45 protein-coding genes, 3 tRNA genes, 3 rRNA genes and 2 pseudogenes (1 of these 53 only partly in view) are annotated in these 57,671 nt (G+C 58.5%); 23 read left to right on the forward strand and 30 right to left on the reverse strand.

The window, feature by feature from the left end; genetic code table 11:
• The 5 genes and pseudogenes from J3D54_RS04540 to J3D54_RS04560 form a co-directional block, all read left to right on the forward strand.
• A pseudogene (locus J3D54_RS04540) lies at positions 1 to 91 on the forward strand (DUF6124 family protein) (it extends 279 nt beyond the left edge of the window).
• A gap of 35 nt (positions 92 to 126) precedes the next feature.
• On the forward strand, positions 127 to 384 hold the full coding sequence (locus tag J3D54_RS04545; RefSeq protein WP_253416863.1) for a hypothetical protein: 258 nt from the start codon (positions 127 to 129) through the stop codon (positions 382 to 384).
• 320 nt (positions 385 to 704) lie between these two features.
• On the forward strand, positions 705 to 1,859 hold the full coding sequence (locus tag J3D54_RS04550) for a Fic family protein (RefSeq protein ID WP_253416864.1): 1,155 nt from the start codon (positions 705 to 707) through the stop codon (positions 1,857 to 1,859).
• 268 nt (positions 1,860 to 2,127) lie between these two features.
• Positions 2,128 to 3,168, forward strand: coding sequence for a DMT family transporter (locus J3D54_RS04555; RefSeq protein ID WP_253426496.1), 1,041 nt, complete (start codon positions 2,128 to 2,130; stop codon positions 3,166 to 3,168).
• Between the two features lie 239 nt (positions 3,169 to 3,407).
• A complete protein-coding gene (locus tag J3D54_RS04560; RefSeq protein WP_253416865.1) occupies positions 3,408 to 3,776 on the forward strand; it encodes a DUF6124 family protein in 369 nt (122 codons plus the stop codon).
• 356 nt (positions 3,777 to 4,132) lie between these two features.
• On the opposite strand, the gene J3D54_RS04565 is transcribed toward J3D54_RS04560, so the two are convergent.
• On the reverse strand, positions 4,133 to 4,696 hold the full coding sequence (locus tag J3D54_RS04565; RefSeq protein ID WP_253416866.1) for a GNAT family N-acetyltransferase: 564 nt from the start codon (positions 4,694 to 4,696) through the stop codon (positions 4,133 to 4,135).
• Between the two features lie 167 nt (positions 4,697 to 4,863).
• Here J3D54_RS04565 and J3D54_RS04570 point away from each other — a divergent pair, with 167 nt between their 5' ends.
• On the forward strand, positions 4,864 to 6,303 hold the full coding sequence (locus J3D54_RS04570) for a glycosyltransferase family 39 protein (protein WP_253416867.1): 1,440 nt from the start codon (positions 4,864 to 4,866) through the stop codon (positions 6,301 to 6,303).
• Here J3D54_RS04570 and J3D54_RS04575 read toward each other — a convergent pair.
• On the reverse strand, positions 6,254 to 7,117 hold the full coding sequence (locus tag J3D54_RS04575; protein ID WP_253416868.1) for a phosphatase PAP2 family protein: 864 nt from the start codon (positions 7,115 to 7,117) through the stop codon (positions 6,254 to 6,256). The genes J3D54_RS04570 and J3D54_RS04575 overlap by 50 nt on opposite strands.
• Before the next feature lie 34 nt (positions 7,118 to 7,151).
• Positions 7,152 to 7,823: a histidine phosphatase family protein gene (locus J3D54_RS04580; protein ID WP_253416869.1), complete on the reverse strand. Its 672-nt coding sequence runs from the start codon at positions 7,821 to 7,823 to the stop codon at positions 7,152 to 7,154.
• Between the two features lie 260 nt (positions 7,824 to 8,083).
• Between J3D54_RS04580 and J3D54_RS04585 the strand changes: the two genes are divergently transcribed.
• Entirely contained in the window at positions 8,084 to 10,003 is a 1,920-nt protein-coding gene (locus tag J3D54_RS04585) for a methyl-accepting chemotaxis protein (protein ID WP_253416870.1), read from the forward strand.
• A 152-nt stretch (positions 10,004 to 10,155) separates the two neighbouring features.
• On the opposite strand, the gene J3D54_RS04590 is transcribed toward J3D54_RS04585, so the two are convergent.
• The 8 genes from J3D54_RS04590 to J3D54_RS04625 all read right to left on the reverse strand — a co-directional run bounded on the left by J3D54_RS04590 (position 10,156) and on the right by J3D54_RS04625 (position 18,299).
• Positions 10,156 to 10,368, reverse strand: a complete 213-nt coding sequence (locus J3D54_RS04590; RefSeq protein WP_253416871.1) for a plasmid stabilization protein — start codon at positions 10,366 to 10,368, stop codon at positions 10,156 to 10,158.
• 67 nt (positions 10,369 to 10,435) lie between these two features.
• A complete protein-coding gene (locus J3D54_RS04595; protein ID WP_253416872.1) occupies positions 10,436 to 10,804 on the reverse strand; it encodes a glyoxalase superfamily protein in 369 nt (122 codons plus the stop codon).
• A 162-nt stretch (positions 10,805 to 10,966) separates the two neighbouring features.
• The gene (locus J3D54_RS04600; protein ID WP_253416873.1) at positions 10,967 to 12,424 is read right to left on the reverse strand and encodes a D-aminoacylase; all 1,458 of its coding nucleotides are present in this window, start codon (positions 12,422 to 12,424) and stop codon (positions 10,967 to 10,969) included.
• 1 nt (position 12,425) lies between these two features.
• Positions 12,426 to 13,286 (reverse strand): MurR/RpiR family transcriptional regulator, encoded by an 861-nt coding sequence (locus tag J3D54_RS04605; protein WP_253416874.1) that lies wholly within the window; start codon positions 13,284 to 13,286, stop codon positions 12,426 to 12,428.
• Between the two features lie 15 nt (positions 13,287 to 13,301).
• A complete protein-coding gene (locus tag J3D54_RS04610) occupies positions 13,302 to 14,651 on the reverse strand; it encodes a gluconate:H+ symporter (protein ID WP_253416875.1) in 1,350 nt (449 codons plus the stop codon).
• 217 nt (positions 14,652 to 14,868) lie between these two features.
• Positions 14,869 to 16,314 carry a SulP family inorganic anion transporter gene (locus tag J3D54_RS04615; RefSeq protein ID WP_253416876.1) on the reverse strand — a complete coding sequence of 482 codons (1,446 nt, stop codon included), beginning with the start codon at positions 16,312 to 16,314 and terminating at the stop codon, positions 14,869 to 14,871.
• 206 nt (positions 16,315 to 16,520) lie between these two features.
• Entirely contained in the window at positions 16,521 to 17,432 is a 912-nt protein-coding gene (locus J3D54_RS04620) for a LysR family transcriptional regulator (RefSeq protein ID WP_253416877.1), read from the reverse strand.
• Positions 17,433 to 17,708: 276 nt separating this feature from the next.
• Positions 17,709 to 18,299, reverse strand: coding sequence for an NAD(P)H-dependent oxidoreductase (locus tag J3D54_RS04625; protein WP_253416878.1), 591 nt, complete (start codon positions 18,297 to 18,299; stop codon positions 17,709 to 17,711).
• Between the two features lie 160 nt (positions 18,300 to 18,459).
• Between J3D54_RS04625 and J3D54_RS04630 the strand changes: the two genes are divergently transcribed.
• Positions 18,460 to 18,774, forward strand: coding sequence for a putative quinol monooxygenase (locus J3D54_RS04630; protein ID WP_028939933.1), 315 nt, complete (start codon positions 18,460 to 18,462; stop codon positions 18,772 to 18,774).
• Here J3D54_RS04630 and J3D54_RS04635 read toward each other — a convergent pair.
• Positions 18,764 to 19,528 carry a sulfite exporter TauE/SafE family protein gene (locus J3D54_RS04635; RefSeq protein WP_253416879.1) on the reverse strand — a complete coding sequence of 255 codons (765 nt, stop codon included), beginning with the start codon at positions 19,526 to 19,528 and terminating at the stop codon, positions 18,764 to 18,766. The two genes, J3D54_RS04630 and J3D54_RS04635, sit on opposite strands and share 11 nt — an antisense overlap.
• A gap of 224 nt (positions 19,529 to 19,752) precedes the next feature.
• Here J3D54_RS04635 and J3D54_RS04640 point away from each other — a divergent pair, with 224 nt between their 5' ends.
• The 4 genes from J3D54_RS04640 to J3D54_RS04655 all read left to right on the forward strand — a co-directional run bounded on the left by J3D54_RS04640 (position 19,753) and on the right by J3D54_RS04655 (position 22,146).
• Positions 19,753 to 20,637: a LysR substrate-binding domain-containing protein gene (locus J3D54_RS04640; protein ID WP_253416880.1), complete on the forward strand. Its 885-nt coding sequence runs from the start codon at positions 19,753 to 19,755 to the stop codon at positions 20,635 to 20,637.
• 45 nt (positions 20,638 to 20,682) lie between these two features.
• Positions 20,683 to 21,258 carry an NAD(P)H-dependent oxidoreductase gene (locus J3D54_RS04645; protein ID WP_253416881.1) on the forward strand — a complete coding sequence of 192 codons (576 nt, stop codon included), beginning with the start codon at positions 20,683 to 20,685 and terminating at the stop codon, positions 21,256 to 21,258.
• Positions 21,259 to 21,306: 48 nt separating this feature from the next.
• On the forward strand, positions 21,307 to 21,678 hold the full coding sequence (locus J3D54_RS04650; protein WP_253416882.1) for a MerR family transcriptional regulator: 372 nt from the start codon (positions 21,307 to 21,309) through the stop codon (positions 21,676 to 21,678).
• Positions 21,679 to 21,801: 123 nt separating this feature from the next.
• A complete protein-coding gene (locus J3D54_RS04655; RefSeq protein ID WP_007900627.1) occupies positions 21,802 to 22,146 on the forward strand; it encodes a cupin domain-containing protein in 345 nt (114 codons plus the stop codon).
• 269 nt (positions 22,147 to 22,415) lie between these two features.
• Here the strand turns inward: J3D54_RS04655 and mmsB are convergent, their stop codons facing one another.
• Both mmsB and J3D54_RS04665 read right to left on the reverse strand, forming a co-directional pair.
• The gene (gene mmsB, locus J3D54_RS04660; protein ID WP_253416883.1) at positions 22,416 to 23,303 is read right to left on the reverse strand and encodes a 3-hydroxyisobutyrate dehydrogenase; all 888 of its coding nucleotides are present in this window, start codon (positions 23,301 to 23,303) and stop codon (positions 22,416 to 22,418) included.
• A gap of 10 nt (positions 23,304 to 23,313) precedes the next feature.
• The gene (locus J3D54_RS04665) at positions 23,314 to 24,831 is read right to left on the reverse strand and encodes a CoA-acylating methylmalonate-semialdehyde dehydrogenase (RefSeq protein WP_253416884.1); all 1,518 of its coding nucleotides are present in this window, start codon (positions 24,829 to 24,831) and stop codon (positions 23,314 to 23,316) included.
• Between the two features lie 162 nt (positions 24,832 to 24,993).
• Between J3D54_RS04665 and J3D54_RS04670 the strand changes: the two genes are divergently transcribed.
• Positions 24,994 to 25,941 (forward strand): LysR family transcriptional regulator, encoded by a 948-nt coding sequence (locus J3D54_RS04670; protein ID WP_253416885.1) that lies wholly within the window; start codon positions 24,994 to 24,996, stop codon positions 25,939 to 25,941.
• Here J3D54_RS04670 and J3D54_RS04675 read toward each other — a convergent pair.
• From J3D54_RS04675 to J3D54_RS04735, 13 genes are all read right to left on the reverse strand, one after another.
• Positions 25,938 to 26,441, reverse strand: a complete 504-nt coding sequence (locus tag J3D54_RS04675; protein ID WP_253416886.1) for an OmpA family protein — start codon at positions 26,439 to 26,441, stop codon at positions 25,938 to 25,940. The genes J3D54_RS04670 and J3D54_RS04675 overlap by 4 nt on opposite strands.
• Before the next feature lie 5 nt (positions 26,442 to 26,446).
• The gene (locus J3D54_RS04680) at positions 26,447 to 27,715 is read right to left on the reverse strand and encodes a diguanylate cyclase (RefSeq protein ID WP_253416887.1); all 1,269 of its coding nucleotides are present in this window, start codon (positions 27,713 to 27,715) and stop codon (positions 26,447 to 26,449) included.
• Positions 27,712 to 28,287 carry a YfiR family protein gene (locus tag J3D54_RS04685; protein WP_253416888.1) on the reverse strand — a complete coding sequence of 192 codons (576 nt, stop codon included), beginning with the start codon at positions 28,285 to 28,287 and terminating at the stop codon, positions 27,712 to 27,714. The genes J3D54_RS04680 and J3D54_RS04685 overlap by 4 nt, the downstream gene beginning before the upstream one ends.
• A gap of 112 nt (positions 28,288 to 28,399) precedes the next feature.
• Positions 28,400 to 30,508 (reverse strand): exodeoxyribonuclease V subunit alpha, encoded by a 2,109-nt coding sequence (gene recD, locus J3D54_RS04690; RefSeq protein WP_253416889.1) that lies wholly within the window; start codon positions 30,506 to 30,508, stop codon positions 28,400 to 28,402.
• Positions 30,505 to 34,194 (reverse strand): exodeoxyribonuclease V subunit beta, encoded by a 3,690-nt coding sequence (gene recB / locus J3D54_RS04695; protein ID WP_253416890.1) that lies wholly within the window; start codon positions 34,192 to 34,194, stop codon positions 30,505 to 30,507. Before recB ends, recD begins: the two co-directional genes overlap by 4 nt.
• Positions 34,191 to 37,643, reverse strand: coding sequence for an exodeoxyribonuclease V subunit gamma (gene recC / locus J3D54_RS04700; protein ID WP_253416891.1), 3,453 nt, complete (start codon positions 37,641 to 37,643; stop codon positions 34,191 to 34,193). The genes recB and recC overlap by 4 nt, the downstream gene beginning before the upstream one ends.
• Positions 37,644 to 37,799: 156 nt before the next feature.
• A 5S ribosomal RNA gene (gene rrf / locus J3D54_RS04705) occupies positions 37,800 to 37,915 on the reverse strand.
• Positions 37,916 to 38,052: 137 nt separating this feature from the next.
• Positions 38,053 to 40,944: ribosomal RNA gene (locus tag J3D54_RS04710) — 23S ribosomal RNA — on the reverse strand.
• A gap of 235 nt (positions 40,945 to 41,179) precedes the next feature.
• A tRNA-Ala gene (locus tag J3D54_RS04715) sits at positions 41,180 to 41,255 on the reverse strand.
• A gap of 29 nt (positions 41,256 to 41,284) precedes the next feature.
• Positions 41,285 to 41,361: transfer RNA gene (locus J3D54_RS04720), tRNA-Ile, on the reverse strand.
• Positions 41,362 to 41,443: 82 nt separating this feature from the next.
• Positions 41,444 to 42,982 (reverse strand): 16S ribosomal RNA (locus J3D54_RS04725).
• Together the 16S, 23S and 5S rRNA genes with 2 tRNA genes alongside form the textbook arrangement of a ribosomal RNA operon.
• Positions 42,983 to 43,618: 636 nt before the next feature.
• On the reverse strand, positions 43,619 to 45,112 hold the full coding sequence (locus J3D54_RS04730) for a CoA-acylating methylmalonate-semialdehyde dehydrogenase (RefSeq protein WP_253416892.1): 1,494 nt from the start codon (positions 45,110 to 45,112) through the stop codon (positions 43,619 to 43,621).
• A gap of 64 nt (positions 45,113 to 45,176) precedes the next feature.
• Positions 45,177 to 46,526, reverse strand: coding sequence for an aspartate aminotransferase family protein (locus J3D54_RS04735; protein ID WP_253416893.1), 1,350 nt, complete (start codon positions 46,524 to 46,526; stop codon positions 45,177 to 45,179).
• Between the two features lie 125 nt (positions 46,527 to 46,651).
• Here J3D54_RS04735 and J3D54_RS04740 point away from each other — a divergent pair, with 125 nt between their 5' ends.
• The 3 genes from J3D54_RS04740 to J3D54_RS04750 all read left to right on the forward strand — a co-directional run bounded on the left by J3D54_RS04740 (position 46,652) and on the right by J3D54_RS04750 (position 48,924).
• A complete protein-coding gene (locus J3D54_RS04740) occupies positions 46,652 to 47,572 on the forward strand; it encodes a LysR family transcriptional regulator (RefSeq protein ID WP_007940170.1) in 921 nt (306 codons plus the stop codon).
• Between the two features lie 112 nt (positions 47,573 to 47,684).
• Positions 47,685 to 48,335, forward strand: coding sequence for a TetR/AcrR family transcriptional regulator (locus J3D54_RS04745; protein WP_253416894.1), 651 nt, complete (start codon positions 47,685 to 47,687; stop codon positions 48,333 to 48,335).
• Positions 48,336 to 48,342: 7 nt separating this feature from the next.
• Positions 48,343 to 48,924: a YigZ family protein gene (locus J3D54_RS04750; RefSeq protein ID WP_253416895.1), complete on the forward strand. Its 582-nt coding sequence runs from the start codon at positions 48,343 to 48,345 to the stop codon at positions 48,922 to 48,924.
• 371 nt (positions 48,925 to 49,295) lie between these two features.
• Here J3D54_RS04750 and J3D54_RS04755 read toward each other — a convergent pair whose 3' ends face one another.
• Positions 49,296 to 49,472 carry a hypothetical protein gene (locus J3D54_RS04755; RefSeq protein WP_253416896.1) on the reverse strand — a complete coding sequence of 59 codons (177 nt, stop codon included), beginning with the start codon at positions 49,470 to 49,472 and terminating at the stop codon, positions 49,296 to 49,298.
• A gap of 30 nt (positions 49,473 to 49,502) precedes the next feature.
• On the opposite strand from J3D54_RS04755, the gene J3D54_RS04760 reads away from it, so the two are divergent.
• The 4 genes from J3D54_RS04760 to J3D54_RS04775 all read left to right on the forward strand — a co-directional run bounded on the left by J3D54_RS04760 (position 49,503) and on the right by J3D54_RS04775 (position 53,112).
• A complete protein-coding gene (locus J3D54_RS04760; RefSeq protein ID WP_253416897.1) occupies positions 49,503 to 51,068 on the forward strand; it encodes an ABC transporter ATP-binding protein in 1,566 nt (521 codons plus the stop codon).
• 308 nt (positions 51,069 to 51,376) lie between these two features.
• Positions 51,377 to 51,452: transfer RNA gene (locus J3D54_RS04765), tRNA-OTHER, on the forward strand.
• Positions 51,431 to 52,186 carry an ABC transporter permease gene (locus J3D54_RS04770; protein ID WP_253416898.1) on the forward strand — a complete coding sequence of 252 codons (756 nt, stop codon included), beginning with the start codon at positions 51,431 to 51,433 and terminating at the stop codon, positions 52,184 to 52,186. Before J3D54_RS04765 ends, J3D54_RS04770 begins: the two co-directional genes overlap by 22 nt.
• Positions 52,186 to 53,112, forward strand: a complete 927-nt coding sequence (locus tag J3D54_RS04775) for an ABC transporter permease (RefSeq protein ID WP_253416899.1) — start codon at positions 52,186 to 52,188, stop codon at positions 53,110 to 53,112. Before J3D54_RS04770 ends, J3D54_RS04775 begins: the two co-directional genes overlap by 1 nt.
• 82 nt (positions 53,113 to 53,194) lie before the next feature.
• Here J3D54_RS04775 and J3D54_RS04780 read toward each other — a convergent pair whose 3' ends face one another.
• A complete protein-coding gene (locus J3D54_RS04780; protein WP_253416900.1) occupies positions 53,195 to 53,617 on the reverse strand; it encodes a hypothetical protein in 423 nt (140 codons plus the stop codon).
• Between the two features lie 82 nt (positions 53,618 to 53,699).
• On the opposite strand from J3D54_RS04780, the pseudogene J3D54_RS04785 reads away from it, so the two are divergent.
• From J3D54_RS04785 to J3D54_RS04795, 3 genes and pseudogenes are all read left to right on the forward strand, one after another.
• Positions 53,700 to 53,920, forward strand: a pseudogene (locus tag J3D54_RS04785) (MerR family transcriptional regulator); the annotation flags it as partial.
• A 47-nt stretch (positions 53,921 to 53,967) separates the two neighbouring features.
• Positions 53,968 to 54,651 (forward strand): SDR family oxidoreductase, encoded by a 684-nt coding sequence (locus J3D54_RS04790; protein WP_253416901.1) that lies wholly within the window; start codon positions 53,968 to 53,970, stop codon positions 54,649 to 54,651.
• 267 nt (positions 54,652 to 54,918) lie between these two features.
• Positions 54,919 to 56,277: an 8-oxoguanine deaminase gene (locus J3D54_RS04795; protein ID WP_253416902.1), complete on the forward strand. Its 1,359-nt coding sequence runs from the start codon at positions 54,919 to 54,921 to the stop codon at positions 56,275 to 56,277.
• Between the two features lie 59 nt (positions 56,278 to 56,336).
• On the opposite strand, the gene J3D54_RS04800 is transcribed toward J3D54_RS04795, so the two are convergent.
• Positions 56,337 to 57,425 (reverse strand): calcium:proton antiporter, encoded by a 1,089-nt coding sequence (locus J3D54_RS04800; protein WP_253416903.1) that lies wholly within the window; start codon positions 57,423 to 57,425, stop codon positions 56,337 to 56,339.
• Between the last annotated feature and the right edge of the window lie 246 nt (positions 57,426 to 57,671).

Consider the following 57,671-nt stretch of genomic DNA (forward strand, 5'->3'; position numbering starts at 1 on the left):
GCAATTGGCGGTGCTGGCCGAGATGTTGATCAATCGAGCGCTGGATAATCTCGACTCGCCCGTGTCGGCCGTCACGCCCGCCCGCCACTGAGTGATCGCGTTCGTTGATTGAATGGAGGTTTTGTCATGGATCGATACATGCCGATCACCGGCATCGACTGCACCATCGCGTCGCTGCTGATCGACACCGAAGCGCCGCTGGATGTGCTGCATGAAACGGCGGCTTACCGCATCCGCACGGCGACTCAATTGCTGGAGAGCTTCGCTGTAAGTGAAGGCGTGCACAGTGAGCTGGCGCGGGTGTTGGTGACTTCGTTGCGCGATGGTTGCGATTTGCTGGATGTGATTGGGCGAAGGTTACAGATGCAGGCTTCGGCGTTATAACGAACCCTGCATAGGAAATCGTTGCAGCTCAACACAAAAAGGCACCTGACGAAAATATCGCAGGTGCTTTTTTGGATTTGAGCGGGTAGAGATGTTCTGAACGCTTGAGCGTCGGAGGTCAGGGAAGTGAAACCGCTCAAGAATCGCTGAAACCCCGCCAACCAGCGAGATATCTCACTTAATTTTTCGCCCGTTTTCACTTAGCGCACAGCCGAATTTAAGATAATGTTTAGCGCATGCTAAGCGCAGACCTTTAATTACGGGCGTTTCCATGGATTCCTTCAAGATAATTTTTCGGCCGCTTTGAGATATTTTTCCATATGCCTACGTTTATCCATCACGACCTTGAGCTTCTCAATCCATCCTTCGACTCTGATCTAGTTGATGTCCTGAGCGAGCTAGAACACCTAAGGCGTCTGAGGCTTGAGGGCGACACACCTCCGCAGGTGTTCTATCAGCTCAAATCGCTTTTTCACACTCTTGAAAGCCTTGGCTCTGCTCGTATCGAGGGCAATCATACGACCCTGGCTGATTACATAGAGAGCAAGGTGGAAGGCACGGCGCAAGATACAGATCAATTGCGCGAAGTGGCCAACATTGAAAAAGCAATGGATTACATCGAGCAGGTCATGGTGCTCGGCGTCCCTCTGACAGAGCAGACGATCAGAGAGTTGCACGCAATGACCGTAAATGATCTGCAGAGAGAGGGTGACAAAACGCCCGGAGCTTACCGCGGTGGAGCCGTTCGCATATCCCAATCTGAGCACCTGCCTCCCGATTTCATCCAGGTCCAAGCTTATATGCAGGAACTGGTAGAGTTCGTGAATCGCGAAGACTCTCCAAAATATGACCTCATGAAGGTTGCACTGGCACATCACAGATTTGGATGGATACACCCCTTTGGTAATGGCAACGGTCGGGTGGTAAGGCTGCTCACCTATGCTCTCCTAATGAAATACGGTTTCAACGTGAGCACAGGAGGAAGGGTATTGAATCCTACAGCCGTGTTTTGCAACGACCGTGAACGATATTACTCAATGCTTGCTACCGCCGACAAAGGTACAAAGGAAGGCTTGGAGGAGTGGTGTACATATGTGCTTGAAGGCATTCGCGACGAGCTAGAAAAGGTAGATCGCCTTACTAAATACTCCTATCTCACCAAGTACATTCTCGTTCCTGCCGTCACCTTCGCAAGAGAGAGAGAGTGGATCACCGAGACAGAAGAGTCGGTGTTGTCGATTGCAATAAAATCGAAAGTCGTGAAGTCGGCCGATGTGGCAGCCGTACTTCCCAATCAGTCGAGCAATCAAAGAACGTATCTGATCAAAAAGCTTGTCGATCAAGGAATGCTCCTTCCACTTAATCCTGGAGCCAGACAGTACACAATTGGGTTTTCAAACAATTACCTGATCCGAGGCGTAATCAAATCTCTGAGAGAACAGGGTTTCATACCCGAACCTCTGGAGAATCCTTAGTTTTTCGCATCTCTTGCCCGTGAGATGAGCGTAAAAGCAAGAAAGGCTAGTGCTTATCAGGGGTAAAATTCGAGCCTTCAAAGGAACAAAGCAAGAGGCCATAAGCTGTGGAAACTGCCGCTGCCAAGATCTCGCGGATTTGCGCCCCCGTGTGCTTAGTATTACTCACAGCCCCCGCCAGTTTTTCAGCGCATCTGCAGCGATTCAATGCGCTATCCACGCGTGACGGGTATCGTGTTTCTCAACCATGCCTTTTGCTACGGAACAGATGATGAAAAGCGTTTTATACGCCTTGGGCGCTGCAGCCCTCTTTGGTGCCAGCACACCGCTTGCCAAGGTCCTGGGGCTGAACGTTTCACCCGTCTTGCTCGCCGGTTTGCTTTACCTGGGAAGTGGCTTGGGTCTCACGGTCACCCGGCTGATCCGTGATCGCGGTTGGCAGCCTGTCGGTTTAACACTATCCGAATGGCCATGGCTCATTGGCGCTATCGCGTTCGGAGGCGTTCTGGGGCCGGTGTCTCTAATGTTCGGCCTTACTCTCACGTCAGCTACCACTGCTTCGCTGTTGCTGAACCTTGAGGCGGTGTTAACCGCCCTGCTTGCCTGGATGGTGTTCAAGGAGAACGCCGACCGGCGGATCGTCGCTGGAATGATCGCAATCGTTGCCGGTGGCGTGCTCTTGGGTTGGCCTCAAACTTCCGCACAGATCCATGGTTGGATTGGCCCGGTCGCGGTGGCGATTGCCTGTTTTTGTTGGGCCATCGATAACAACCTTACCCAGAAGGTTTCCGCATCGGATGCATTGTTCATCGCAGGCATCAAAGGATTGGTCGCCGGGGTCGTCAACTGCGGGTTAGGGATTGCTCTTGGCATGCATCTCCCTGAATGGTCTCTACTGGGGCCAACGCTACTCGTCGGCTTTTTAGGCTACGGCGTTAGCCTGGTGTTATTCGTTTTGGCTTTGCGGGGGCTTGGAACAGCCCGCACAGGTGCGTACTTCTCGACTGCACCATTCTTGGGGGCCGCTATTTCCATCCTGTTGTTAGGCGAAGCCGTGACGTGGGTGTTCTGGGTGGCTGCTGGCCTGATGGGGCTTGGCGTCTGGATACACCTGACCGAGAGCCACTCTCACGAACACCAACACGATCCGCAAACACATGACCATCCGCATATTCACGATGAACACCATCAACATGAACATGCCTTTGAGTGGGACGGCACTGAACCTCATAGCCATTTACACGACCACGCGCCCATCCAACACAGTCATCCGCACTTTCCCGATATCCATCACAGGCACAAACACTGAGCGAGACTGCGACGGAGGAGTATTCGGCCCGGCGGTTGCTCAGGACCAAACGCAGTGAACAAGGTTTTCTGACAGATTAGGACCACGTCATCCCGGGAATTTTCCTGCAATCCGTAGCGACTTCCATGAACTGGCGAACAACATTTCTGGAAGATAGTCTTCCTCCTTCGCTGCGACCCTGCGGATGGTTTTAATAAGCCGAAATTACGTAAGGATCCCTAAACCAATGGAACGCCCTTATGAAAAAGATCACCCGAATCCCATTGAAAAATCCGGCCACTTCACAGCCTGAAACCCTCGACCCAACCCAACGTCCCAAAACCACTGAACACGCCGTCAGCGCCCGCCGGCGCAACCTGAACAGGAACATCTTCAACGTCCGCCCCGACGTCGACATGCCCACCCTGCTCGCTCATGCCAGCGAAACCCTGGCGTCCCTCAACGTCATGACCCTGGACTTTGCCAACCGACTCGAAGGCCCGCAGCGCAATGTGGCACTGGCGCTTCAGCAGTTGACGATGCTGACCGAGCTTTTGGTCAACCGAGCGAAGGATAACCTTGATCCGAACGCGTCGGTGGCCGTGGGCGAGCCTCCCGTTCTTCACTGAGTGATCCCGCTCGTTGATCGAATGGAGCCTTTACCGCCCCCCCAACACAAAAAGGCACCTGACGAGAATATCGCAGGTGCCTTTTTGGGCTTTGAATGGGTAGAGATGTTCTGTATGCGTGACAATTGAAGCTGCATGTTACTTATACGAGACAACGCAGTTTCATTTCATACCTTTGGTGAAGCTACGAGCGACTGAAGCCATCCATCCACATAAATTTTTCTTCACCCCACCGCCTCTCTCCAACCTGTACATTCCCCTCGCTCATTCAAGAAACTACGGTTTGCCCGCCCTCCCGCGGGCTTTTTTTTGTCTGCGATTTGGTTAGCGGTCAGTTCAAGTGACCGCTCCCACCATCATTTCAACCGATACAAATACGTATCCTGCGCCTCATGCGGTTGCAAACAAGGCCTCTGATAGCACCGTCTGATCAAGCCAAACCCGGCCGCTTCGGCCAGCCGCTGGCTCGCCACATTGGCCGAGGCGATGGTCAGGTAAAACGTGAAACCGGGCATGTTTTTGATCAACGCTTCAAGTGCCGTGCGCATATAACCTTTGCCCGAATACTCGGTATTGACCCAATAGCCAACGACATACCGGTTGCGACGGTGGGGCTTCAAGCCAATGCAGCCGATGATCGCGTGCGCGGCATCGTCGACGATAAACAACCGCCGCTCACCGGTTTCGCTTTTGAATTCCTCGACCGCCCGTGCGAGGAACGATCGGGCCTCGTCCTCGGTGGTATAGGGTTTGGCCCAAGGCAGAAATTCGCAATGGGCGGTAAAACTGTCGTTCAGCGCATGTTGCAACGCTTTACACCATTCGGGGTCGGCGGGGCTCAATCTCAATGTGTGAGTGCCGACCGTCAGCGCAAGCTCCATTGCATCACACTTAAATTCAAACTCCATGACGCCAGACAATATCAGCGCCGGGAAGGACGCTGCTACTGTAGTGTGAATTTACGCAATGGCCCCCGTTCGTGCTGCCCCGACGTCGTCCGTGACCTCTCAATGGCCGTTCATGTTTCGTTAAGCATTCAACTCGTATTCTGGGGGTTCCCGGTCCTCTGCTTGGTAGCCAGAAACTCATGTCACGTTCCGCTTCTTCACTGTTTCTGCTCGCCGCTCTGCTGTTTTTCTTCGCGCTAAGCAATCACCAATTACAAGGTTCCACGGAGGCCCGGGTCGCCGGAATTGCCATGGAGATGCACCTGGATAACGACTGGGTGACCCCGCATTTGTTCGGCGAGCCATTTCTTGAGAAACCGCCCTTGAGCTTGTGGCTCGACGCCGGGGCGATTCGCGCATTCGGCGGTACGCCGTGGGCGGTGCGGCTGGCGTCGGCGTTTGCCGGGCTGTTCAGCGTGATGCTGCTGTACGCGATGCTGCGGCGATTCGACCGGCCCAAGGTTATTGCCTGGACGGCGGGGATTTTGCTGGCGACCATGGCCAGTTACTGGAGTAACACGCGCAGCGTCGGCGAAGACGCGTTGCTGGCCTTCGGCGTGAGCATGGCGCTGCTGGCGTTTTTTCAGGGGACACGGCTCTCGACTGTCGGCAATGCCCTGCTGTTTGCGTCAGGGATCGCCATCGCGACCTTGAGCAAAGGCGTGCTGGGGCTGGCGATGCCGGGGGTGGTGATCTTCACGTATCTGCTGGTCGAAACCTTGATGGAGAAACGCCTGAAGCCCTCGGACTGGCTGCGCCCCGGCCTGTTGACGCTGCTGGGGTTGGTGCCGCTGATGGTCTGGCTCGCAGTGCTGTATCAGCGCGGTGGCGCGCATGCCGTGGGGGAAGTGTTGCTGACCAATAGCGTCGGGCGCTTCAGTGGCTCCTTCGTCGAAGCCGGGCATTACGAACCGTTCTACTACTACCTGGCCAAGCTGCCGGAGGCCTTCGCGCCCTGGAACATTCTGGTGTACCTGGGGCTGTGGCACTTTCGCAAAAGCCTGATGGCCAATCGTTACCTGTTGTTCTTCACGGTGTGGCTGCTGGCGCAGTTTGTCATGCTGACCCTGGCGTCGAGCAAACGCACGGTGTACCTGATGTCCATGACGCCGGCGGCGGCGGTGATTGCCGCGGAATATGCGCGCGTACTGTTTGAACGACTTCAAGCCTACTCCGGTGCGTCGACCTTGCCGGGGTTGATTGTCCGGCATCGTCGCGGTTTAGGCATTGGCGTACTGGCGGTGGTGATCGGCAGCTACCTCGCTGCCGCACAATGGCTACTGCCTCACGCTGATCGCACACTATCCTTCCTGCCGCTGACCGAGCAAATTCAGGCATTCCAGGCCAGCGGACAGCAGGTTGCGTTGTTTCAGGCCAACGAGCGGGTGGGCGGCGCCAGCGTGTTCTACACCCGGCGCGTACTCAAAGGCCTGGATACCGAGGCGCAACTGCATGAGTTTCTGAGCGCCTCACCGGCCAACGTGGCGCTCATGTCCGGCTCAAATGTACCCGCTGCCCCCTTGAAGGTGATCAAGACAATGAAGGTGGGGCGTCAGGCGTACTACTTTGTAACCCTTTAGACGGCTCAGCGACGGGTAGCGCAGCCTTTTGCAGCAACGGCAGCTCCAGCCGCGCCCGTCCATAGAACGCCAATGCCGTCAGCAAACACGTCAGCCACACGAAGATCCCGGCCCAAAAGGTGTGGGACATGTAGTGCCAGCCTTGCAAAACCCGTGTCGTGCCATAGACGAAACCGAGCAGCAGCGAGCCGTACATCACCGCTTTAGCGTACCGCCAGCGGTAGCGGCGAGCCACGAAGTACAGCGCGAGCATGGTGAAGCCGCCCGACGCATGGCCACCCGGCCAGCAGCGACCGTCACCGGCTTCTTTCAGCAGGTCAAAATTCTGGTACCACTCCTTATGCTCGATTTTCCCGGCGTACTGAGTGGTTTCAACCGGGCAATACACACTGGTGTGGCTTTTGAGGTAGTGGATAACGCCGGTGCTGATGGAAAACGCGAACACCACGTAGAGGAAATCCCGACGGTGTTTACTGGCGAACCGAAGCACGGGCGCGACTTTGATTTTTTCCAGGAAGGCGATGATCTTCGAATGTTTTTCAGCCTTCAGTCGCGGCCAGAGAAATGACAGCAAGGCACCGATGATCGCGACCTCACCGGTCCAGTTCGGGATGATTCGCGCCCATTTATGGGTGATCTGCTCGAACAGACGGACATGGTCCAACGGAAACAGCCGGGTAGCCGGGTCATAAAAAAGATCGCTGAAAGCGATGTCGATTTTGGTCATGTCAAACATCAGGAACACCGCGACCGCGCAGGCCAGCGGAATACCAAAGTTCACCCAGTAAAAGCGGTAACGGGAAGAAGTCAGCATCGTACGTCCAGATCCAGAGGGATGATGAAGAAGCTCATTCAGTGGTCACCGAATGCCAGTCAGAGGCTTCGATGGAACCGAGCATGCGGGGCGCCAGAGGTTTTTCAGCGGAGATAAACAGAGAGGCGCCGTAGCCTAGAGTAACAGTTGGCAGCTTGAGGTCTTTTTCAAGTTGCGCCATGCACTCGCTGTGGGTCACCAGAATCAGGTTACGCCCGGCCACCTTGTGCGCCAGGGCATCGCGCAACATGCTGCCTCTGCAGTTGATCAACCAGTCTTCACCGACGCCGACCTTGTTGAACATATAACTGGCGGTCTGTGCCGCACGGATGATCGGACTGTTGTAGATATCGGTCTTGTTCAGGCCCAGATGTTCAAACTGTGCCCCGACACTCGCCGCCACGCTGCGCGAGCGGTCAGTAATGCCATCGTTGCCGATCAGACAGGCGGCGGTGGAGTGATCGCAACGCTCGACATGGCGTACCAACACGATCATGTCGCCCTTGGCCCAGCCGGAAAGCAATGCCCGGGCGCCCTCGACATTGCCATGGGCCAGATCGGGTACAGCCGCAGGCCGTAACAGCCACACGGTCAGCGGAATCACCAGCAGCAGCGAGGCCACGATGACCCCGGCGTTTCGATAACGGGCCAAACGGCTCAGATCGATCGAGCGTTTTATCCCGAACAGACTCAGTCTCAATTCCACGTTTAGCCGCCTCGCCGGCATGCACCACAATCATACAAAACCGAGAGAGTAGAGAGTCTCGCGTCGGCAGCCGGTGAAACTCATGTGAAAAAAAGCTTAAGACCTGCCTAAAAATCTTGTTACAGAATCCATCCGACAAAATCCTTTCAGCTCCCGGGATTGCGGCCGATACATACCTGCTACACACCTTGCTGGCTCCCAAAAACAAAAATCTTCCAGCCAACCGACGATCTAAAGCGCAACGTTCCTGGAGGAATTTGATGAATAGCTGGTTCGGCAACATCAGCGTGAACCTCAAACTGGGCCTGGGATTCGGCCTGGTGCTGGCACTGACCTGCATCCTCGCCCTGACCGGCTGGACCAGCCTGGGCGGGTTGATTGACCGCAGCAACTGGATGAGCGACATCACTCAGCTCAATGCCGGCCTGACCAAGCTGCGCGTGGTTCGCCTGCAATACATGCTGACCAACGGCGACGAAACCGCCGCACAGAATGTGCAAACCACCCTGGACAGCTTTGTGGCTCAGCAAACAGCGCTGTTGGGCAGCTTCAAAAATCCTGAAAACGTCAAAATGCTCAAGGACCAGGCCGCGACCATCGCTGCTTATCAGACGTCGCTGAACAAAATGCGCAGCGCCTACCGCACCGGCAACAGCGCCCGCGACGCCATGGGCGCCAACGCCGAAACCGCCGGCAAGCTGATCGATGCAATCAACATCCGCGTACAGCAAATGCCCCTGAGCGATCAGCATTTCGAACAGTTCCTGGCCATCACCGCCGCCAAGGAAGCGTTCATTCTTGCCCGCTATGAAGTGCGCGGCTACACCGCCAACACCAATGCCGAGACCGAGCAGAAAGCCGTTTCCCAACTGGACGCGGCCATCGCCAGCCTGAAATCACTGAACGCGCATTTTGCCGAGACCCAGCAAGACGCCCTGCGTCAGCTGGAAACCGCGCTGAGCAATTACCGCAGTGCCTTGCAAGCGTATAAAGCCGCCAACACCGATGCGGTGCAGGCGCGCAAGGAAATGACCGACCAGGGCGCCGCCATCGTGACCCTGAGCGATCAGCTGTATCAATTCCAGCTCGACCGCCGTGACGCCGAAAGCGCCCAGGCTCGCACGTTGCAACTGATCAGCACCCTGCTGGCGTTGCTGGTGGGGATCATTGCCGCCGTGATTATCACCCGTCAGATCACCGGCCCGTTGCGCGATACCCTGGCCGTGGTCGAGCGCATCGCCGGTGGTGATTTGTCCCAGGACATCAAAGTGACGCGCCGCGACGAGCTCGGCGTGTTGCAGCAAGGCATTGCGCGCATGGGCGTGACCCTGCGCGATTTGATCAGCGGCATCCGTGATGGCGTCACCCAGATCGCCAGCGCCGCCGAAGAACTGTCGGCCGTGACCGAGCAGACCAGCGCAGGTGTGAACAGCCAGAAAGCGGAAACCGATCAAGTCGCCACCGCCATGCACGAAATGACGGCCACTGTGCAGGAAGTCGCGCGCAACGCCGAAGAAGCCTCTCAGGCTGCAGCCGCCGCTGACGGTGAAGCTCGCGAAGGCGACAAAGTGGTCAACGAAGCCATCGCCCAGATCGAGCGGCTGGCCAGCGAAGTGGCGCGTTCCACTGAAGCCATGAGCGTGCTGCAACAGGAAAGCGACAAGATCGGCAGCGTCATGGACGTGATCAAGGCCGTAGCCGAACAGACCAACCTGCTGGCCCTCAACGCCGCCATCGAAGCGGCCCGTGCCGGTGAGGCCGGTCGTGGTTTTGCGGTAGTGGCTGATGAAGTTCGTGGCCTGGCCCAGCGCACGCAAAAATCCACCGAGGAAATCGAAGGCCTGGTGGCCGGCTTGCAGAACGGCACTCAACAAGTGGCGGCGGTGATGAACAACAGCCGCACCCTGACCGACAGTAGCGTATCGCTGACCCGCAAGGCCGGCGTATCACTGGAAAACATCACCCGCACGGTGTCCAACATTCAATCGATGAACCAGCAGATCGCTACCGCCGCCGAGCAACAAAGCGCCGTGGCCGAAGAGATCAGCCGCAGCATCATCAACGTGCGCGACGTGTCCGAACAGACCGCCGCCGCCAGCGACGAAACCGCTGCCTCCAGTGTTGAACTGGCGCGATTGGGCAATCAGTTACAGATGATGGTGAGTCACTTCCGGGTTTGATATTCACTTTGCGGTGAATGAAAGATCCATTCGGGCAAGCCTCGCTCCTACAGGTTACTCTCTGAACCTGTGGGAGCGGGCTTGCCCGCGAATGCTTTTGAACAGACACAAGTTATTTCGGGTTAGCCCTTGCTTCGCATTCACTGCCCACTCTAGCGATGTGGCAGATCCAACACGATCCCGCCACTAGTTTTGAATCGGTTGTTGATTCGTGTCCCCAATCCATGAGCACCATCCATCTGATCGAGAGCGCGCCTCAGAATCAAGCGAGCCTCTTCCTCCAAGGACCTGCCGTTGCTGCGCGCGTTGTTGCGCAATTGCTCATAAATCTGCGGGTCAAGATTGCCAATGGTAAGGCTGGCCATAAGCGCCCTCTGTGCTCGCTGAATTGATCGGACGACACTATCACGGGTTAAGCTTTTTCCTGCTGCCTCAAACACTAATCGTATTGGTAAAAACCAACCGATTGCCAAACGGGTCGGCCACGGTCATGTCCTGGCTACCCCATGGCATGGCCTGGATCTGTGGCCGAGCGAAAGAATATTCCTTGGCCAGCAATTGCTGCTGAAACGCCTCCAGCTCATCGGTCTCGATGCGCAGGGCTGAGCCCGGTGTCGCGTCGCCATGGTGTTCAGACAGGTGCAGCACGCATTCGCCACGGGAGATTTGCAGGTACAGCGGGAAGTTCGCTTCAAAGCGGTGTTGCCAGTCGATCTTGAACCCCAGGAACTCAACGTAGAACTCCAAAGCCTTGGTTTCATCGAAAATCCGCAGGATCGGGGTGGTTTTGCCGAAACTCATGGGGTAACTCCCTGACTGAATGAGCCCAGTGTAGCTGGGCTGGATGTCAGCGCTTCGGCTTGGCGACGGCTTTCTTTAACTGCAATGTGCCACCATGAGACGCCAGTCAAAAGATCGTCCGAACACGGCCCGAACCTTCGGTAGCGCCTACGAAGGCGGCGATCAATGAAACCCTTTACGCAAATCCCCTTCCCGTGCCAGAAACCGTCCTTCCCTTCTGCCGTTCGCCTGCCCATCGTGGTAACTCAAGGCACCGTTGATCCACACCCCATCAATCCCTTGCGCCGCCCGTTGCGGATCGTTGAAGTCGGCCACATCGCAAATCGTCGCAGGATCGAACAACACCAGATCCGCCCAATACCCTTCACGGATCTCGCCACGTTCCTTCAAGCCAAAGCGTGCCGCCGACAGTCCGGTCATCTTGTGCACGGCGGTGTGCAGCGGAAACAGGCCGACGTCGCGACTGAAATGTCCGAGCACTCGTGGGAACGCGCCCCACAAGCGCGGATGTGGAAACGGGTCTTCCGGCAAGCCGTCGGAGCCGACCATCGACAGTGGGTGCGCGAGGATGCTTCGTACATCGGCCTCGTCCATGCCGTAATACACCGCCCCCGCCGGTTGCAGTCGACGGGCGGCTTCGAGCAGAGCAGTGCCCCACTCGGCGGCGATGTCCATCAGATCCCGACCGCCCATTTCCGGGTGCGGCGTGGACCAAGTAATGGTGATGCGGTGGGCGTCGGTGACTTGCTTGAGGTCCAGCGTCGAAGAGCTCGCCGCGTAGGGATAGCAATCGCAAGCCACCGGGTGGGTTTTCGCGGCGTGTTCAAGGGACGCCAGCAGTTGCGGACTACGGCCCCAGTTGCCAGCGCCGGCACATTTGAGGTGGGAAATGATCACCGGCGACTGTGCATGGCGTCCGATGCGGAACGCCTCGTCCATGGCCTCCAGCACCGGTTCGAACTCACTGCGTAAATGCGTGGTGTACACCGCGCCGAAGGCGGTCAGCTCTTCGGTCAATTGCATGACCTCATCGGTGGATGCCGAGAAGGCGCTGGCGTAGGCCAGGCCTGTGGATAAACCCAAGGCACCGGCCTCAAGGCTGTCGTGCAGTTGCTCGCGCATCGCGCTGATCTCATCGGCGGTCGCCGTGCGAAACAGGTCGTCCAGGTGATTGCTGCGCAACGCGGTGTGCCCCACCAGCGCGGCCACGTTCAGCGTGGTATTGGCCGCTTCGACGGCGGCGCGATAGTCGCTGAAGCGCGGATACACGAACGCCGCGGCGGTGCCGAGCAGGTTCATCGGGTCCGGCGGATCACCGCGCAAACTCACTGGCGATGCGCTGATCCCGCAGTTGCCGACGATCACCGTGGTCACGCCCTGACTGAGCTTGGGCAGCATCTGCGGCTGGCGGATCACCACCGTGTCGTCATGGGTGTGCACATCGATGAAACCTGGTGCCAACACTCGGCCAGCGGCCTCGATTTCGTCGATGGCGCGAGCGTCGTGCAAGTCGCCGATACGCTCGATGCGGCCGTTCAGAATCGCCACATCAGCGGGGTAACCGGGCGTGTTGCTGCCATCGATAATCAGCGCATTGCGGATCAGCGTGTCGTACGTCATGTCAGTCTCCCAGCGGCAAGTGATCGTCGCCGCCGCGGTAATCGTCCAGGGCCAGTTTGATCCGCCGCAGACGTTCTTGATTGTCTTCAGGACTGGCCAGCGCCAACTCGGTGGCGAGCACGTCGATGGCCAACAACATGCCGTAGCGCGCCGCCGTGGGTTTGTAGATGAAGGACGTCTCGGCGCTTTGCAGCGGTAACAGCACATCGGCCAATTGCGCCAGCGGCGAGTTGGCGCGGGTGATGGCGAGAATTCGTGCGCCGTAGCTGCGCGCCAACTCCACCGCTTCGAGCAGTTCGGGCGTGATGCCGGTCAGCGAGCAGGCGATGATCGCGTGTTCGGCGCCAAGGCTGGCGGCGGTGACGCGCATCATCACCGGGTCGTGGCACACCGCAATCGGGTAGCCGAGGCGCACCAGGCGCACTTGCAGTTCATCGCTGCACAGGGTCGAGCAGCCGCCCATGCCGAAGGCGTGAATCATCCGTGCCTTGCCCAACAGTTTCACCGCATCGGCGAAGCGCGATTCATCGAACGCCGCCAGATGCTGACGTAAGGTTGACTCGATATCGCCGACGATCTGCCCATAGAACGCCGACTGTTCGGGCGTGCCCGCCGGGTCCAGAAAACGGCTACCGACGCCACTGGCCTGGGCCAGTTGCAGGCGCAAATCCCGCAGGTCGCGGCAACCGACTGTACGGGCGAATCGCGACAGCGTGGCGGTGCTGACTTCTGCTCGCTGCGCCAGCTCATCGAGACTGGCGGACGCGGCAAATCCTACGTCGTCGAGCATCAGCCGAGCGATACGTCCTTCACCGGCGCTGAAGGATTCCTGACGAACGCGGATCTGATAGAGGATGTCCATGGCGGATGGCTCCGACTAAAGCAGGTAAGAAAGGCCTACGGTCAGGCCGAAGGCGACCAGCGAGATCAGCGTTTCAAGCACTGTCCAGGTCTTGAAGGTCTGGATGACGGTCATGTTGAAGTATTCCTTGATCAACCAGAAGCCGCCGTCGTTGACGTGGGAAAAGATAACCGACCCCGCCCCCGTCGCCAGCACCAACAACTCCGGATGCGGATACCCCAGCCCCATGGCCACCGGCGCGACAATCCCTGAAGCGGTGGTCATGGCCACGGTGGCGGAACCGGTGGCGATGCGCATCAACGCGGCGAACAGCCAGCCCATCAACAGCGGTGACAACTGGAATTCATTGGCCAGGCTGACGATCTGATCGGTCACGCCAGCGTCCACCAGAATCCGGTTCAAGCCACCGCCGGCGCCGACCAGCAAGGTGATGCTGGCGGTCGGCGCCAGGCATTCATTGGTGAACTTGAGGATCGATTCGCGGTTGAAGCCCTGGGCCAGGCCGAGGGTCCAGAAACTCAGCAAGGTCGCCAGCAGCAAGGCAATCACCGAGTTGCCGATGAACAGCAGGAACTGATTGAAACCGCTGCCCGGTGTGGAGATCAGGTTGGCCCAGCCGCCGATCAACATCAGCACCACCGGCAACAGAATGGTCGCCATGGTGACACCGAAACCCGGCAGGCTGTCGCGCGGCTCACGCTCGAGGAACTGGCGCTCCAAAGGGTTATCCGCCGGCAGTTGAATGCGCGGCACGATGAATTTGGCGTACAGCGGACCGGCGATGATCGCGGTCGGAATACCGATCAGAATCGCATAGAGCAACGTCTGCCCCACCGATGCCTGATAGACCTGCACCGCCAGCATCGCCGCCGGGTGTGGTGGTACCAGCGCGTGGACCACCGAGAGCCCCGCAACCATTGGCAAACCGACCATCAGAATCGATACGCCCACCCGCCGCGCCACGGTGAATGCGATGGGCACCAGCAAGACAAAACCGACCTCGAAGAACAGCGGCAGCCCTACAAGAAAGGCGATACAGACCATCGCCCAGTGGGCATTTCTCTCACCGAAACGGTCGATCAACGTGCGTGCCACCTGCTCGGCGCCACCGGATTCGGCCATCATCTTGCCGAGCATCGTGCCCAGCGCCACCACCAGCGCAATGTGCCCCAGCGTCTTGCCAACCCCGGCCTCGTACGCCCCCACCACCCCCGAAGGCGGCATCCCCGCCAACAGCGCCAGGCCGATGGACACCAGGGTGATCACGATGAAGGGATTGATCCGGTAACGGGCGATCAGAACGATCAGCGCAATGATGGCGATGGCGGCATAAACCAACAGCCAATAGCCGAAGGAAAGCGTCATGCGGTACTCCTCGAAAGGGTCACGTCGAATGGGTTATGAAACTCATAAATCATTTCGATGCGTTACTTTCAAACGACGTGAAAGTAATTTTCGTGGAGGGATATGGGATGTCGTGCAGAGGTATGGGAAGTCGCGGGTTATGAAAATCGGACAGTGGAATTTTCATCCCTCTACGCTGATCGTTCCCCCAGAACGTGGGAACGATCACTCATCGATTTCAATCGTGATGCTCGCGCGCGCGTTTGAGTAGTTTCTTGCAGCGTTCGGACAAGTGCAGCACGCGTAGCTGCTTGCCAGCCTTGGTGTAGCGCTCGCGCAATGTCTTCAGTGCGGCGATGGCCGAATAGTCGATAAAGCTCAAGTGGCGACAGTCGACGGTGACCACGGACGGGTCATTGGCGGGATCGAACTGGTTGAGAAAAGGCGTCGTCGAGGCGAAGAATAACGTGCCATGCAGGAGGTAGAGCTTGCTGCCGTCGGCTTCAACGTGACTGTCGGCATACAGTTCGCGAGCCTGTTGCCAGGCAAAGTTGAGCGCCGCAATGATAATCCCGCACAACACGGCGATGGCCAGATCGGTGAACACCGTAATCACCGTGACCGCGATGATCACCAAGACATCGTTCAGCGGCACCTTGTTCAGCACCCGCAGCGAAGCCCAGGCGAACGTCTGCTGCGACACCACGAACATCACCCCGACCAGTGCGGCCAGCGGGATGCGCTCGATCAGCGGCGAAAGGAACAGCACAAACAGCAGGATCATCCCCCCGGCTACCGCACCGGACAGCCGACCGCGACCACCGGAGCTGAGGTTGATCACGGTTTGCCCGATCATGGCGCAGCCGCCCATACCGCCGAACATACCGGAGACCACATTGGCAGCGCCCAATGCTACGCACTCGCGATCCGGGTAACCGCGGCTCTCGGTGATCTCATCGGTCAGGTTCAAAGTCAGCAGAGTTTCCAGCAGACCGACCAATGCCATCAATATCGCGTAAGGGGCGATGATGCGCAGGGTTTCCAGGCTCCAAGGGATGTCTGGCAAAGCAAATCCCGGCAAGCCACCGGCAATGTGCGCCATGTCGCCCAGGGTGCGGGTCGGCAGGCCGAGCAGGTAAACCGCCAGCCCGACACCCAGAATCGCCACCAGTGCCGGCGGCACGGCCCGCGTCAGGCGCGGCATCAGGTAAACGATGGCCATCGTCAGCGCCACCAGCCCGATCATCATGTACAACGGCGCACCACTCAACCAGGCTTCACCGCTCTTGAAGTGCTCCAACTGGGCCAGGGCAATGACGATCGCCAGGCCGTTGACGAAGCCAAGCATCACCGGGTGCGGCACCATGCGCACCAACTTGCCCAGCTTCAGCAGACCGAACGCCAGCATGATCAGCCCGCCCAGCAGCACCGTCGCCAGCAAATACTGGACACCGTGTTGCACCACCAACGCAATGATCACCACGGCCATCGAGCCAGCGGCACCGGACACCATCCCCGGCCGCCCACCGAAGAGCGCAGTCAGGGTGCAGATGATGAAAGCGCCGTAAAGCCCCATCAATGGATTGAGGTGGGCCACCAGCGCGAAAGCGATACATTCGGGGAGCAGGGCGAAAGAGGTGGTGAGTCCGGCCAGGACATCGGCGCGCAGACGTTTGGGTTTCATGGTTTACCTAAAAATACAGGCGGAAAAAGAGGGACGCGGATGTTACGGAATTGACGGCGGGCCGGCCAGTGAATGGCGGGCCGAAAACGCAATCGCGAGCAGGCTCGCTCCCAAAATGGACTTGCGTCGCTTCACAATAATGGGATCAACACAGAACCAATGTGGGAGCGAGCCTGCTCGCGATGAACGATAACGCGGTCGGCGAATCAGCCCCTGAAATCGGCAATCGCATAAGCCGCCAACTTGCCCTGGATGAAGTCCAGAAAGCACTGGATCCGCAGGGCCAGTTGCGAGTTGCGGTAGTACACCGCGTTGATGGGTTGGCGATATCCGCTGTTGAACCCCGCCAGCAGCACCTGCAAGCGACCGGCGCGGATGTCGTCGATGGTCATGAAGTGCGACAGGCAGGCAATGCCCTGACCGGCCAGCGCCAGGTGCCTGACCGTCTCGCCACTCGACGCGCTGATCGACGCCTGAATCGGCCAGCGGTCACCGTGGACATAGCGCAGTGGCCATTGGTTGAGGCCTTCGTTATGGGTAAAACCCAGCAGCGTGTGCTCGCTCAAATCCGCGACAGCGCTCGGTACGCCGTGTTGTTCCAGATACGCCGGGCTGGCGACGATGTGCAGCGGGCTGCAACCCAAGGAGCGGGCATGCAAGGTCGAGTCAGCCAGCGTGCCGATGCGAATGGCGATATCGGTGCTTTGTTCAAGCAAATCGATGATCAGGTCATTGCTGTTGAGTTCGAGCTGGATGTCTGGGTAGAGGCGGCGGAATTCATCGATGTACGGCACGATGGCGTGCAACATGAACGGCGAGGCGGCGTTGATTCGCAGACGCCCGGACGGGGTTTGCTGGCGTGAGGACAGGCGTTCTTCGAGCTCGTCCATCTGATCGAGAATCAGTTTGGCGTGCTCGAAGAAGTACTTGCCCTCCTCAGTCAGGTCCATGCGCCGGGTGGTGCGGTTGATCAGTGTGGTGTCGAGTTTCGCCTCCAGCCGCGACAGCGTGCGGCTGACCGCCGACGGCGTTTGCCCGACCTGTTCGGCCGCAGCCGAAATCGACCCGCACTCAATCACGCAGACGAAAATCTGTAACTCGTCGGATCTGGCTTTCACGTGTGTCCCTTATCAATGGTCCTGCGGCGCTCTAGTGTGGAGGGGGGTCACCTGTGGCAAGGGAGCTTGCCTGTGGCGAGGGGGCTTGCCCCCGTTCGGCGGCGAAGCCGTCGTAAAATCAGTGACTGCGGACTGTCTGAACCACCGCGGTGGCAGATTCTGGGTCCGCTTCGCGCACCAACGGGGGCAAGCCCCCTCGCCACAGGGCCCCCTCGCCACACAAGTCCCCTCGCCACAGATTCGGTGCCTGCTTCAGATATCGATAGTAGCTGAGCGTTATGCCTTAAGGCCAAACACCTCGGTCAAGTGCCGCTCATAACGCGCCACATCAGCTTCGATGTTCGGACGTTTCATCACATCGACACACAAAAAGGTCGGCAAACCGGTCATGCCGAGGAAGGTGTTGGCCTTGTGGAACGGCAGGTACACCGCGTCCACGCCCTTGGCTTCGAAGAAGTCGGTCGAGTCGTCGAAGGCTTGCTGCGGGGCGTTCCAAGTCACCGACAGCATGTATTTTTTACCGTGCAACAAGCCGCCGCTGCCGTACTTCTGCGACGCGTCGGAACGCGTGCGGCCGTCGCTGGCGTAGAGGCTGCCGTGGCCTTCAGTGAAGACTTCATCGACGTACTTCTTGACCGTCCAGGGCGCGCCCATCCACCAGCCCGGCATCTGATAAATGATCACATCGGCCCAGAGGTATTTGGCGACTTCTTCGGCGACGTCATAGCCCTCGTCGATGAACGTGGTTTTCACATCCACACCACCGCGATCCAGCACGCTCAACGCTGCTTCGTGCAGCGTCGTGTTGTAGCGACCATCGGAGTGCGCAAATTTTTTGCCGCCATTGAGCAACAGAACTTTTTTCATGAGAAATCTCGCAAGGTTGAAATTCGATGGCGGCAGCGTAGCGATCAGCCTCGCGCGGAATAAGCGCCCAATCCGCAAAACTAATTTGACCTATACGCACGAATTGACAGGCGATTATTGCAGTAGATTTGCAGCGATTCTGACTGTTAAGGAGTTTCTGATGAGCGAACTGCAAGGCTTCATCCTGCACGCCAAGACCCGCCCGGAAAAAGCCGAGGCCTTCGAAGCGTTCTTCCGTGCCTACGTCGAACCGAGTCGCGCCGAACCCGGTTGCATCGAGTACCACATGCTGCGAGACAAACAGGACCCGACGCTGTTTATCTTCTACGAGATCTGGCAATCCCAGGCCCATCTGGACGTGCACTCGAACCTGCCGCACATGAAGCAGTTTCTCGACATGCGCATGGAGTATCTGGAGCGGGATTTCGATATCCGCCCGATCGAAATGCTCAGCACATCGTCCGCTAGCCGCTGATCAGCAAATGGCCGCCGAGCACGCCGAGGCCAATGAAGAACACGCGCTTGAACGACACGGCGCTGATCCGCTGGCGCAGCCATTGCCCCAGCAACATGCCAAGCACCGCCGGGATCAGCGCCAGCAGCGACGCGCTCAACTCGCCACCGCCGAGGGCGCCGCGCCATAACAGGCCCGCAGCCAACGCGAGGGTCGAGACGGTGAACGACAGGCCCAGCGCCTGCACCAGTTCATCTTTGTTCAAACCCAGCGCTTGCAGATAAGGCACCGCCGGAATCACGAAGACACCGGTGGCCGAGGTGATCACGCCCGTCAGCCCCCCGCAGAGCGGACCGAGCCAACGTTCGGTGCGACCGCCGACGCGCAAGGTCGGCAGGAACAACCCGCTCAAGGCGTAAATCAACAACGCCACCCCCAGCCCCCGCACCACCCAATGCCCACCGGCCATGCCAACCCACACTGTGCCGGCGCCTGTGCCGATGAAAATCGCCAGCAGCATCGGCCACAACCGGTGCAACAACCCGCGCAAATGACCGCCGAAGGTCAGTTGCCAGACGTTGGTCAACGTCGCGGGAATGATCAACAATGCCGCAGCCTGCGACGGTGCCATAGCCAGACCGAGCAAGCCCATGGCAATGGTCGGCAGACCGAGGCCGATCACGCCTTTGATCACCCCGGCCAGCAGGAAAGTGGCGACAACCAATAAAGACAAGGCCAAGCCCAGATGTTGATAGAACGCGGCAAGAGTATTCATGGGGCTATCGTGGGCTCTGAAGGATGCCTTGAAAATCTGCCATATACTGAGGCTGCCTCTTGAATGGGTAGAGGCTGGAATTTTCGTTGCAACTGCTGACGCCTTCGCGGGCAAGCCTCGCTCCACAGGGGATCTGTGATCGCCAGAACGACATAAATCCTGTAGGCGCGAGGCTTGCCCACGAAGACATCCGCCCAGCCCACAAACCTCCCGAGGCTGTAACAATGCACTTCGACCTCACCGACCTGCGCCTCTACCTGAACATCCTCGACACCGGCAACATCACCGCCGGTGCCGCCCGCAGCCATTTGTCCCTGGCGGCGGCGAGTGCACGAATCCGCGCGATGGAAGCTTCACTGGGCATCGAGTTTCTTGAGCGAGGTCGTCGCGGCGTCAGCCCGACTCCAGCCGGCAAGGCCCTGGCGCAGCACGCCAGAGTCCTTCTGCAACAGGCCGAGCGCATGCGGCAGGATCTGATCGAATACGCCAAAGGCGTCAAAGGCCAAGTGCGGTTGTTGTGCAATACCACAGCAATCACCGAGTACCTGCCGGAGTTGCTGGCAGACTTTCTGCGTGACCATCCAAACCTCGACATCGACCTGCAAGAGCTGCCCAGCACACGCATCACCCACGCTTTACGTCAGGGCGCGGCAGACCTTGGGATCGTGTCCGACGCCGTGGATACCGATGGCCTTCAAACCCGCTATTTCCGTGACGATCCGCTGGTGCTGATTCTGCCGCGTGATCACCCCTTGGCCGACACCGGACCGCTAAGTTTCAGCACCACTTTGCAGCACGATTACGTCGGCCTGAACGCCAACAGCGCCTTGGCCGTTTACCTGGAAGAACAGGCCCTGCACAGCGGCTTGCGGATGCAGGTCCGCATCCGCGCCGATGGTTTCGAGGGCGTGATGCGCATGGTCGCCCGAGGTGCCGGGCTGGCGATCGTGCCCTTGGCGGCGGTCGAACGCTGGTCGGCTGAAACGCCATTCAAAAGCGTCGCACTGGAAGAGCCGTGGGCCCGACGCAAACTGTTGTTGTGCGCCCGGGACTTCGCCGTTCTGCCCGGTTATGCCCAGGCCTTGCTGAGCGCCTTGACTCTCCCCTGAGGGGCAGACTTTACCCTTGAGGTTTCATCTTCAGGGACCACTACGGTGAGCAAACGAATTCTGGTGATTCTCGGTCATCCGTCGAGTAACAGTTTCTGCGGCGCACTGGCCGAACGCTACGCACAATCGGCGTTGCGTGCCGGGCATGAGGTGCGCCAGCTATGGCTGGGCAATATGAGCTTCGACCCGGTACTGCGTGAAGGTTATCAACAGGTGCAGCCGCTGGAAGCTGACCTGCGCCGCGCTCAGGCGGACATTCTGTGGGCCGAACACCTGACCCTGGTCTACCCGATCTGGTGGGGAGGCGTACCGGCGTTGCTCAAGGGCTTTTTCGATCGGGTGTTCCTGCCGGGTTTCGCCTTCAAGTACCGCGAAGGCAAAGCCTTCCCAGACAAACTCCTGCGCGGTCGCAGCGCGCATCTGCTGGTGACCATGGACACGCCACCCTGGTATTACCGCTGGATCTACCGCATGCCCGGGCTGCACCAGATACGTAAAACCACCCTCGCCTTCTGCGGCATCGAACCCCGGCGCACTCTCACGTTCGGCCCGATTCTCGGCGCAAGCGACAGTCAGCGTGAGGCTTGGTTACGGCAAGCCCAGGCTATCGCCAGCCACTGAGTGTGCCGATAATGCGCCGGGTGTTACCACCGCAAAAAGGGACTTTTCATGTACATCGGCCAAGCCGCACAACGCTCCGGGACGACGATCAAGAGCATCCGCCATTACGAGTCGATCGGCTTGCTGCCGGCCGCTCAACGGCAAGGCAGATACCGTGTCTATGACCAACAAAGCGTCGACCTGCTGATCCTCATCAAGTGCGCTCAACAATTGGGTTTCAGGCTCAAGGAACTCCAGGCGATCTTTACCGGGCATCAAGGCCGGGCGATGCCCTGGTCATTGGCGCAGCAGGCCATCGATGCCAAGAAGTGCGAAATCAGCGAGAAGATTGCCGCACTCAGGCATCAACACGAGCAATTGGTCGAGTTCGAGAGCACCTTCCTGCAGGCCCGAATCGATTGCCCACTGGAAAGTCTTTGAGGGTACCGCGCGTTTCTGGACAGCTCGATGTCGAATACAGACAACTGAGCGGAGCATGGGCGCTATAGGGTGCGACTTCAGTTCTTCAGTACCACTTTCTATATTCCAAGGCCCGGAGTCCACATGACCGCACCGATTACCGTTCTTCGCGACACTCACCCGTTGCCCGTGCTCGACGCCTGCAAATGGGAAAAGCTCGAAGGCGATCCGCACACCGTCAACCTCAACGCGTACACCAGCGAAGATGGCAGCAAGATCATGGGCACCTGGATCTGCACGCCGGGCAAGTGGTATGTGGAATACGTGAAGTGGGAGTACTGCCACTTCCAGGAAGGTTACTGCATCATCACCCCGGAAGGCATGGCACCGATCCACCTGCGCGCCGGTGACATCTTCGTCATCGAGCCGGGGATGAAAGGCACGTGGGAAGTGGTTGAAACCGTACGCAAGTATTTCGTGTTTGCCTGATGCAAAAAACCGAGAGACCACCCGACGTGGTCTCTCGGCAAATATTGAATACGCCGCACCCGTGGCGAGGGGCTTTTGTGGCGAGGGGGCTCGCCCCCGTTCGGCGGCGAAGCCGTCGTCAAACCTGCCGACGCGGTATGACTGAAGGGATGCAGAAGGGAGCGCTCCGCACTCCAACGGGGGGCAAGCCCCCTCGCCACAGGCAAGCCCCCTCTACACAGGCAAGCCCCCTCACCACAGACAAGCCCACCAGCCATAATTCCGCCCCGTTATTGGGGTTTGCGATAGCTGTTGATGATCGCCGAGAAGTCCTTGCCGCCGTCCCCACGCTGGCTCATCGCCTGATACAACTGCTGGGCCACCGCGCCGAGCACGACCGGTTGGTGCGCCTGACGTGCCGCCTCAGTGGCCAGCCCCAGATCCTTGAGCATCAATTCAGCACCGAAACCGCCGGTATAACCGCGCGAAGCTGGCGCCGTTTCGACGATGCCCGGCCACGGGTTGTACATCTCCGAACTCCAGCAGCGCCCGGTGGAACTGTTGATGACGCCCGCCAGCACGGTTGTGTCGATACCCAGTGCGCTGCCCAGCGCCATGGCTTCGCTGACACCGACCATGGAAATCCCCAGCAGCAAGTTGTTGCAGATCTTGGCGATTTGCCCGGTGCCGACTTCGCCGCAATGGACGATGTTGCGGCCCATCTGCGCCAGCACCGGTTGCAGAGTGGCGAACAGTTCAGGCGTGGCGCCGACCATGAAGGTCAGCGTCCCGGCCGCTGCACCGCCAGTGCCACCGGAAACCGGGGCATCGGCCATGGCCACGTCTTGTTTGGCGGCCGCCGCGGCAACATCACGCGCCGTCTGCGGATCGATGGTGCTGCAATCCACCGCTGGCACGCCTTTGGCGATTCCCGCCAGCACGCCGTCTTCACCCAGCCAGACACTGCGCACATGGGCCGCTGCCGGCAACATGGTGATCACCAGTTGCGCGTCTTTCGACGCTTCCTTTGGTGAAGTGCTAATGGTGCCGCCGAGTTGAGCCAGTTCGGCCAGCACGGTTTGATTGAGGTCAAACAGATTCAGCGAGTGGCCGGCCTTGATCAGGTTTCGCGCCATCGGCGCGCCCATGTTGCCGAGACCGATAAAAGCGATTTTCATGTCCGGCTCCTTAGCGCAAGTGGATGGTGGTGTTCACACCGTGGTTGATGCTGTCGTCGTCGAACCAGCGTGCAGTGACGGTCTTGGTTTGAGTGTAGAACTGCACCACTTGCTTGCCATACGGACCGAGGTCGCCAAGTTTGGAACCACGGGAACCGGTGAAGCTGAAGAACGGCACCGGCACCGGAATCGGGATGTTGATACCGACCTGGCCAACGTCGATTTCCGACTGAAATTTACGCGCCGCCGCACCGCTCTGAGTGAACAGGCCGGTGCCGTTGCCGAACGGGTTGGCGTTGACCAGGGCGATGGCCTGATCGAGGGTGTCGACTTCCAGCACCACCAGCACCGGGCCAAAGATTTCCTGAGTGTAGATCTGCATCTCAGGCGTTACGCCAGAAAACAGAGTCGGGCCGACAAAATTGCCCTGTTCATATCCCGGAACAGTGATGTCGCGACCGTCCAGCTCCAGCTTGGCGCCTTCCTTGATCCCGCTTTCGATCAGCTCGAGAATCCGCGCCTTGGCCCGTTTGGAAATCACCGGGCCAACATCAGTGCCCGGCTCGCTGCCGGCATTGACCTTGAGTTTCTGCGCCAGCGCCTTGAGATCCGGCAGCCATTGTTTGGCCGCGCCCACCAGCACCACCACCGAGGTGGCCATGCAGCGTTGCCCGGCCGCACCGAAACCGGCGCCGACCAGTGCATTGAGCGCTTGCTCGCGATTGGCATCGGGCAGCACAACGGCGTGGTTCTTGGCACCCATCATCGATTGCACGCGCTTGCCGTGTTTGCCGGCCAGGTCGTAGACATGCGTGCCGACCGCGGTCGAACCGACGAACGAAACAGCCTTGATGTCCTTGTGGGTGCAAAGCGCATCGACCACATCCTTGCCACCATGAACGACGTTGAGCACACCCGGCGGAATGCCGGCTTCAATCGCCAGTTCCACCAACAACATGGTCGACATCGGATCCTGCTCGGAAGGCTTGAGCACGAAGGTATTGCCACAGGCGATAGCCATCGGGAACATCCACAGCGGAATCATCGCCGGGAAGTTGAACGGGGTAATGCCGGCGCAGACGCCGATCGGCTGACGCAGGGTGTAGGTATCGACACCGCCTGCGACGTTCTCGGCAAACTCGCCCATTTGCAGGCTGCCAATGGAGCAGGCGTGTTCGACCACTTCCAGGCCACGGAAGATATCGCCTTCAGCATCGGCGATGGTTTTGCCCTGCTCATTGCTGAGCACCACGGCAATACGCTTGGAGTGCTCGCGAATCAGCGCCTGCAGCTTGAGCATGATGCGCATCCGCGCGCCGACTGGCGTCAGCTTCCAGGTCTGAAAGGCGCGATGGGCGGCGCTGATGGCGGCATCGACTTCAGCCGCGGTCGCGAACGGGACTTTGGCCAACACTTGTTGGGTCGCCGGGTTGACGATGTCGTGCCATTCGGTGGTCTGGGATTCGACCCACTCGCCATCGATCAACAACTTGACCTTTTGCACGGTGGTTTCTAGCGATGCGTTCATGTTGGTCTCCGGGACGTTGTTCTTATTAAGAGAGCTATCTTGGGAGCCAAGGCGAGAAAGTCGCCTTGAGATGAGGCGTGTGTCGCGAATTGGTTGTCGGACTGTTTTTGGAGTATAGATGTGCAAACTTCTAATAAGAACGCACATAAAAGCCGGTCCATCATGCAAAAAAACATCACGTCTTTAGGCTCGTTGAACTGGGATGACCTCAAGTTTTTCCTCGAGGTTGCCCGCACTCGCAAAGCCAGTACTGCAGCCAAGCGCCTGGCGGTGGACTACACCACCGTGTCGCGGCGCATCAGTTCGCTGGAGGCCTCGTTGGGCACGCTGTTGTTCGAGAAGTCCCGCACCAGCGGCTTCGTCCTGACCGCTGAAGGCCAGCGCCTGCTGGGTTACGCCGAATCGATCGAAAGCACCCTGCACATGGCTTGCGAGCAGGTCTCGGGCTCAGGCGTCGCGTTGTCGGGGCATGTGCGGATGGGCTGTACCGAAGGGTTCGGCAGCTTTTTCATCACCCCACAGCTGAGCCATTTCGTCGACGCCTACCCGGCGATCTCGGTGGACATTCTGCCGCTGCCGCACTTCATCAGCCTGTCCAAACGCGAGGCAGACATCGTCATTGCGCTGGAGCGGCCGGAACATGGCCCTTATGTCTGCTGCAAACTCTGCGACTATCGACTGCAGCTGTACGCGACCCAGGATTATCTGGACAAGCACCCACCGATCCGCCGCCCGGCAGATTTGAGCAAGCATCAATTCATCAGTTATGTGGACGATCTGGCGTTCAGCTCGGAGCTGCTGTACCTGGCGAATGTGCTGCCCGGTGCCAGTGCAAATCTGCGCAGCACCAGTGTGATCGCGCAGTTCGTGGCAGCGCAGCAAGGACGGTCACTGGCGATTCTGCCGTGCTTTTTGGCGGCTCAGGATCCGCGGTTGCTGCCGGTGTTACCGCAAGAAATCACCATCACCCGGCAGTTCTGGATGTACTGCCGGGAAGACCTGCGCAAGCTCAAGCGGATCACCTTGTTGTGGGACTACATCCGTGCCGTCACCGAGCAGAATCAAGGACTGTTGATGGGGGAAAGCCGGGAGATGGTGTTCGCCGATTAATCCGCGCTCACCACGATCGACACCCGCCGGTTCTCGGTGCGCCCATCCACTGTGTCGTTAGAGGCGACGGGCTTGCTGCTGCCCAGGCCGCGCAGCTGGATGTTTTGTTCTTTTATGCCGATAGAGGCCAAGACCTTTTCAACGCTTTTCGCGCGACGTAGGGAAAGTTGTTCGTTATAGGATTCTTTGCCTGAGGAATCGGTGTGGCCGTCAATCCTCACCCGCTCGATTCCCACCCCCAACAACGCCTTGCCAATGCGTTCGACGATCTGGGTACTGGCGGGGTTGAGGTGTTCGACATCGCTACCGAACAGCACTTTGCCGGACAGGCCGAAGGCCCAGCCCTCATCCGTCATCTCGAAACCTTGCTGCTTGAGCACTGCGATCTGCGCCGGGGTCAGTCCTTTCTGCGGTGTCGTCTGGCAACCGGTCAATGCCAGCAACGCGATGAATAAGGTGATCGTGAAAAGATGCAGGGAACGTTGGGCAAGTGAGAACACAGAAATCAGCTCCTGGTTTGAACATCGGCGACAGGGTGCTCCGACCCTGCCGTGTGGTAGGCGCCTCGGGAAAGGCGTTTGGCCTGATACATCGCGGCGTCGGCAGCATCGAGCAGCGCCCCCGGCGTAAGCCCATGATCCGGGTACACGGCGATGCCGATACTGAGTGACGTCAGCACTTGGGTACCGCCCGGCAACGGGATTGGCGCTTCCATGCTGGCAATGATTTTGTCCGCAATCCGTTCGGCGTCTTCGGCCTTGTGCAGCGGCGTCAACAGCACGGCAAACTCGTCGCCGCCCAGCCGCGCAACCAGATCCTCTTCACGCAACTGCGCACGAACCCGGGTCGCCACGGCGATCAGCACCGCATCACCGGCAGCGTGACCGAAGTTGTCGTTGATCTCCTTGAACCGGTCGCTGTCCAGAAACAGTACGGCCACTCCCTCATCCAGCTTGCCCGCATTGCGCAAGGCGCGCATCAGGCGGCCTTCGAAAAATGCCCGGTTCGGCAACCCGGTAAGGCTGTCATGGCTGGCCTGGTGGGCCAGGGTTTCGTTTTCGCTTTGCAGATGGGTCTGCCAGGACTCAAGCTCGTCGAGCAAGGCATTGAAGTCGTTGCCCAGGTTGTCGAGTTCGGCAATGTCGGCGGGCGGTACGCGCCGGTCGAAGGCACGCTCGCTACGGGCAGCGTGAGCCACGACAGCCAGGCTGCGCAACGGGCCGGTGATCCCTCGCAATTGCCGACGCGCCAGATAAAGCGCAACCCAGGCACTGACAGCGGTACACAAGACGATTCCCACCAGACCACTGAGCAAGAAACGCATCAAGCTCTCACCGTGACCGGTGAGCAGGATGCTGCCGATTTCCTGACCTTGATGGGTGATCGGCATGCTGATGGGTTTTTCCAGAATCGTTCGGGCGATCTGCATTTCAAGATCGGAGAGCCACCCCGTTTCCGGTCGTTGCCAACGCGCGAGCAACTCGCCTTGTTCGTTCATCACTTGTGCATCGGCCACTTCTTCAGTGGACGCGATCAATGCCAGCGCTTCGGTGGCGGCGGCCTTGTCGTTGAATACCACCGCGGCTTCCACGGTGTAGTTGATCGAACGGGCAATCAGATGCAGGTTGTGATCGGCATAGACCCGCAAAGCCAGAACACCCAGCAGGGTCAGTGAAACACTGGCCATGGCCACGCCCACCAGGGCGACGATCAAATGTCCACGGCCGATAACCGAACCGAGAGTCGGACGTATACGAGGGTTAAATAGACTCATGGCGCCGCCGGCTTGCGGCGCGACAGTTGCAGCACACTGGGATGAATGCGCACACCGCTGCGGGCGACCGAGTCGAGGTTGACCTCGAAAGACACCTGTTCATCACCGACCCGCAGGCAGAACAGGCTGCCAACGGTGCATTGATCGCCGCCTTCGCTGATGCTCACCACCGGGCGCCCCGCCAACGAGGCGAATAGCCGACTGCGTTCATCGCTGGTCAGCTTGCCGATATACACCGCATCGCATTCACTGGCGATGGCCGGGTTATCGGCCAGCAACCGTCGTACAGTAACCGGTCGCCCCGAGGCTTGTGTGGAGCCTTTGACCAGGTCGTCGGTGTATTCAGTGGGGCCGACCACGCACAGACGCAACTGTTGGGGCTCAACAGGCCATCGGGCATAACTGAGGATCCCGAGTACCACCTGAGTGACCGAGCTGGCACGTTGGTCGGCCTTGCTCACAATAGCTTCCGACTCAGCACAGACAACGCCCGTCAACAAACAGAGGAGGCCGGCAAGCAGTACTTGTTTGCAGCCAACGACGCGCTCTGTCGCCCAGACAGCCAACTTCATGCAGGAATTCTCTACGATCGCAACAAGATGATGCCGCAACGATAGCACAGCGCTGAAACACCAGCGAGGCGACGCGCCACGGCACCTCGGACAGATTCCGTCGTCTCCTCCTTCAGTAACCCGGCGCGATACCCTCTTCCAGCTCCAGCATCAACCCGCTCAAGCGCTTGACCTTGCGCCGCACGGCCTCTTCGAACACGCCGGCTCGAGGCTCAATCAGGGTGAACCAGTCTTTGGCCCGGGTTATTCCGGTATAGATCAGCTCCTTGGTGAGCACAGGATTCAAAGCATCCGGCAGAATCAACGCCGTATGGGCAAATTCCGAGCCCTGGGATTTGTGCACGGTCATGGCATACACAGTGTCGACATCGTTGAGTCGGCTTGGCAGGACAAAACGCACACCGCCCTGCCCATCATTGCGCGGGAAGGCCACGCGCAGCACGTGCCGCCCGGCCTCGGGGCCCTCACGCTCCGGCAGCTTGAGGGCAATGCCAATGTCACCGTTCATCAAACCCAGGCCATAGTCGTTGCGGGTCATCAGCACGGGCCGACCTTCGTACCACTGATGGTCGCTGTCGATCAGTCGGGCCTTGAGCAGCGCGTCGGTCACGCGTTGATTCAAGCCCTCCACACCCCAAGGCCCTTTGCGTACGGCACACAACAGCTGGAAAGCGTCGAAGGCTTGTAGCACCAGGCGAGCCCAATCCGCCCAGCATGGATCGTCGAGCGGGCGGTCGAGCGATGGTCGCTGACTGCGTAAAAGACTCAGGTAATGCCGATACCCCTGCGGTCCCCCTCCATGGCCTTCGAGCAACAAGCGCTCCAGAGCCCGGTCCTGTTCACCCTTGAGGGGCAGGGAAAATACGTCGCCATGACTCGCAGCGGCCAATAACTTGCGCGCGTCCTCGGGATGCTGTTGGTTAACCCAGCGGGCCAGCTGACCAATGCCGCTACCCTCGCCGAAGCGCCGTGAGTGGCGCAGCATCACGACTTGCTGGGCCAGTGGATGCGCGCCGTGGGTGTCTTCGCGCAAACCGCTGGCATCGAGGCTTTCACCGCTGACCGCCTCCAGCCACTGGCGGGTCTGCGGGCTGTACCAACCGGCTTCGGCATCTCGACACAGATCGCCCAGTACGGCACCGGCCTCGACCGACGCCAGTTGATCCTTGTCACCGAGCAGCACCAGACGAGCATGGGGCGGCAACGCATCAAGCAGGTTGGCCATCATTTCCAGGTCGATCATCGAGGCTTCGTCCACCACTAATACATCCAGCGGCAAGCGATTACCGGCGTGGTGGCGGAAATGCCGGGTACCGGGGCGACTGCCGAGCAAACGGTGCACGGTGGTCACATCCGACGGGATCTTCTCGCGCACTGTTTCAGCAACTCTCAGGGTTTGAACCTGCTGGCTGATGGACTCGGTCAATCGTGCGGCAGCTTTGCCGGTGGGTGCCGCGAGACGAATGCGCAGCGGTTTACCGGCCTCCACCGCGGGTGCCTGGAGCAACGCGAGCAAGCGTACAACCGTAGTGGTCTTGCCGGTTCCCGGGCCGCCGGTGACGATGCTGAATGCACTGCGGGTAGCCAGAGCACACGCGAGCTTCTGCCAGTCGATCACTTCATCAAGCGTGGCTGGACCGAACAGGCCGGTCAGGCGTTGGGACAAATCATCCGGCGTTGCTTCGTGTGCCGCCAGGCGCTGGCGCAGCGCATGGTCGATGCGCCGTTCGTAAGCCCAGTAGCGGCGCAGGTACAGGCGCTTACCCGACAGCACCAACGGCCGGTGTTGCGCAGCCTCACGCCCGTCGACGGCCAGAGCCACCAAACGACTGGACGCCAGTACCTTGCACCAATGGGCGCCGTCCAGCGCCTCAAGCAATTGTGACGGCAGCAACATCGCACCGCTTTGCAAATCACCTTCCGGCGGCAGCGACAAAGCGAAGTCCGGTTCTTTCAACGTTTCGAACAGATCCAGACAGACATGGCCGTGGCCCAACTGGTGACTGATCAACGCGGCGGCCAGCAGCACCAGCGGATCATCGTCGGGAGCAAGCTCATGGAGAAAGGCGACGAAGGCCTTGTCCAGCGCCCGCAGCCAGCCGCGTTCGACCCAGCGCGTGAGCAGCAGCAACAAATCATCAGCACGACTCAACGGGGCCAGGTCCGCCAGACTTTCCGCCGCCAACGGCGTGGGCAGTAAATCGGCGAAAGTGCGACTCATAGCAATACTCCCTGTTCCCAGGCGGGTTCGGCCTTGGGCTCTGGCTTACCCTGGAACAACCGGTCCAGGCGCTCGATCAGCTCCCGTGGCGGACGGGCAAAATACACACCCTGGCTGGCCGCTCGAGTACCACGAAGAAACAGGTACAACGCCCCACCGACATGTCGGTCGTAATCGTAATCGACCAGCCGAGCCTTGAGCTGGCGATGCAGGGCGAGCAGGTACAGTACGTATTGCAGGTCGTAACGGTTATCGAGAATCGACTGCTCCATGGCCTGCTCGGTATAGGCCGCGTCATCGACGCCCAGCCAATTGGATTTGTAGTCAGCGACGTAGTAACGGCCTTCATGCTCGAACGTCAGGTCGATGAAGCCTTTGAACATGCCATTGAGCAGCACCGGTTCGGCGGCCACCCGGGCCACGCCGTTATGGGTGTATTGGCGCACCAGCTCATCGAGTTTGAGCACATCGACTTTATGACTGGCGAACCAGAACTCCATCTCGACCCGGTATTGAGTCAGTTGCTCGAACACCACCGGCACCTGCCCGCCACCGATGTGCAATGGGGATTTGAGCAAGTGCTGCAGCCAGCCGCTCAGCGTGGTGATCCAGCCTTCCCAGCCACGACGGTTGCAGCGACGGGCGATGGCGTCTTCCACGGTTTGCGGTGCAGCGGCAAAACCTTCGTCACCGGCCCATTCGAGCAATCCATGAAGAAAAGTGCCGGGGTTCGGACCACGAGGGAATCGATGGATATCAGCGCCGCCAGCGGCGACTTCTCGTGGCGCTTCGGGGTCAAGGCGTTCGTCGTCAAAGAGCTTTTGAGCTTGCGCGCTCTCCGGTGCCTCGTCACTGCCCACGCTCAGACTGTCACCAATGCGTAAGGCGCTGTAAGAGGCGATCCACCAGTTTTCACTGGCCTTGCGCCTGGGTATCAGCGGGGCAAGCAAGGTCGCTTCATTGCGTGGCGGGTGGTAATGCTCGGCGGTCGCGTCAGGCATTTCACTGTAGTTCAGCGCCGCACAGTCTTGCTGCAGGTCTTCCAGCCAACAACGCAGCCCTGCCGACTCAGCCAATGGCTCACCACCGCCCAGCAGATAACCCAACGCCGAAAGGTGCAGGACCGAGCCATTGTTATTGCCGCGCTTGAGGTCCGTCACACCCAGCCAGCAAGCATGTTGTGCCCGGGTCAGGGCCACATAGAGCAGTCGAAGATCTTCGGCCAAACGCTCATCATCGGCCAGGGCGATCAACTCGGCCGTCGGCTTCAAGCTCACTTGTGCCTTGCCCGAAGCATCGTGGTAATGCAGCGGCAGGCGACTGCCGTCCACCGGTTTTGCCGAGCAGATGAACGGCAGAAACACCAACGGATACTCAAGCCCTTTGGATTTGTGGATGGTCACGACCTTGACCAGTTGCTCGTCGCTTTCCAGACGCAGGATCTGTTCTTCGCCAGCCTGACCAGACAACGCCAGATGCTCGGACAAATGACGGATCAGCGCTTGCTCGCCATCGAGTTCGGCGGCGGCCTGCTGCAACAACTCGGATAAGTGCAGCAGGTTGGTCAATATCCGCTCACCATCGCTGCGCGCAATCAACGCCTGGGGCAACTGAAAGTCATGCAGCAATCGCCGCAACATAGGTAGCACGCCCTGCTTGCGCCAAAGCTCGCGATAACCGCGGAACTGCATGACCCGTGCTTCCCAGGCCAGTTCGTCCTGATTCAGCCGCTCCAGTTCAGCCAGTGAAAGGTTCAGCGTGATGCAGGCCAGTGCGGCACGCAGTGGACGCTCGACATCTGGCTCGGCACAGGCTTTGAGCCAGGTCAGCAAGTCATGGGCCTCCTGCGCGGCAAACACCGAGTCCTTGTCCGACAGGTAGACACTGCGCACACCGCGAGCGGAAAGTTCGCCACGCACGGCCTGGGCTTCTTTGCCGTCGCGCACCAGAATCGCGATATCCGCCGGCAGCAAGCACCTGAGATCCTTACCATCCTGAATGAAGCCCGCACGCCCCTGCTGACCGCCATTGAGCAGCGCAGTGATTTCACTGGCGCAGGCGGCGGCCAATTGTTGCCGATACACCGCGCCGGACAATGGCTGATCAGCGGACAAGTGCCAGATGTTCAGGGCAGGCACAACCTGACCATCAATGTGCAGGACTTCTTTGCGCCCCTGGGACTCGACGGGCAGAAACGGTACCGGGTTCTCGCCATTCTTCTCACGGAACAGGAATGCTCCACGCCCCTGCTCGCGAGATTCGGCACGCTCGAACACATGGTTCACTGCGTTGACCATGCCATGACTGGAACGGAAATTTGTACCCAGGGTATGCAGGCGGCCGGTGGTGGCTTGCCGGGCGCGCAGATAGGTATAGATATCGGCACCGCGGAAGGCATAGATCGCCTGCTTCGGGTCGCCGATCAGGAATAGGCCGGATTCTGGATTGTTATCTTCGATGCGATAAATGCTCTCGAAGATTCGGTACTGCACCGGGTCGGTGTCCTGGAATTCGTCGATCAACGCGACCGGGAACTGCTCGCGGATCAGGGTTGCCAGGCGCTCACCGCCATCAGACTGCAAGGCCGCATCGAGGCGCAGCAGCATGTCGTCGAAGCCCATTTCCGCGCGGCGACGCTTTTCTTCCTCGAACCGTGCACCGACCCAGTGGGCGGCATGTTGCAGCACGGCGGCATCGGGGGTCGGCAAACCATCAAGGCTGGCCTTGAGAACGGGCATCGCATCGAGACCGGGATGACGGGGAGCTTCACCTTTCCAGGCTTCAGCCATGCCATCGGGCGTCAGGCGAGTGAAGCCGGTGCCAATGTCCAACTGTTCGAGAGATTCGTCTTCGGCCCAGGCCCGGAGCTTTTCGAACCAGGGTTCGAAGTAGCGTGCCTGCATCTTACGACCATCGACGCTCTTGCTCGCGACGCCCTGCTGACAGATGGCAAGCAACTCATCGGCCCATTGACGCCAAGGCATCTTGAGCTCGAGCAAAGCGGCCCGTCGTTCCTCCAGGCACTCGGCAATCAACTCGGCAGGTTCTTTACCTTCGACGCTGTCACGTTCGCTGGCGAACAACCCACGCACGCGCGGCAACAACGCCGCCGGGCCACCCCAGTTGCTGCGAACCCAGTTCAGCGCATCGCCTTGCATCGGGTAACAGAACATTCGCCAGTAGTCGCGCAGGACTTCGCCGAGCAAATCACTGTGATCGGTTTCCAGGGTCTGGGTGAACAGGCTGCCACTGTCGAATGCATGTTCGCGCAGCATGCGCTGGCACCAACTGTGGATGGTCGATACCGCCGCTTCATCCATCCACTGGGCGGCGATGTCCAGACGGTTTGCACAGCCTGGCCACTGTTCAGGGAGGTATTGCCCCCGCAACTCAGCAATGAGGCCATCCGGCGCCGGTATCTCATCGCGGAAAAACCGCGCAGCTTCAGCCAGCCGTGTACGAATACGTTCGCGCAGTTCTTTGGTTGCGGCATCAGTGAAGGTCACCACGAGGATTTGCGGCGGCAGCAATTCACGGCCAAAACCACTCGACTCGTCGCCATGGCCAAGGACCAGACGCAAGTACAGCGCAGAAATGGTGAAGGTCTTACCGGTCCCGGCGCTGGCTTCGATCAGTTGGCTTCCACGCAAGGGGAACGCCAGGGCCAGCGGTGTTTTCGTGGTCATGGGCGCGCTTCCTCGCTCGTCAATGAGCGCCAGGGAGCCTCAAGCAGCGGCCGATACAAAGCGTCGCACCAATCGGGGAAGGTCTCGTCGGCAATCAGGACATCGTAATCGGCGTATTGCCGAGCGAGTGCCGGGCTTTCGCGGCGCTCGCCATCAGTGGTCTGGCCATCGCCTTCATAGGCCTTTCGGGCGGCGGCGTCGGCTTTGGCCGGATCGGTTTGAGCGAGCCAGGCGAAGGCTGTTTTTACGGCAATCGGCAGCGGCTGGCGCATGCCCGTTTGCCAGGCCAGCAACAGATTACCCAGGGCATCAAGTGCTGCAGCCTTCGCCAACGGAGCCAGTACCAGGCTGTCGTCGCTGGCCACCAACGCGGTGGTCATCGGCATCCCGCTGGCACAGGCAACCAGGTGATTGATCCATGGTCGTGTCAGACGATGCCATTTGCGTGTCTTGAGTGAGCCGATGCTGTTGGGAATCGTGGTGACTGACAACAAACCACCGTCCGCCCGTTGATGTAGGGCACTGAGCCAGCCCTCCAGGCGCAGCCCATGCAGCTCCAGACTCACCGGCAACGCGCTGGTGAGCGGGGTCGGCCATAACGCCAGGAGCTGCTGATAGCGCTGCAACAGATCCGGCAGCGGTTCGATCAACTCTCGCTGAAGGCATTCGCCAAAACCGGCCATGGGCAACAGCCCGCTGTTTTGCAGGCGTTTCGCCTGCGCCTCCAGTGCCTGATCGGTTTGACCCGGTTGCCCCAGCGCTGCTTCAAGCAAGCTGGCGCTGAGGCTATAGCGTTGCAGCGCATCGAGTACAAATGGCTCTTCATCCGCCAGAGGCGCTTCGGCAGCCTCGAAGAATACTTTGAGCCGCTGACTGAAAAAATGTCGCACCGGGTTGCGCAGAAAATCCTGCAGTTGACCCAAGCTCAGCGGTTCGTCCTGAACGTAGGGTTCGAGAACCTCAGTATCGGTCGTCAGATCCCTGACTTGATGAAGTAACTGCCACTCGCTGGCGTAGCTGAACAAATCATCGCCTTCATGAAAGTAGCGTGCACTGAAGGGTTGCAAAGGATGTTCCTGAGTCATGGACTCAAGCAGATCATCATCGTCATCGTGCAACCGCCAACCACTGGCGAGATGGTCACGCAGCTGTCCTATCAATACCGAGGCAGGGCGCTCACTGTTGTCCCGGATACTGCGGCCGACCCAGCTGATATAGAGTTGGTCCCGTGCCGACAACAATGCTTCCAGCAACAGATAGCGGTCATCTTCGCGTCGGGAACGATCGCCGGGGCGGTAGTCGCTGCCCATCAGGTCGAAGTCCAGCGGCGGCTGCGCGCGAGGGTAATCACCATCATTCATGCCCAGCAGACAGACCAGTTTGAACGGGATCGCTCGCATGGGCATCAAGGTACAGAAGTTGACGGCACCGGCGAGAAAGCGCTGAGACAGACGACCTTGGTCGAGGCCGGCCAGCCAGGCTTCACGGACTACGGTGAGCGGTAACTCATCTTGCAAGCCTACCGACTCGCAGGTCTCAAGCCAGGTCTCACGCAGCTCTTCGAGCTGGGCCAACAAATAGTCGTCATGTTCGTTACTGGCCTGGAAGAACAACTGCACCAGTGCTTGCAAACGGATGCCCCAGAGTTTGGGCGGCGCAGGCTGGGTGAGCTCCTGATGGGCAATCTCCAGCGCATCCAGCAGTGCGACCAAAGGACCTATGAGCGCGGCATCCAGCCCACCAATCTCGTCGTAGGGTTCAATACCCTCGCAGGCACTGGCGCTGCCCACGGCATAACCAAGCAACATCCGTCGCAGGCCGAAACGCCAACTGTTTTGCTCCAGTTCTTCAGGCAGGCCCAGGCCCGCACGCTGCTCGGCATTCATTCCCCAGCGGATACCTGCGCCTTCGATCCAGCGGTGCAGGGTCGGCAGGTCACGTTCCTCTACGCCAAACCGAGCGCGTAATGCCGGAACGTCCAGAAGATCGAGAACTTCGCTGACGGGAAAGCGGCTATCGGGCAGCTTGAGCAGATGCTCGACAGCGATCAGTAGCGGATCCCTGCCTCGCTGGCCTTGATCCGCGAGCGTAAAGGGAATGAAGCGTGGGTCGTGGCGATCAAGCTGACCAAAGACAGCACGGATATGGGGGGCATAAGTGTCGATGTCTGGAACCATCACGATCACGTCGCGAGGCCTGAGGTCTGGATCAGCACTGAATCGTGCAAGCAGCTGATCGTGGAGAATCTCCACTTCGCGTTGAGCGCTATGGGCGATATGAAAACGGATCGATTCGTCCTTTATCAGATCGACAGCAGGCCAACGCTCGAGAGTTTCGTTCAGGGGGCGCAATTCCAGAATGTCGTCCTGCAACTGATTGAGCATGCTCTGTGGCTGGTTATCGCTGAAAAGGTCGATGCGCCCATCGCGAAATGCTGAGCGATAGCTGTTGGGGTCGTCGTAACTGTCGAGCAGATTGATGTAGTCACGCCCCTGCTTGCCCCACGCTGCCAATAGCGGGTGGGCATGCTGATGGAGCGTTTTCGGATCAAGCACAACCGGCATGCCGCGCTTGCGAGCCTGGCGTTTGTATTGATGCCGCAACAGGTCTTTATCGGCGACGATGTCCGCCCAATGGTGACGACATGGGTTGTGTACGCACAGCAAGACCTGGCTGAAACGAGCCAGCCCGGCAAGTGCTTCCAGGGCTTGAGCTGGCAGTGAAGAAATCCCGAAAACAATCACCCGTGAAGGCAATCCACTGGGCGCTATGTCGAGACCATTTATACGCTCAATAAAGCGTTGGTGGACACCCGCGCGGCTTTGCGCCATGCCTTGCTCACCGACATCCAGCAACAACGCACGCCACAGCTCTGCTTGCCAGCAGTTGGCCGGGGTCAGGGCTTTGGCTTCGCCTCTGCCATTTCGTAATTGGTGACGGCCTTCTGCCCAGTCTTCGAGCCAGTCCGCCCTGTACACCTGATATTGGTCGAATAGATCCGCTAGTCGCTCCGCCAATTGATAGCGTTTGCGTAAGTCGGTGTCATTCGTAAGGAAGCGCTGCAGAGGTTCGAAATGCGGTTGGTTGATCAACTGTGGTAGCAGACGCATCAGGCGCCAGGTCAGCGGGGCTTTATCGAGCAGGGATTTGGCTGGGATCTCGTCACGTCCCAACACCATGCGATAGAGCTGCCACATGAAGCTGCCTGGCAACTGCACATCAATGGCGGCGGCGATTCCGCAGCCGCCCATGTCGTCATCTTGAGGGTCTTCGGCCAGTGCCAGCTTAAGCCATTGGGCGATACCGTTGCTCTGTACCAGGGCGATTTCATTTTCCAAGGGAGCCAACGGGTAGCGCCGCATCCAACTGATCACCAGGCTGCGCAGCTCGTCCAGGCGGTTGCCGTGAACCACCATAAAACCAGCACTGAGGGACGTAGCGTCCGGCATAAAGGCTTCCTTGGGAAAATACAAAAGCTAGGGCCGAACCTTAGCACTGTCGGCAGACTGTGACAGCCGGGAGCGTTCCGATGTTGTTGTACGAACTTTCCTGCGGACAAAACAAAACCCCTACCTGCGTACGCAGATAGGGGTTTCGGAATTTAATCTTGACGATGACCTACTCTCACATGGGGAAACCCCACACTACCATCGGCGATGCATCGTTTCACTTCTGAGTTCGGGATGGGATCAGGTGGTTCCAATGCTCTATGGTCGTCAAGAAATTCGGGTACCGAACCGTCTTTCGACGCTTCAGCAAATTGGGTATGCGATAGTTTGTGTGTTGTGCGAACTTTCGGTTCATTGCGTCTTCACACACCGCAATCTGGCCTTTCGACTCAAATTGCTTGGGTGTTATATGGTCAAGCCTCACGGGCAATTAGTATTGGTTAGCTCAACGCCTCACAGCGCTTACACACCCAACCTATCAACGTCGTAGTCTTCGACGGCCCTTCAGGGGACTCAAGGTCCCAGTGAGATCTCATCTTGAGGCTAGTTTCCCGCTTAGATGCTTTCAGCGGTTATCTATTCCGAACATAGCTACCCGGCAATGCCACTGGCGTGACAACCGGAACACCAGAGGTTCGTCCACTCCGGTCCTCTCGTACTAGGAGCAGCCCCTCTCAAATCTCAAACGTCCACGGCAGATAGGGACCGAACTGTCTCACGACGTTCTAAACCCAGCTCGCGTACCACTTTAAATGGCGAACAGCCATACCCTTGGGACCGGCTTCAGCCCCAGGATGTGATGAGCCGACATCGAGGTGCCAAACACCGCCGTCGATATGAACTCTTGGGCGGTATCAGCCTGTTATCCCCGGAGTACCTTTTATCCGTTGAGCGATGGCCCTTCCATACAGAACCACCGGATCACTAAGACCTACTTTCGTACCTGCTCGACGTGTCTGTCTCGCAGTCAAGCGCGCTTTTGCCTTTATACTCTACGACCGATTTCCGACCGGTCTGAGCGCACCTTCGTACTCCTCCGTTACTCTTTAGGAGGAGACCGCCCCAGTCAAACTACCCACCATACACTGTCCTCGATCCGGATAACGGACCTGAGTTAGAACCTCAAAGTTGCCAGGGTGGTATTTCAAGGATGGCTCCACGCGAACTGGCGTCCACGCTTCAAAGCCTCCCACCTATCCTACACAAGCAAATTCAAAGTCCAGTGCAAAGCTATAGTAAAGGTTCACGGGGTCTTTCCGTCTAGCCGCGGATACACTGCATCTTCACAGCGATTTCAATTTCACTGAGTCTCGGGTGGAGACAGCGCCGCCATCGTTACGCCATTCGTGCAGGTCGGAACTTACCCGACAAGGAATTTCGCTACCTTAGGACCGTTATAGTTACGGCCGCCGTTTACCGGGGCTTCGATCAAGAGCTTCGCGTTAGCTAACCCCATCAATTAACCTTCCGGCACCGGGCAGGCGTCACACCCTATACGTCCACTTTCGTGTTTGCAGAGTGCTGTGTTTTTAATAAACAGTCGCAGCGGCCTGGTATCTTCGACCGGCGTGGGCTTACGCAGTAAATGCTTCACCCTCACCGGCGCACCTTCTCCCGAAGTTACGGTGCCATTTTGCCTAGTTCCTTCACCCGAGTTCTCTCAAGCGCCTTGGTATTCTCTACCCAACCACCTGTGTCGGTTTGGGGTACGGTTCCTGGTTACCTGAAGCTTAGAAGCTTTTCTTGGAAGCATGGCATCAACCACTTCGTGTTCTAAAAGAACACTCGTCATCAGATCTCGGCCTTAGAATCCCGGATTTACCTAAGATTCCAGCCTACCACCTTAAACTTGGACAACCAACGCCAAGCTGGCCTAGCCTTCTCCGTCCCTCCATCGCAATAACCAGAAGTACAGGAATATTAACCTGTTTTCCATCGACTACGCTTTTCAGCCTCGCCTTAGGGACCGACTAACCCTGCGTCGATTAACGTTGCGCAGGAAACCTTGGTCTTTCGGCGTGGGTGTTTTTCACACCCATTGTCGTTACTCATGTCAGCATTCGCACTTCTGATACCTCCAGCAAGCTTCTCAACTCACCTTCACAGGCTTACAGAACGCTCCTCTACCGCATCACCTAAGTGATACCCGTAGCTTCGGTGTATGGTTTGAGCCCCGTTACATCTTCCGCGCAGGCCGACTCGACTAGTGAGCTATTACGCTTTCTTTAAAGGGTGGCTGCTTCTAAGCCAACCTCCTAGCTGTCTAAGCCTTCCCACATCGTTTCCCACTTAACCATAACTTTGGGACCTTAGCTGACGGTCTGGGTTGTTTCCCTTTTCACGACGGACGTTAGCACCCGCCGTGTGTCTCCCATGCTCGGCACTTGTAGGTATTCGGAGTTTGCATCGGTTTGGTAAGTCGGGATGACCCCCTAGCCGAAACAGTGCTCTACCCCCTACAGTGATACATGAGGCGCTACCTAAATAGCTTTCGAGGAGAACCAGCTATCTCCGAGCTTGATTAGCCTTTCACTCCGATCCACAGGTCATCCGCTAACTTTTCAACGGTAGTCGGTTCGGTCCTCCAGTCAGTGTTACCTAACCTTCAACCTGCCCATGGATAGATCGCCCGGTTTCGGGTCTATTCCCAGCGACTAGACGCCCTATTAAGACTCGCTTTCGCTACGCCTCCCCTATTCGGTTAAGCTCGCCACTGAAAATAAGTCGCTGACCCATTATACAAAAGGTACGCAGTCACCCAACAAAGTGGGCTCCCACTGCTTGTACGCATACGGTTTCAGGATCTATTTCACTCCCCTCTCCGGGGTTCTTTTCGCCTTTCCCTCACGGTACTAGTTCACTATCGGTCAGTCAGTAGTATTTAGCCTTGGAGGATGGTCCCCCCATATTCAGACAAAGTTTCTCGTGCTCCGTCCTACTCGATTTCATGGCCAAGAGATTTTCGCGTACAGGGCTATCACCCACTATGGCCGCACTTTCCAGAGCGTTCCGCTAATCTCAAAGCCACTTAAGGGCTAGTCCCCGTTCGCTCGCCACTACTAAGGGAATCTCGGTTGATTTCTTTTCCTCAGGGTACTTAGATGTTTCAGTTCCCCTGGTTCGCCTCTTGCACCTATGTATTCAGTACAAGATAACCATCTTATGATGGCTGGGTTCCCCCATTCAGACATCTCCGGATCAAAGTCTGTTTGCCGACTCCCCGAAGCTTTTCGCAGGCTACCACGTCTTTCATCGCCTCTGACTGCCAAGGCATCCACCGTATGCGCTTCTTCACTTGACCATATAACCCCAAGCAATCTGGTTATACTGTGAAGACGACATTCGCCGAAAATTCGCGATTAAACTCACAAATTTTACCTTAGCCTGAATAAACACCAGTGAAAGTGCTATCCAGTCTATCTTTCTATCACATACCCAAATTTTTAAAGAACGATCTAGCCAAAGACTAGAAATCAACATTCACCATCATCACAATGGAATGCTCATTTCTAAGCTTTCAACAACAGAAGCAGTAGTGGTGGAGCCAAACGGGATCGAACCGTTGACCTCCTGCGTGCAAGGCAGGCGCTCTCCCAGCTGAGCTATGGCCCCGTATTTCTACAGGTTTTCCCACACAAAATTGGTGGGTCTGGGCAGATTCGAACTGCCGACCTCACCCTTATCAGGGGTGCGCTCTAACCAACTGAGCTACAGACCCAATTTCGGGCTGCTTCTTATCGTCTTCTTCAATGAATCAAGCAATTCGTGTGGGAACTTATGGAGCAGCTGATGTCGTCGATTAAGGAGGTGATCCAGCCGCAGGTTCCCCTACGGCTACCTTGTTACGACTTCACCCCAGTCATGAATCACACCGTGGTAACCGTCCCCCCGAAGGTTAGACTAGCTACTTCTGGTGCAACCCACTCCCATGGTGTGACGGGCGGTGTGTACAAGGCCCGGGAACGTATTCACCGCGACATTCTGATTCGCGATTACTAGCGATTCCGACTTCACGCAGTCGAGTTGCAGACTGCGATCCGGACTACGATCGGTTTTGTGGGATTAGCTCCACCTCGCGGCTTGGCAACCCTCTGTACCGACCATTGTAGCACGTGTGTAGCCCAGGCCGTAAGGGCCATGATGACTTGACGTCATCCCCACCTTCCTCCGGTTTGTCACCGGCAGTCTCCTTAGAGTGCCCACCATTACGTGCTGGTAACTAAGGACAAGGGTTGCGCTCGTTACGGGACTTAACCCAACATCTCACGACACGAGCTGACGACAGCCATGCAGCACCTGTCTCAATGTTCCCGAAGGCACCAATCCATCTCTGGAAAGTTCATTGGATGTCAAGGCCTGGTAAGGTTCTTCGCGTTGCTTCGAATTAAACCACATGCTCCACCGCTTGTGCGGGCCCCCGTCAATTCATTTGAGTTTTAACCTTGCGGCCGTACTCCCCAGGCGGTCAACTTAATGCGTTAGCTGCGCCACTAAGAGCTCAAGGCTCCCAACGGCTAGTTGACATCGTTTACGGCGTGGACTACCAGGGTATCTAATCCTGTTTGCTCCCCACGCTTTCGCACCTCAGTGTCAGTATCAGTCCAGGTGGTCGCCTTCGCCACTGGTGTTCCTTCCTATATCTACGCATTTCACCGCTACACAGGAAATTCCACCACCCTCTACCATACTCTAGCTCGACAGTTTTGAATGCAGTTCCCAGGTTGAGCCCGGGGATTTCACATCCAACTTAACGAACCACCTACGCGCGCTTTACGCCCAGTAATTCCGATTAACGCTTGCACCCTCTGTATTACCGCGGCTGCTGGCACAGAGTTAGCCGGTGCTTATTCTGTCGGTAACGTCAAAACAATTACGTATTAGGTAACTGCCCTTCCTCCCAACTTAAAGTGCTTTACAATCCGAAGACCTTCTTCACACACGCGGCATGGCTGGATCAGGCTTTCGCCCATTGTCCAATATTCCCCACTGCTGCCTCCCGTAGGAGTCTGGACCGTGTCTCAGTTCCAGTGTGACTGATCATCCTCTCAGACCAGTTACGGATCGTCGCCTTGGTGAGCCATTACCTCACCAACTAGCTAATCCGACCTAGGCTCATCTGATAGCGCAAGGCCCGAAGGTCCCCTGCTTTCTCCCGTAGGACGTATGCGGTATTAGCGTTCGTTTCCGAACGTTATCCCCCACTACCAGGCAGATTCCTAGGCATTACTCACCCGTCCGCCGCTCGCCACCAGGTACAAGTACCCGTGCTGCCGCTCGACTTGCATGTGTTAGGCCTGCCGCCAGCGTTCAATCTGAGCCATGATCAAACTCTTCAGTTCAAACATCTTTGGGTTTTTAAGAAACCCTAAACTTGGCTCAGCAATCGTTGGTTACATCTTTGATTTCTCGCGAAGTAACTTGTGATGCTGATAATCTTGTTGACTATCAGTCTGACCCCACAAGCACCCACACGAATTGCTTGATTCAGTTGTTAAAGAGCGGTTGGTTAAGATCTTTCATCTCAACCGAGGCGCGCATTCTACAGCAGCCTCTGTTACTGTCAAGCGGTTATTTTCAGAAGCTTTCAAAGTTTCCCGTAAGAAACATCAGCAACTTCAACCACTTGCGCTTCCGATCTCTCGTTAGCGGGAGGCGAATTCTACAGCGTTAGTCGCTGCTGTCAACACCTCTTTTTCTCCGCTTTCGACCGAGAGGATCGAACCGTCAATAAGGCGACAACACTCTGCCTTATCAACTCCTTCTGACCTCGATGAACTGAAGCGCAGCCGCTGCCGAAAACCTCGTAACTCATTGTTTACCAAGGAGTTTTCCGTTTCGACTGCGCCGGAAGTGGGGCGAATTATAGACGTCCAGAATCTGCCGTCAACCTCTAATTTCACATTTCTGTCATATAGGTCAAAACAGCCCGAAAACACAAAGGCCGACCTCAGGAGGTCAGCCTTCTGCCCTTCTACTTACAAGCTAGGGAATGCGAATTGCGAAGCTTCATGGCTTGCCCGTTGCGGCCAGCGCTGGGTAACAGCCTTGCGACGGGTATAGAACCGCACGCCATCCGGACCATAAGCATGCAGATCGCCGAACAGCGAACGCTTCCAGCCACCAAAGCTGTGATATGCCACTGGCACCGGCAACGGTACGTTGACGCCGACCATACCCACTTCGATCTCATCGCAGAACAACCGCGCTGCTTCTCCATCACGGGTAAAGATGCAAGTGCCGTTGCCATACTCGTGATCATTGATCAGTTGCATCGCCTCTTCCAGGCTGTTGACCCGGACGACGCACAGCACCGGCCCGAAGATCTCTTCTTTATAGATGCGCATCTCTGGCGTGACGTTGTCGAACAGACAGCCACCCAGGAAGAAGCCGTCTTCATGACCGGCCACGCTCAAACCGCGACCGTCTACCACCAGCGTCGCACCAGCGGCTACGCCGTCTTCAACATAACCGCTGACCTTGTCCCGCGCCTGACCGGTGACCAGAGGCCCCATGTCCAGACCACAAGTCGTTCCGGCGCCGATTTTCAGTGCCTTGATCTGCGGCGTCAGTTTGGCCACCAACGCATCCGCCACCTGATCGCCCACACACACGGCCACCGAAATCGCCATGCAGCGCTCACCGCACGAACCATAAGCGGCGCCCATCAACGCGCTGACTGCGTTATCCAGATCCGCATCCGGCATCAGCACCGCATGGTTCTTCGCCCCGCCCAGCGCCTGGACACGTTTGCCCCGCTTGGTGCCTTCGGCATAGATGTACTCGGCAATCGGCGTCGAACCAACGAAACTCAACGCTTTAACTTCCGGCGCTTCGATCAATGCATCCACCGCTGTCTTGTCGCCATGCACCACACTCAGCACGCCTTTCGGCAGGCCAGCTTCCAGCAATAGCTGAGCGATCAACAACGTCGAGCTTGGATCGCGCTCGGACGGTTTGAGAATGAAGCAGTTGCCACAAACGATCGCCAGCGGATACATCCACAGCGGCACCATGGCCGGGAAGTTGAACGGGGTAATGCCGGCCACCACGCCCAATGGCTGGAAATCCGACCAGGCATCGATGTTTGGCCCTACATTACGGCTGTACTCACCCTTGAGGATTTCCGGCGCTGCACACGCGAACTCGACGTTCTCGATCCCGCGCTTCAATTCACCGGCAGCATCTTCCAGCGTCTTGCCGTGTTCTTCGCTGATCAGTTGCGCGATGCGGGCTTCGTTCTGTTCCAACAGTTGCTTGAAGCGGAACATCACTTGAGCGCGCTTGGCCGCTGGCGTATTACGCCAAGCCGGGAACGCAGCCTTCGCCGAGTCGATGGCCTTCTGAATGGTTTCGCGGCTGGCCAACGGCAGCTTGTGGATAACCTGACCGGTAGACGGATTGAACACATCGGCCATGCGACCGTCTTCGGTCACCAGTTCGCCATTGATCAAATGCGGAATAAGGCTCATGCGGGGCTCCTGAAAAATTGTACAAAGGCGCCCGCGACAGGACGCCTTTATATAGAGGGGAAAGTCAGTCGATCTTGTTCAGCACTTCGCCGACCGCATCAAACAGACGATCAAGGTCTTGCGGCTTGCTGTTGAAGGTTGGGCCGAACTGCAGGGTGTCGCCGCCGAAGCGCACGTAGAAGCCGGCTTTCCACAACGCCATGCCAGCTTCGAACGGACGCACGATGGCATCGCCGTCGCGAGGCGCAATCTGGATTGCACCGGCCAACCCGTAGTTGCGAATATCGATGACGTTCTTGCTGCCCTTTAAACCGTGCAGCGCGTTTTCGAAATGCGGCGCGACTTCAGCCACGCTCTGCACCAGGTTTTCCTTTTGCAGCAGGTCGAGTGCCGCCAGGCCCGCGGCGCAAGCCACCGGGTGCGCGGAATAGGTGTAGCCGTGCGGGAATTCCACCGCGTACTCAGGCGTCGCCTGGTTCATGAAGGTCTGGTAGATCTCGGAGCTGGCAATCACCGCGCCCATCGGGATCGCGCCGTTGGTGACTTGCTTGGCAATGCACATCAGGTCCGGAGTGACACCAAAGCTGTCGGCACCGAACATCGAACCGGTACGACCGAAACCGGTGATCACTTCGTCGAACACCAGCAGGATGTTGTGCTGATCGCAGATCTCGCGCAGACGTTTGAGGTAACCCTGCGGCGGAACCAGCACGCCAGCGGAACCGGCCAATGGCTCGACGAACACAGCAGCGATGTTCGAGGCATCGTGCAGTTCGATCAGCTTGAGCAATTCATCCGCCAGCGCGATCCCCCCCTGCTCCGGCATACCACGAGTGAAAGCATTGCTCGCCAACAAGGTGTGCGGCAGATGATCGACATCCATCATCGCCTGACCGAACAGTTTGCGATTGCCATTCACACCGCCAAGACTGGTGCCGGCGATATTCACGCCGTGATAACCACGGGCACGGCCGATCATTTTGGTCTTGGTGGCCTGGCCTTTCAGCCGCCAGTAGGCACGCACCATTTTCACCGCTGTATCTGCACACTCAGAACCCGAATCGGTGAAGAACACGTGATTCAGGTTGCCCGGGGTCAGGTCGGTGATTTTTTCGGCCAACTGGAACGACAGCGGGTGACCGTACTGGAAGCCCGGCGAGTAATCGAGGGTGCTCAATTGCTTGGCCACCGCCTCCTGGATTTCCTTGCGGGTGTGCCCGGCGCCGCAGGTCCACAAACCCGAGAGCGAATCGTAGACTTTGCGGCCCTTGTCGTCTGTCAGCCAACTGCCCTCGGCCGCCACAATCAGGCGCGGGTCACGCTGGAAATTGCGGTTCGCGGTGTAAGGCATCCAGTGAGCGTCAAGCTTGAGCTGGCTGGCCAGGGAAGTCGGGGCGTTTTCAGGCACGTTCATGGGCAAAACCTCGCAGAGCAAATAAGCGGCATGGAGATCAAAAGCGTTCTTGCAGCTAAATTGCCACGGGGATAAAGTCGGTGAAATCCAACTTTTCTAACCTTCAGTCAGGCCAGGACTAAACTATGAGTACCCGCCGCCCCGATCCGCTGGCGCAAGTCAGTGACTTTGATATCCGCCTGCTGCGGATTTTTCGTAGCGTGGTGGAGTGCGGCGGCTTCTCCGCGGCGGAATCGGTGCTGGGTATCGGTCGCTCGGCCATCAGCCAGCAAATGAGCGATCTGGAGCAGCGCCTGGGTCTGCGCCTGTGCCAGCGAGGTCGCGCCGGTTTTTCCCTGACCGAAGAAGGCCGCGAGGTCTACCAATCTGCGTTGCAGCTATTAAGTGCGCTGGAAAGTTTCCGCACCGAGGTCAACGGCCTGCACCAACACTTGCGCGGCGAGTTGACCATCGGCCTTACCGACAACCTGGTCACCCTGCCCCACATGCGTATCACCCACGCGCTGGCCCAACTGAAGGAACGCGGCCCGGACGTGCAGATCCAGATCCGCATGATCGCCCCCAATGAAGTCGAACAAGGTGTGCTCGACGGTCGCTTGCATGTCGGCGTGGTGCCGCAAGCCAGCGCGTTGTCGGGGTTGGAGTACCAGCCGCTCTACAGCGAACGTTCGCTGCTGTATTGCGCGGTCGGCCATCCGCTGTTCTATGTCGACGACAAACAACTGGACGATGAACGCCTCAACAGCCAGGACGCCATCGCTCCGACCTTCCGTTTGCCCGCCGAGATTCAGGCCCATTACCAGGCGCTCAACTGCACCGCCAGCGCGTCGGATCGCGAGGGCATGGCCTTTCTGATCCTGACCGGGCGCTACATCGGTTACTTGCCGGATCACTACGCCAGCCTCTGGGTGCAGCAAGGCCGTTTGCGTGCACTGAAACCCAAGGCGCGCTTTTATGACCTGAGCCTGGCATCGGTTACACGCAAGGGCCGTCGCCCGCATCTGGTTCTGGAGAGTTTTTTGGAGAGTCTGGCGGCGACGCGCTGAAAACCTGTGGGAGCGGCGGTGTTCAGGATTTATCGTGTCGGGACTTGTCTGAGACGTGCGGGTGCGCTATCAACGCATCTGGTTGCACCCATCTACCTGTTCGGAAGTGCCTATGACCTTTGAAGTCCCAGCCCACGGCGGCAAACCCGCCGGCCGCATTCGTCAGAAGAACGAAGAGACCATCATCAAAGCCGCCGAAGACGAGTTCGCCCGTCACGGGTTCAAAGGCACCAGCATGAACACCATCGCGCAGAAAGCCGGGTTGCCCAAAGCGAATCTGCATTACTACTTCACCAACAAACTCGGTTTGTACGTGGCGGTGCTGAGTAACATCCTTGAGTTGTGGGACAGCACCTTCAATACCCTGATCGTCGAGGACGATCCGGCAGAAGCATTGACGCGATACATTCGCGCAAAAATGGAATTCTCCCGGCGCCAGCCACAAGCTTCGCGGGTCTTCGCGATGGAGGTCATCAGCGGCGGTGATTGCCTGACTGAACATTTCAACCAGGACTACCGCACCTGGTTTCAGGGGCGGGCCGCGGTGTTTCAGGCGTGGATCGACGCCGGCAAAATGGACCCGATCGACCCGGTGCACCTGATTTTCCTGCTGTGGGGCAGCACCCAGCATTACGCCGATTTTGCCACACAGATCTGCCGTGTCACCGGGCGCACCAAGTTGACCAAGCAAGACATGGAAAACGCTGGCAACAACCTGATTCGCATCATTCTCAAAGGCTGCGGCCTGACGCCAGCTATTTAAGACACCCATGCCTTTTACCCTCAGCGGTTTTTGCGAATACCGCGAAGAGATTCGCAAAAGCCGCTTCATCGCCCTCGCCGCGCCGATCACCAGCGCAGCCGATGCCCAGGCGTTCATCGAGCAACACAGTGATTTGAACGCCTCACACAATTGCTGGGCCTGGAAGCTCGGCGATCAATACCGCAGCAGTGACGATGGCGAACCCGGTGGCACCGCTGGCCGGCCGATCCTTGCGGCGATTGAAGCGCAGGATTGCGATCAGGTCGCGGTGCTGGTGATCCGCTGGTATGGCGGCATCCAGCTGGGCACCGGCGGCCTCGCTCGAGCGTATGGCGGCAGTGCCAACAAGTGCCTGCAAGGGGCGCCGAAAGTCGAGCTGATCAGTCGGGTGCCGGTCAGTTGTGCCTGTGCATTTGGCGAGTTGGCGCTGGTGAAGCTTCGGGTGGCGGAGCTGGGTGGTTTGGTGGTGGAGGAAACTTTCACGGCCAATGGCGTGGAACTGCAACTGGCGGTTGGCGACGGGCAGATAAGTACGCTGCAAACACAGCTGGCGGACTTAAGTCGCGGGCGTATTTTGTTGCAGCGTTGAAGATCAAAAGATCGCAGCCTTCAGTAGCTCTACGCGCCTGTGGACACTGCGATCTTTTGGGGCAGCCCGATTTTCTTTGCTCTCGACACTTGCCCACATCTGCTGTGCACCCGGCTGTGGATAACCTGAGCACATTCTGCTGTAACCCTTCTGTCACGCGGCTTTGCGGGCTTTGTTCATTTTTCGTCCAACTCGCCAGTTGCGACATTTATTCCATATAAAAACAATCAGTTAGAGCGGTTTATCGCCATTAGAAGAAAGCCCCCCGGTGCTTATGCCTACGCGGTCGGCTTGCGCACAGATACTGTGGAACAAGCTGTGGATAACCCGTTCATGGCTGGCGCAGCCCCATGTCTGACAATGCCTTCAGCCTATTGCTCGTTTTTTGACCAATTCATCGCGCGCAAAACCGGAGCCTGATCAAAAGGCTTGCCCTCAAGTGGTGCCTCACCATGAATTGGAATAGGTCGAGGCAGCGTCCGCAACGCCTGTGCCAGCAGGCTTTCGCTCATTTCCTGACTCAATGGCCAGGAAATTGCTTTATCCACAGGCATAACCTTTTGCGACCCGAGCCTGTCATGTCCAACCCCACGCCAATCCCTGATCAAACACCCCGCCTGCAATTGCGCAGAATCAGCAAACGTTACCCAGGTTGCCTGGCCAACGATGCCATCGACTTGAGCATTGCGCCCGGTGAAATCCATGCCCTGCTCGGCGAAAACGGCGCGGGTAAAAGTACGCTGATGAAGATCATCTACGGCGTCACTCACGCCGACTTTGGGGAAATAATCTGGCAGGGCCAGCGCGTGACCATGCGCAATCCGGCCCAGGCTCGAAGCCTCGGGATCGGCATGGTGTTCCAGCATTTTTCGCTGTTCGAAACCCTGAGCGTAGCGCAGAACATCGCCTTGGCGATGGGGGCGGCGGCCGGCACACCGAAGCAGCTTGAACCGAAAATTCGCGAGGTGTCCCGACGCTATGGCATGGCGCTGGAACCGGAGCGCCTGATCCACAGCCTGTCCATCGGTGAGCGTCAGCGGGTGGAAATCATTCGCTGCCTGATGCAGGACATCCGCCTGCTGATTCTCGATGAGCCGACGTCGGTACTGCCCCTGCAAGAGGCCGACGAATTGTTCGTCACTTTGCGTCGGCTGGCCGCCGAGGGCTGCAGCATTCTGTTCATCAGCCACAAGCTCGGCGAAGTGCGTGCGTTGTGCCACAGCGCCACGGTGTTGCGCGGCGGACGAGTGGCCGGGCATTGCGTGCCGGCCGAGTGTTCGGACCAGCAACTGGCGCAGTTGATGGTCGGTGAAGCCGCCGAGCTGATTACTGACTATCCGAAGGTCAGGGGGGCTGATGCGTTTCTGAACGTGACCGGATTGTCCTGGCACAACCCGGATCCCTTCGGCTGCTCGCTCAAGGACATTAATCTCGAGGTGCGTAGCGGCGAAATCGTCGGTGTCGCCGGGGTGGCCGGCAATGGCCAGGATGAGTTGCTGGCCTTGCTCAGTGGTGAAGAACGGCTGCCGGGAAATGACGGGGCGAAGATCAGTTTCGGCGGGCAGCCGGTAGCGCACCTGAGGCCAGATGCACGACGCAAACTCGGCTTGGCCTTCGTCCCCGCCGAGCGCTTGGGCCATGGCGCGGTGCCGGAACTGAGCCTGGTGGATAACGCCCTCCTCACCGCCTTTCAACAGGGACTGGTCAGCAACGGGCTGATCCAGCGCGGCAAGGTCGAGGCACTGGTCGAAGACATCATCCGCCGCTTCGGGGTCAAGACACCCGATGCCCAAGCACCGGCTCGCAGCCTGTCCGGTGGCAACTTGCAGAAATTCATCCTCGGCCGGGAAATCCTTCAGCAACCCAGATTGTTGGTGGCCGCGCACCCGACCTGGGGCGTGGACGTCGGCGCCGCCGCGACCATTCACCGAGCGCTGATTGCCCTGCGCGACGCTGGCGCGGCAATCCTGGTGATCTCCGAAGACCTCGACGAACTGTTCCAGATCAGCGATCGCCTCGGCGCCTTGTGCGGTGGTCGGCTGTCGGCGCTGAAGTCCACTGTCGACACCCGCCTGACCGATGTCGGAGGCTGGATGGCCGGCCAGTTCGACGCTCCTCAATCACCTGCACCCGTATCGCTTTAACGGAGTTTCACATGCTGCTTTCTCTCGAACCCCGTGGCCAGCAATCGCGCCTGATGTTGTGGTGCTCGCCGTTGCTGGCGGCTGCGCTGACCCTGGGCTGCGGCTCATTGCTGTTTATCGCGCTGGGCCATGATCCGTTGCTGACCTTGCACACCTTGCTGATTGCACCGATCAGCGACCTGTACGGGGTCTCCGAGTTGTTGGTCAAAGCATTGCCGATTCTGCTCTGCGCATTGGGTCTGGCGGTGGCGTATCAGGCGCGGATCTGGAACATCGGCGCCGAAGGTCAGTTGCTGCTCGGCGCCTTGGCCGGCAGTGCGTTGGCCGTAAACATCATCGGCCTGCAAAGCCGCTGGGCGCTGGTGTTAATCCTGCTCACCGGCACCCTGGCCGGTGCCGCGTGGGCCGGGCTGACGGCATGGCTGCGCACACGCTTCAACGCCAATGAAATCCTTACCAGCATCATGCTCAATTACATCGCTTTGAACCTGCTGCTGTTCTGCGTTCACGGGCCGCTGAAGGACCCAGCCGGGTTCAACTTTCCAGAGTCGGCGATGTTCGGCGATGCCAGTCGTTTGCCGCTGCTGATGGAGGACGGTCGGGTCCATGCGGGCGTGTATTTCGCCTTGCTCGCGCTGGTGGCGGTGTGGGTGTTGCTGCAGAAAAGCTTTGTCGGCTTTCAGATCAAAGTGCTCGGGCTGGACAAGCGCGCGGCGGGCTTCGTCGGCTTTCGCGAGAAGCGGCTGATCTGGCTGGCGCTGTTGATCAGCGGCGGCCTGGCGGGGCTGGCCGGGGTTTGCGAAGTCACCGGGCCCATCGGCCAACTTGTGCCGCAGGTTTCGCCGGGTTATGGCTATGCGGCAATCACTGTGGCGTTTCTCGGGCGGCTGAATCCCATCGGCATTCTGTTTTCCAGCCTGTTGATGGCGCTGCTGTACATCGGTGGCGAGAGCGCGCAGATGAGCATGAACCTGCCACAAGCCATCACTCAATTGTTCCAGGGGATGATGTTGTTTTTCCTGCTGGCCTGTGACGTGCTGATTCTCTACCGAGCACGTTTGAACCTGCGCTGGGTACGGCGCACCTCGACCACCGCCGTACAAGCAGGAGCCTTGTGATGGATATCGATCTGCTGAGTAACATTTTCTACGCCATGGTCCGCTGCGGCACCCCGTTGCTGTTGGTGGCATTGGGCGAGTTGATCTGCGAGAAGAGCGGCGTCCTGAACCTTGGTCAGGAAGGCATGATGCTGTTTGGCGCGGTGATCGGTTTTATCGTCGCGCTGAACAGCGGCAATCTCTGGCTTGGTGTGTTGCTGGCAATGCTTGCCGGGATGCTGTTGTCGTCGCTGTTCGCCCTGGTGGCGCTGGTGTTCAACGCCAACCAGGTGGCCACCGGGTTGGCGCTGACGATCTTCGGCGTGGGCCTGTCGACCTTCGTTGGCGCTGCGTGGGTCGGCAAACCGCTGGCGGGTTTCGAGCCGGTGGCGATTCCTTATCTGAGTGAAATTCCGCTGATCGGGCGAATGCTGTTTGCGCAGGATCTTCTGGTGTATCTGTCGTTTGCGCTGTTTGCGCTGGTGGCCTGGGTGGTTGTGAAAAGTCGCGTCGGTCTGATCATTCAGGCAGTCGGTGAAAACCCGGATGCGGCCAGTGCCATGGGCTTGCCGGTGTTGCGCGTGCGCACCCTGGCGGTGCTGTTCGGCGGGGCGATGGCGGGGTTGGCCGGGGCTTATCTGTCCCTGGCCTACACGCCGATGTGGGCGGAAAATATGAGCGCCGGTCGCGGCTGGATTGCTCTGGCGCTGGTGGTGTTCGCCAGTTGGCGAGTGTGGCGATTGCTGCTTGGAGCGTATTTGTTCGGTCTCGCCAGCATCCTGCATTTGGTGGCGCAGGGATTGGGGCTGGCGATTCCGTCGAGTCTGCTGGCGATGCTGCCGTATGTCGCGACCATTGTGGTGTTGGTACTGCTTTCCCGGGATGCCGTGCGCACACGGTTGTATGCGCCGGTGTCGTTGGGGCAGCCGTGGCGGGCGGGGCATTAGCGGAGACTTCAAGGGCCTCATCGCGGGCAAGCCCGCTCCCACAGGTTTTTATGTCAATCAAAAAATCTGTGTTCACCCATGATCACTGTGGGAGCGGGCTTGCCCGCGATGAGGCCTGAACCGGCAACACTTGAACAACGCCCCACGCCAATTCAAAGATCAAGAAAACAACCAGCAATGAGCTGGCACCATGCAGCAAGGCATAAAGCTGCCAAGCCGAAAACAGAAATCTTCCGACCGCGTCATACCGCCCAAACACTTGCTGCGGCTCGCGAATCCGCAACACGGCCCACACGCACACAATAGACCCCAACAGATTGGCCATCAGCATGTGCATCGGCTCGAATGGCGGTAGCTCGCCGGGCAGATTGAAAGTCTGACTCAGGCCTGACAGCACGCGATGCAACGCCGCAAAACTCCACGGCGTGGCAAATGCCGCCGTGACGATCAAGTCGTACCACGCGCTGCCACGCACCAATTGACGATATTGCGTTGAACTCCACATGGGTATTGCTCCATAAATTCAGGGAGCAACAAGGCTAAAGCCTGGAGTATGCTCCAGGGTCAAGCCCTCTCGAGAGATCAAGATGCGCATCGGTGAATTAGCCCAGGCCAGCGCCGTCAGCCGCGACACGTTGCGTTTTTACGAACAGCGCGGATTGGTCGCGGCGCAACGCAGTGCCAATGGTTATCGCGACTATCCGGCAGAGATGGTGCAACGGGGCTGTACATCAAGACCGCTCAACGGCTGGGCTTTACCCTTGGCGAAATCGGTAATAGCGTTGCCGCGTTATGTCAGTCGCCCGAGTCAGTATCCTTTGAATCCGTGATTCTCATCCATCAAGGAAGCCATTCATGTCCACGGCAAAAAACGCACTCATCATCGGCGCCTCCCGAGGCCTGGGTCTCGGTCTGGTGAAAACCCTGCTGGCCGACGGCTGGCAAGTCACCGCCACCGTACGCAACCCGAAGAGCGCCGAAGCCTTGCAGGCGTTGGGCAAGGTGCGGATCGAAAAACTCGACATGGACGATCAGCAAGCGGTCATCGCCCTCAGCCAACAGCTCAAGGGCGAGATCTTCGACCTGTTGTTCGTGAATGCCGGGGTCAAGGGGCCGGAGGTCCAGACGCCGGGTGGCGCGACCCTGGCCGAGGTCGGTCAATTGTTCTTCACCAACGCCGTGGCGCCGATTAATCTGGCCCAGCGTTTCGTCGGGCAGATTCGTGAAGGCGGCGTGCTGGCGTTCATGAGTTCGGTGCTGGGCAGTGTGACCATGCCCGACGCGCCGGAGCTGGCGCTGTACAAGGCCAGCAAAGCGGCGCTGAACTCGATGACCAACAGCTTCGTCACGCAGTTGGGCGAGCAAAAACTTACCGTGCTGTCGCTGCACCCGGGTTGGGTGAAGACTGACATGGGTGGCGAAGGTGCCGACATTGATGTGGAAACCAGCACCCGCGGGTTGATCGATCAGGTGAATGCGTATGCCGGCAAGGGTGGACATCATTTTGTGAACTACCGGGGCGAGACCATTCCCTGGTAACACCCTCGCCCGCTGTGGGAGCTGGCTTGTCGGATCGCCGCACCGCTGCGATAGCATCACCTCGGTATCGCTGAAAGACCGAGGTGATACCATCGCGGGCAAGCCCGGCTCCCACAGGGTTTTGCATTGTCTGGTCGCGTGGGGCTTGCCCGTAACACGGTTCTGTTCGAAACTCCGCACCTCGTCCCCTGCGGCGACCCTGGATCAGCAGACAGGGCAACACTGAGCTGGCAACCCTGAACCCAACTTTCAGAGGAGCCGGCCACTATGCCTGCGACCCGTACCTGGTTAAAAAATCCCCTCGCCATTTTCACGGCCAACGCGCTCGATGCCCGTGGCGGTCTGGTGCTGCAAGACGGTTTGATCGTCGAAGTGCTCAGCGCCGGCCAACAACCGTCCACCCCCTGTGGACAAGTCTTCGATGCCCGCGAACACGTGATCCTGCCGGGGCTGATCAATACCCATCACCACTTCTATCAAACCCTGACCCGCGCCTGGGCACCGGTGGTCAATCAGCCGTTGTTCCCGTGGCTGAAAACCCTCTATCCGGTCTGGGCGCGACTCACGCCGGAAAAACTCGCCCTCGCCACCAAAGTCGCGTTGGCCGAGCTGCTGTTGTCCGGCTGCACCACCGCGGCCGATCACCATTACCTGTTTCCTGAGGGCCTGGAAAACGCGATCGATGTACAGGTCGAGAGCGTCCGCGAACTGGGCCTGCGCGCCATGCTCACTCGCGGCTCGATGAGCCTCGGTGAAAAAGACGGGGGGCTGCCGCCGCAGCAAACTGTCCAGGAAGGCGAAGTGATTCTCGCCGACAGCCAGCGTTTGATTGCCGAGTACCACGAACGTGGTGACGGCGCGCAAATCCAGATCGCTTTGGCGCCCTGCTCGCCGTTCTCGGTGACCCCGCAAATCATGTCCGCGAGCGCCGAACTGGCGAACACCCTCGACGTGCGCCTGCACACCCATCTGGCCGAAACCCTCGACGAAGAAGACTTCTGCCTGCAACGCTTCGGCCTGCGCACCGTGGATTATCTGGACAGCGTCGGCTGGCTCGGCCCACGCACCTGGCTGGCTCACGGCATTCATTTCAACCCCGACGAAATCGCCCGCCTCGGCGCGGCCGGCACCGGTATTTGCCATTGCCCGAGTTCGAACATGCGCCTGGCTTCAGGGATTTGCCCGACCATCGAGTTGACCAATGCTGGCGCGTTACTGGGCCTGGGCGTGGACGGTTCGGCGTCCAACGATGCCTCGAACATGATGCTCGAAACCCGGCAGGCGCTGTACATCCAGCGTTTGCGTTATGGCGCGGAAAAGATCACCCCGGAGCGCGTATTGGGCTGGGCCACCAAAGGCTCGGCGCAGTTGCTCGGGCGCAGCGATATCGGCGAACTGGCGGTGGACAAGCAGGCCGATCTGGCGCTGTTCAAACTCGATGAGCTGCGCTTCTCCGGCAGCCACGATCCGGTGTCGGCGCTGCTGCTGTGCGGCGCGGACCGGGCGGACCGGGTGATGGTCGGTGGCAAGTGGCGGGTGATCGATGGGCAGGTTGAGGGGCTGGACCTGAAAGGCTTGATCGCCGATCACAGCCAGGCGGCTCGGCAGTTGATCGCTGGCATCTGAGCCGATCGAGATCCCCTGTGGGAGCGAGCAGGCTCGCTCCCACAGGGGCTTATGGTGTTTCAGAGCCCGAGCAGCGACAACATGATAAACGTCGCAAACAGCACGAAATGGGTCATGCCTTCGATGGCGTTGGTTTCGCCGTCATTGAGATTGATCGCGCTGACGATCAGGGTGATGAAGATCATCACGGTCTGCACCGGAGTCATTGCCATCTGAAACGGTTGGCCGGTATAGAGCGCCATGGCTTCCATCACCGGCACCGTCAGAATCACTGTCGATAGCGAGGCGCCCATGGCGATGTTGACGACCGACTGCATGCGATTGGCCAATGCCGCCCGCAATGCGGTCAAAATCTCCGGCGCAGCGGAAATTGCCGCCACCAGAATCGCTGTGATCACCGGCGGTGCTCCGGTTCCTTCCAGTCCCAGATCAAGGGTCTTGGACATGACTTCGGCCAATGCGCCGATCACCACCACGCCAAACACCAACGTGCCGATGCTCAATGCCAGATTGATCGGCTCGGGCTCCTCGTCCGGTTGCTTCCTGCGACGTTTTTCCGGGTAGCTGTAACTGAAGAAATAACTGTGCGGTCCAACCTGCATGCGCAGGAACAAGGTGTAGAGCACGACCATCGCGCCGATGGTGAAGGCTGAATAGAGTTTCCAGTTGGCCTCGGGAATGAACTCCGGCACCACCATGGACACGCCCATGGCGGTGAGGATCATCACGCTGTAGCTGCGCGCCGAGTCGTCGTTATAAGACTGCTCACCGTGCTTGAGCCCGCCCATCAACGCGGCCAGGCCGAGGATGCCGTTGATATCGATCATCACCGCTGAATAAATCGTGTCGCGTACCAGCGTCTTTGATGCTTCGTTGCTCATCATGATCGCCAGGATCACCACCTCCACCAGCACTGCGGCCAAGGTCAGGATCATTGTGCCGTAGGGGTCGCCGACTTTTTCGGCGAGCAGTTCGGCGTGATGGGCGACCCGCATCGAGGCGGCGACGATGAAGGCAATCAGCACCAGGCCGGCGGTCAGTGCAATGGTCTGGCCGCTGTGCAGCAGCCAGTGCTCCATCGGGTAGGCGACGAAGGCCGCGAGCAAGGCCAGCAGCAGAAACTTTTCTTGCTTGAGGAGTGTGAGCATCGCGGGCCTTTTTGCCGAATGGAGCGAAATCGGTGTGATGAGCTAGTGACTGCAGGGCGGCGCCAACGTTTCGTTACACCTTAGCGCACCAGTGGATGGCAGTTGCGCATGGCCATGCACTTTTATCGGCCTTGTGGGCCTCTTCGCGGGCAAGCCCGCTCCCACATGACCTGCGCAAATCATGTGGGAGCGGGCTTGCCCGCGATGGCCGTTACTCGATTTCGAGGAATTTGTTGTCCTGTTGGT

This window comes from Pseudomonas sp. GGS8 (genome assembly GCF_024168645.1).
GTDB lineage: Bacteria > Pseudomonadota > Gammaproteobacteria > Pseudomonadales > Pseudomonadaceae > Aquipseudomonas.

Bases quoted from the DNA above. Each gene is read 5' to 3' on its own strand.
- J3D54_RS04545 (WP_253416863.1), top strand. From the start codon at position 127: ATGGATCGATACATGCCGATCACCGGCATCGACTGCACCATCGCGTCG.
- J3D54_RS04550 (WP_253416864.1), top strand. From the start codon at position 705: ATGCCTACGTTTATCCATCACGACCTTGAGCTTCTCAATCCATCCTTC.
- J3D54_RS04555 (WP_253426496.1), top strand. From the start codon at position 2,128: ATGATGAAAAGCGTTTTATACGCCTTGGGCGCTGCAGCCCTCTTTGGT.
- J3D54_RS04560 (WP_253416865.1), top strand. From the start codon at position 3,408: ATGAAAAAGATCACCCGAATCCCATTGAAAAATCCGGCCACTTCACAG.
- J3D54_RS04570 (WP_253416867.1), top strand. From the start codon at position 4,864: ATGTCACGTTCCGCTTCTTCACTGTTTCTGCTCGCCGCTCTGCTGTTT.
- J3D54_RS04575 (WP_253416868.1), bottom strand. From the start codon at position 7,117: ATGCTGACTTCTTCCCGTTACCGCTTTTACTGGGTGAACTTTGGTATT.
- J3D54_RS04585 (WP_253416870.1), top strand. From the start codon at position 8,084: ATGAATAGCTGGTTCGGCAACATCAGCGTGAACCTCAAACTGGGCCTG.
- J3D54_RS04590 (WP_253416871.1), bottom strand. From the start codon at position 10,368: ATGGCCAGCCTTACCATTGGCAATCTTGACCCGCAGATTTATGAGCAA.
- J3D54_RS04595 (WP_253416872.1), bottom strand. From the start codon at position 10,804: ATGAGTTTCGGCAAAACCACCCCGATCCTGCGGATTTTCGATGAAACC.
- J3D54_RS04600 (WP_253416873.1), bottom strand. From the start codon at position 12,424: ATGACGTACGACACGCTGATCCGCAATGCGCTGATTATCGATGGCAGC.
- J3D54_RS04605 (WP_253416874.1), bottom strand. From the start codon at position 13,286: ATGGACATCCTCTATCAGATCCGCGTTCGTCAGGAATCCTTCAGCGCC.
- J3D54_RS04610 (WP_253416875.1), bottom strand. From the start codon at position 14,651: ATGACGCTTTCCTTCGGCTATTGGCTGTTGGTTTATGCCGCCATCGCC.
- J3D54_RS04615 (WP_253416876.1), bottom strand. From the start codon at position 16,314: ATGAAACCCAAACGTCTGCGCGCCGATGTCCTGGCCGGACTCACCACC.
- J3D54_RS04625 (WP_253416878.1), bottom strand. From the start codon at position 18,299: ATGAAAAAAGTTCTGTTGCTCAATGGCGGCAAAAAATTTGCGCACTCC.
- J3D54_RS04630 (WP_028939933.1), top strand. From the start codon at position 18,460: ATGAGCGAACTGCAAGGCTTCATCCTGCACGCCAAGACCCGCCCGGAA.
- J3D54_RS04635 (WP_253416879.1), bottom strand. From the start codon at position 19,528: ATGAATACTCTTGCCGCGTTCTATCAACATCTGGGCTTGGCCTTGTCT.
- J3D54_RS04640 (WP_253416880.1), top strand. From the start codon at position 19,753: ATGCACTTCGACCTCACCGACCTGCGCCTCTACCTGAACATCCTCGAC.
- J3D54_RS04650 (WP_253416882.1), top strand. From the start codon at position 21,307: ATGTACATCGGCCAAGCCGCACAACGCTCCGGGACGACGATCAAGAGC.
- J3D54_RS04655 (WP_007900627.1), top strand. From the start codon at position 21,802: ATGACCGCACCGATTACCGTTCTTCGCGACACTCACCCGTTGCCCGTG.
- mmsB (WP_253416883.1), bottom strand. From the start codon at position 23,303: ATGAAAATCGCTTTTATCGGTCTCGGCAACATGGGCGCGCCGATGGCG.
- J3D54_RS04665 (WP_253416884.1), bottom strand. From the start codon at position 24,831: ATGAACGCATCGCTAGAAACCACCGTGCAAAAGGTCAAGTTGTTGATC.
- J3D54_RS04670 (WP_253416885.1), top strand. From the start codon at position 24,994: ATGCAAAAAAACATCACGTCTTTAGGCTCGTTGAACTGGGATGACCTC.
- J3D54_RS04680 (WP_253416887.1), bottom strand. From the start codon at position 27,715: ATGAGTCTATTTAACCCTCGTATACGTCCGACTCTCGGTTCGGTTATC.
- J3D54_RS04685 (WP_253416888.1), bottom strand. From the start codon at position 28,287: ATGAAGTTGGCTGTCTGGGCGACAGAGCGCGTCGTTGGCTGCAAACAA.
- recD (WP_253416889.1), bottom strand. From the start codon at position 30,508: ATGAGTCGCACTTTCGCCGATTTACTGCCCACGCCGTTGGCGGCGGAA.
- recB (WP_253416890.1), bottom strand. From the start codon at position 34,194: ATGACCACGAAAACACCGCTGGCCCTGGCGTTCCCCTTGCGTGGAAGC.
- recC (WP_253416891.1), bottom strand. From the start codon at position 37,643: ATGCCGGACGCTACGTCCCTCAGTGCTGGTTTTATGGTGGTTCACGGC.
- J3D54_RS04730 (WP_253416892.1), bottom strand. From the start codon at position 45,112: ATGAGCCTTATTCCGCATTTGATCAATGGCGAACTGGTGACCGAAGAC.
- J3D54_RS04735 (WP_253416893.1), bottom strand. From the start codon at position 46,526: ATGAACGTGCCTGAAAACGCCCCGACTTCCCTGGCCAGCCAGCTCAAG.
- J3D54_RS04740 (WP_007940170.1), top strand. From the start codon at position 46,652: ATGAGTACCCGCCGCCCCGATCCGCTGGCGCAAGTCAGTGACTTTGAT.
- J3D54_RS04745 (WP_253416894.1), top strand. From the start codon at position 47,685: ATGACCTTTGAAGTCCCAGCCCACGGCGGCAAACCCGCCGGCCGCATT.
- J3D54_RS04750 (WP_253416895.1), top strand. From the start codon at position 48,343: ATGCCTTTTACCCTCAGCGGTTTTTGCGAATACCGCGAAGAGATTCGC.
- J3D54_RS04760 (WP_253416897.1), top strand. From the start codon at position 49,503: ATGTCCAACCCCACGCCAATCCCTGATCAAACACCCCGCCTGCAATTG.
- J3D54_RS04775 (WP_253416899.1), top strand. From the start codon at position 52,186: ATGGATATCGATCTGCTGAGTAACATTTTCTACGCCATGGTCCGCTGC.
- J3D54_RS04780 (WP_253416900.1), bottom strand. From the start codon at position 53,617: ATGTGGAGTTCAACGCAATATCGTCAATTGGTGCGTGGCAGCGCGTGG.
- J3D54_RS04790 (WP_253416901.1), top strand. From the start codon at position 53,968: ATGTCCACGGCAAAAAACGCACTCATCATCGGCGCCTCCCGAGGCCTG.
- J3D54_RS04795 (WP_253416902.1), top strand. From the start codon at position 54,919: ATGCCTGCGACCCGTACCTGGTTAAAAAATCCCCTCGCCATTTTCACG.
- J3D54_RS04800 (WP_253416903.1), bottom strand. From the start codon at position 57,425: ATGCTCACACTCCTCAAGCAAGAAAAGTTTCTGCTGCTGGCCTTGCTC.